Raw genomic sequence first — 55,742 nt, 5'->3', positions numbered from 1 at the left:
AAGGGACGGTAATGCGATGACACCGACGACCAACGCCGCGGTGACCGTGACGGGCTGGCGCAAGAGCAGCCACAGCGGCGACGAGGGCGCCTGCGTCGAGATGGCGGTCGTCCCCGGCACTGTCGCCGTACGCGACTCCAAGGATCCGCACGGCCCGCTGCTGATCTTCCGGCCGTCGGCGTGGACCGCCTTCGCCCAGGCGCCGCCGACCCGCTGAGCCGCGGAGGACCGCACCCCAGAGCCGCTGACCGGGCCGGTAAGGGCACCGCCGGCCCGGTCAGCCCCTCCGTCTAGTCGCCGACCAGCGGTGGCGGCGACGGCAGCGCACGGACCGCCTCCAGCGCCGCCAGCGCCACGCCCCGCGCGCCAGCCATGTCACGGTCCGGCACCAGCGCGAAGGTGGCCAGCGCGGCCTGCTCCGCCCGGAGCAGGGTGTGCTCGCGCACGGCGGCCAGGAACCAGTCGCGGAACGCCGCGTCCGTCTCCACCACCCCACCACCGACGAAGTACGCGTGCGGATCGGTGAAGTTCGACGCGATGGTGAACAGCGCGGCGAGCGCCCTCGCCTGCTGGGCGAAGACTTCCCGGGCCAGTTCGTCGCCCCGCTCGCCGTAGCCGCGTACCAGCTTCGCCGCGCGCTCCGGCGACTCGCCGATCAGCGGATGCCCCGGAAAGCGGGTCAACCAGTACGGCAACAGGTTGTGCTCGATCGCGGTCAACGACACGACGCTCTCGACGTCACCGGCGAAGCCGCAGGCGCAGATCGGCACCGGTTGGCCCGGCGCCAGCACGGTATTCATCGGAATATGCACATGCCCCAACTCGCCGGCCATTCCCGCCGCGCCGGAGATCACCCGGCCGTGCTCGACCAGGCCGCCACCGAGTCCGGTGCCGACGATCGCCGACACCGACGAGCGCCGCATCGCGTCGGCCCCGAAGTGGACGTGATGGGCATAGAGCGCAGCGGCGTTGCCGTCGTTGTGGTAGACCACCGGTAGCCCGAGCCGACGTTCGAGGGCGCCCCGCACGTCATAGCCGCGCCAGGCCGGCTGGGAGAAGTTCGTGGAGCCCTTCGACGAGATGACGCCGCTGGCACTGGCCGGACCGGGCGTGTCCAGACCGACCGCACCGACCTGTTCGCGGGGTACCCCGGTGAGGGCCAGCACGCCGTCGAAGGCGTCCGCCATCGCCGCCACCGCCGCCTCCGGGCCCTCCTGCACCCGGCTCGGCGTCTCCACCAGGCGGTCGACCAGGAATCGTCCGTCGAGCGTGAGCACGGTGGCGTTGTTGGTCGTGCCACCGTTGTCGATCCCGACGACCACCGTTGCGCTGTCCACCCGAGTTCCGCCTCCCGCCGTCACACCTGACGTGAGGCTAGTTCTCGTACCGCCCGCCCGCCACGTCGTCCGGGTATCGACCCAGCATCGCGATGGCGTCGGAGGCTTCGTCGCGTACCACCGACGGTGTCAGTCCGACCTCGGTCAGCACCGCCCGGAACCGGTCGACCTGCCCCTGGCCGACCTCCACCAGCAGGTGCCCGCCGGGCGCGAGCCAGTCCGGCGCGGCAGCAGCCAGCCGGCGCAGCACGGCCAGCCCGTCGGGCCCACCGTCGAGCGCCGCGGCGGATTCGTACCGGCGCGCCTCCGGGGGCAGCAGCGCCATCGCCGCCGTCGGCACGTACGGGGCGTTGGCCACCACCAGGTCGAGGCGACCGCGCCAGGCCACCGGTAATGGATCGAAGAGGTCACCGACGAAGACCGGCGCACCCACGGCGGCCAGGTTCCGCCGCGCGCAGGCCACCGCCGCCGGATCCACGTCGACCGCAGCCAGCAGCCGGGGCGCGGCGAGCCGACGCGCCAGCACCCGGCTGATCGCACCGGAGCCACAACACAGCTCCACCACGCTCGCGGCCGGTCCGGTCACCCGGACCGCCGCCGAGACCAGCAGGGCGGTACGCGCCCGGGGCACGAAGACGCCCGGGTCGACGTCGATCCGCTCACCGCAGAACTCCGCCCAGCCCAACAGGTACTCCAGCGGCTCACCGGCGACCCGCCGGTCGACCAGCCCCGCCAGCCTCTGCGGGCCGCCGCCCGCCGCCATCAGCAGGCGAGCCTCCTCCTCGGCCCACACGCAACCGGCCTGCCGCAACCGGGCGACCAGGGCTTCGTACGCGGCCGGGGAGACCGGTGCGCCCATCAGGCGGCTGCCTCCAGCGCGGCCGTGACATCGGCGACCAGGTCGGCGGTGTCCTCCACCCCGCAGGAGAGCCGGACGAAACCGGGTGCGGTGTCGTCGCCCCACTGCGCCCGCCGGTCCGCCGTGGTGTGCAGACCGCCAAAGGATGTCGCTGCGGCGACCAGCCGGGCCGCGCCGAGGAAGCGGGCGACCCGGTCGGCGCTGCCGAGATCGAAGGAGAGCACGCCCGGCATCCGGCGCAGTTGCCGCGTCGCCACCGGATACGCCGGGTCCTCCGGCAGGCCCGGCCAGCGCAGGCCGGAGACGTCGGTGCGGTCGGCCAGCAGCCGGGCCAGCGCCGCCGCGTTCGCCGTCTGCCGGGCCAGGCGCAGATCGAGGGTGGCCAACGAACGGTGGGCCAGCCAGGCGTCGAACGCGCCGGGCACCGAACCGGTCGCGGTACGCCAGGCGGTGACCGTCGACAGCAGCTCGGACGACCGGGTGGCCACGTAGCCGAGCAACAGATCGGAGTGCCCGGTCAACGCCTTGGTGCCGGAGGCCACGACCACGTCGGCGCCGAGGTCCAGCGGTCGCTGCCCGAGCGGGGTGGCGGTGGTGTTGTCCACGGCCAGCAGGGCACCGGCGGCGTGCGCCCGCTCGGCCAGCGCCGGCAGGTCCACGACGTCGAGCCCCGGGTTGGCCGGCGTCTCCACCAGCACCAGCCGTACCCCGTCGAGGTCCGGGTACGGCCCGACGGTCGGTGCGAACAGCACCCGTACGCTGTTGCCGGCGAGGGTGTCGGTGGCGAAGGCACGCACCGGGAAGTACCCGTCGGCGGGCAGCACCACCGTGTCGCCGGCCCGCAGCACCGCCAGCAGCAGCCCGGTTATCGCCGCCTGCCCGCTGGCGAAGACCCGGCAGTCGCCGCCCTCGAGCTCACCGACCGCGGCCTCCAGCAGCCGCCGGGTCGGATTGTCCGGACGCCCGTACCCGTTCGGCGACGCCGCCGGCCCCTGCCAGGGGTCGAGATGGTACGGCGCGGCGAACACCGGCCCAGGCAGGAACGGCGCGCCGGGGGTGGGCTCGGGCAGGCCGGCGTGCACGCACCGGGTGCCGTCCCCCGTCGGCGGGTGGTCGTGCGACTGCGGGGCGTCACGCTCGCTCATGGTGCTGCTCACTCCGGCTTCGTGGTGCGACTCATCAGGGCCTGGACCGCCAGTCGCGGGTCCACCCCCTCGTGGCAGACCAGCTCGACCTGCTCGGTGATCGGCATCTCCACCCCGTGCGCGCGGGCCAGATCCCGGATCGCCAGCGCGCTCTTGACCCCCTCGGCGGTCTGCCGGGTGGCCACCCGCGCCTCCTCCAGGGACGCGCCCCGACCGAGGTGCTCGCCGAAGGTGCGGTTGCGGGCCGACGGCGACGAGCAGGAGGCCACCAGATCACCCATCCCGGCGAGACCCGCGAAGGTGAGCGGATCCGCGCCGAGGGCCACCCCGAGCCGGGCGGTCTCGGCCAGCCCACGGGTGACGAGCATCGCCCGGGTGTTGTGCCCGAAGCCCATCGCGGTGGCGATGCCGTACGCCAGCGCGATCACGTTCTTGACCGCCCCGCCCAGCTCACAGCCGATCACGTCGTCGTTGGTGTACGGGCGGAAGTAGGGCGTGGTGATCGACCGCTGCACCAGGGTGGCCCGGTCGGAATCGGTGCAGGCGACCACGGTGGCAGCGGGTTGCTCCGCGGCGATCTCCGGTGCCAGGTTGGGGCCGGAGACCACCACCACCCGGTCGGCCGCCACCTCGGCGGTCTCGACGATCACCTCGCTCATCCGCTTGGTGGTGCCGAGTTCGATGCCCTTCATCAGCGACACCAGGGTGGCCTCGGGGTGCAGGTGCTCCACCCACTCGGCGAGGTTGCCGCGCAGGGTCTGCGACGGCACCGCGAGCACCACCATCTCGGCGCCCTTGATCGCCTCGACGGGGTCGCCGGTTCCGGTGACCCGCTCCGGCAGCACCACCCCGGGCAGGTACTCCGGATTACGCCGCTCCGCGCGGATCACGTCGGCGATCGACTGTCGCCGCGCCCAGAGCGTCACCTCCCGGCCGGCGTCGGCGAGGATCTTCGCGAACGCCGTACCCCACGATCCCGCCCCCAGCACCGCCACCTGCCCACTCACGCCGCCGCCTCCCTACGGTCGGCGCCGCCGTGAGGCACCACCACACAGCATCGATGATTCACTCGCTTACGCTCGCTCATGCCGCCGTCTCCGGGCGCTGGCGGTCGGGCTGCGGGCGGGTGGCGCGCTGCCACAGCGGCGGTGGTGTCCCGCCCCGGATGTCGGCGAGCATGTCCCGCAGGCGCAGCATGATCACGTCGGTCATCTCCTCCAGCACCTGGCGGCTCGGGGCGGCGCCGGCCCAGCGGCTCAGGTCGATCGGTGGCCCGGCGACCACGGTCACCGGGATCCGGGGACGCAGGTTGATCCGGGCGCGGCGCGGATCGAAGATCCGTTCCGGCCCCCACATCGCCAGCGGCACCACCGGGGCGCCGGTGGCCAGCGCCAGCCGGGCCGCGCCGGTCTTGCCCTTCATCGGCCACAGGTCCGGCTCCCGGCTGGTGGTGCCCTCCGGGTAGATGATCACGGCTCCGCCCTCGTCGAGCGCCTTGACCAGGGCGTCCAGCGACTTCACCGCGTCGACCGAGCCCCGCTCGACCGGAATCTGCTTACACCGGTGCAGGATCCAGCCGATCACCGGCACCTTGAACACGCTCGCCTTGCCGAGGAACTGCGGCCACCGCCCGGCGTCGTAGACGAAGTGCGCGGAGACCAGCGGATCGGCGTGCGAGATGTGGTTCGGCACGATGATCACGGGACCGTCCTGGTCCAGGTGCTCCATGCCCCGCCAGGTACGCCGGGTCCAGACGGTCATCACCGGCTTCACCAGCACCACGGCGAACCATTGCCAGAATCCCAGCCTCCGCCGACCCACCGTGCCTCCTCGTGCCCGCCCCGACCCGCCCACCGGAGAAGCCCGGTGAGGTCCGCAGCCGAAATCATGCCTGCTCGCCCCGGGTACGGCCAGTGAGGGTACCGCCGCCCGGCTGGCAGGATGGCAGGTGTGACACAGCCCTGGACGGTGGTGGTGCCGGTCAAACGCCTGGCAGCCGCGAAGACCCGGCTGCGTGGCGGGCTGCCGGGCGTACCCCATCAGGATCTGGCCCTGGCGCTGGCCGCCGATACGCTGGCCGCGGTGCGGGCCTGCCCCGGGGTGGCCGAGATCGTGGTGGTCACCGACGACGCCCAGGTCGCCGGCACGGCCCGGTCCAGTGGTGCCCGGGTCTTGCCGGACGTCGCGGACGCCGGGCTCAACGCCGCGTTCCGGCACGGCGTGGCGGAGGTCGCCGGCTGGGTGGCCGGACTCACCGCCGATCTGCCCGCCCTGCGGCCGGCCGAGCTGGCGGCGGCGCTGCACGCAGCGCTGACCGGCCCGCCGGGGACACGTCGGTTCGTGGCCGACACGCCGGGCACCGGCACCGTGCTGCTGGCCGCCCCGCCGGGCGTACCCCTGGATCCGCGCTTCGGAGCCGGCTCGGCCGCCGCGCACGCGGCCAGCGGCGCCCGCCCGCTCACCGGCGACTGGCCGAGTCTGCGGCGCGACGTGGACACCGCCGACGACCTGGCCGCCGCGGCGCGGCTCGGGCTGGGTCCGCGCACCGCGGCGCTGACCGCCGGCTGTTTCACCGAATCCTTCTCGACCTGACGGCGCGGGCGTTCACGCACCGCGCCCCACGGTTCGGTACGGTGCTGGCATGCAGGGCACGGTGGCGACCTTCGACGCGGCGACCCGCAGCGGGCTGCTGCTGCTGGACGACGGCACCGAGCTGCCCTTCCCGGCCCGGGCATTCGACGCCTCCGGGCTGCGCCTGCTCCGCCTCGGCCAGCGGGTCCGCGTGGAGACCGACGCCGCCGGCGACGTCGTACGCGTGACACTGCCGACGATGTCCTGACAACCCGCCGCAAGTTCATTTTGCGTTAACCGAGTTCGGGTGATTATGGGCGGGTGAGCACCCCTCGCGAACGCCACCCCAGCCCCGCCGCCACCGACGACACCACCAGCCGCAACGGAGGTCGCCCCCGGGGGACCGACGGGCGGTTCCGGAGCACCCGCCCGGTCCCCGACGACGCCCCGGCCAACGACCCGGCGGCGGCCTCCGCCGGGCTGGAGGAGGTGCTGGACCCGGTCTCGGAACCGGGCCTGCCGCAGTCCGCCGACGACCCGACGCCGACCCATCCGCTGCCGGAGGACCGGTTCCTCAACCGGGAGCTGTCCTGGCTCGACTTCAACGCCCGGGTGCTCGACCTGGCCGAGGACCAGAACAACCCGCTGCTGGAAAGGGCCAAGTTCCTGGCCATCTTCGCCAGCAACCTCGACGAGTTCTACATGGTGCGGGTGGCCGGGCTGAAACGCCGGCTCTCCGCCGGCCTACCGGTGCGGGGCGGCGACGGGCTGCCCCTGCGTACCCAATTGGCGCTGATCTCCGAGAAGGCCGCCGCGCTGGTGGCCCGGCAGGCCGCCTGTTACGTCGACGACCTGGTGCCCAGGCTCGCCGCCGAGGACATCCGGGTGCTGCGCTGGTCCGACCTCGGCGATGCCGAGCGGGAACGGCTGCGCACCTACTTCCGGGAGAAGATCTTCCCGGTGCTCACGCCGCTGGCGGTCGACCCGGCCCACCCGTTCCCGTACATCTCGGGCCGGTCGCTCAACCTGGCTGTCGCGGTACGCGATCCGGACGGCGGGCCGGAGCTGTTCGCCCGGGTGAAGGTGCCCAACAACGTGCCTCGGTTCGTCCGGGTCGACCGGGACCAGGCCGGGGTCCGCATGCTGCCGGTGGAAGACCTCATCTCGGTGCACCTCGGTCAGCTCTTCTCCGGCATGCAGGTGGTCGAGTGCCACCTGTTCCGGGTCACCCGCAACGCCGAGGTCGAGGTCGACGAGGACCGGGACGAGGACCTGCTCCAGGCGCTGGAGCGGGAACTGGCCCGCCGCCGGTTCGGCCCGCCGGTGCGACTGGAGGTGGCCGCCTCGATCTCCGACCACATGTTGGAACTGCTCGTCCGGGAACTGGACATGGACGCCCAGGACGTGCTGCGGGTCCGGGGCCTGCTGGATCTCTCCGCGCTGTGGCAGCTGTACGGCGAGGCCGACCGGCCCGACCTGAAGGACCCGCCGTTCGTCCCGGCCACTCATCCGCGGCTCGCCGAGGGCGAGGTGCCGCGCAGCGTCTTCGCCACCCTGCGCGACGGCGACGTGCTGGTGCATCATCCGTACCACTCCTTCGCGACAAGCGTGCAACGCTTCATCGAGCAGGCCGCCGCCGACCCGAACGTGCTGGCCATCAAGCAGACGCTCTACCGCACCAGCGGCGACTCACCGATCGTGGACGCGCTTGTCGACGCCGCCGCCGCCGGCAAGCAGGTGGTGGTGCTCGTCGAGTTGAAGGCCCGCTTCGACGAGGTGGCGAACATCGGGTGGGCCCGCACCCTGGAACGGGCCGGCTGCCACGTGGTGTACGGCCTGGTCGGTCTGAAGACCCACTGCAAGACCGCCCTGGTGGTACGCCAGGAGGGCAACCAGATCCGCCGTTACTGCCACATCGGCACCGGCAACTACCACCCGAAGACCGCCCGGCTCTACGAGGACTTCGGCATGCTCACCGCCGACCCGGAGATCGGTGCCGACCTGACCGACCTGTTCAACGTGCTCACCGGGTACAGCCGGCAGACCGCGTACCGGCGGCTGCTGGTGGCACCGCAGGGCATTCGCAGCGGCCTGATCGAGCGGATCGAACGGGAGATCAACCACGTCCGGCTGGGCATGCCGGGGCTCGTCCAGTTCAAGGTCAACTCGCTCGTCGACGAGGAGATCACCGACGCGCTGTACCGGGCCTCCCAGGCCGGCGTGCACGTCGACCTGATCATCCGTGGCATGTGCACGTTGCGACCGGGGGTACCCGGGCTGTCGGAGAACATCCGGGTGCGCTCGATCCTCGGCCGCTTCCTGGAACACTCGCGGGTCTTCCGCTTCGGCAACAACGGCGACGCGGAGTTCTGGATCGGCTCCGCCGATCTGATGCACCGCAACCTGGATCGGCGGGTCGAGGCACTGGTCCAGGTCACCGACCCGGTGGCCCGGGCCGAGCTGGACCATGTGCTCGGTGCCGCGATGAGCCCGGACGTGGACGCGTTCGAGCTGGCCGGCGACGGCACCTGGAGCCGCCGGACGGGCCGGCCGGAGGCGCCCCTGAGCCACCTTCAGCACCTGCTGCTGCGTCGCGTCGGCAGCACGGCCGGCTGACCGGATCGGAATAGGCTGGGCAGATGGTCGAGGAGGAGCGGAAGTTCGCGGTGGAGACCGGGTGGCTGCTGCCCGACCTCTCCCCCGCCGTGCCGGCCTCGGGGAGCGTCCGGGCGCTGGCACCGGCGACTCTCGTCGCCACCTACCACGACACCGTGGATCTCCGGCTGGCCCGGGCGGGCGTCTCGCTGCGGTACCGCGAGGGTGACGAGGTGCCGTGGACGGTGAAGTTGCCCACCGGCAGCCCCGGCCTCCGCCACGAGATCTCCCGCCCGGGCGCCGCCGACGCGATGCCGGCGGAGCTGGTCGAACTGGTCACGGTGTACCACCGGGGCGCCGCGCTGACCCCGGCGGCGGTGGTGCGTACCGTCCGGCACGCTCAGGAGATCGTCGACGAGACGGGCCTGGTGCTGGTCGAGGTCGTCGACGACCAGGTCACCGTGCTGGACGCCGAGGGTGCCACCACAGGTGCCTTCCGCGAGGTGGAGGTCGAGCGCAAGGCCGGTGACACGGCACTGCTCGACCGGCTCAGCGAGCTGCTAAATGCTGCCGGAGCCCAGGGTGGCGACTTCACTCCCAAGCACGTACGCGCGCTCGGCCGGGCGGCCACCGCCGAACCGGACCTGGTGGCTCCGGACGAGCTGCCGGCCGATCCGAGCGCCGCGGCGGTGGTAACCGAGGCGGTACGCCGCGAGGTGGCCCGGCTGTTGGCGCACGACCCGCTGGTCCGGCTGCGTGCACCGGTCGGCGACGACGACACCGCCGTGCATCAGATGCGAGTGGCCTGCCGGCGGTTGCGCAGCGACCTGAAGACCTTCGGGCCGCTGGTCCGCCCCGCGTGGGCCCGGCCGCTGCGTACCGAGTTGAAGTGGCTGGCGGATGCCCTGGGGCCGGCCCGGGACGCGGAGGTGCTGCGGGAGCGGTTGCGTCGCACCGCCGCCGCCGACCCGGTCAGCCCGGTGGATCCGGCGGCGGTCGACCGGCTGGACGCCGTGCTCGCCGGCTGGCAGGAGGAGGCGCTGACCGGGGTCGACGAGGCGCTGCGCTCGCCCCGGTACCTCGCCCTGATCGACGCGCTGGTGCTGGCGGCCCGGTCGCCGCGACTCACACCCCGGTCGGACGCACCGGCCCGGCGGGTGCTGCCTCGAATCGTGGCCCGTCCGTGGCGACGGCTGGCCGGCACGACGAAGAAGCCCGGCGGCGTCGCGATGTTGCATCCGGCCGGGCCCGACGAGCAGTGGCACACCGTACGCAAGCAGGGCAAGCAGGCCCGCTCGGCGGTGACGGCGGTGGCACCGGTGCTCGGCGGGGACGCGGCGAAGCTGGCCCGGGCGTTGACGAAGGTGCAGAACCTGCTCGGTGAGCACCAGGACGCGGCGGTGGCCGCCGAGACCTGGCGGGCGGTGGCCGAGGCTCGGCCCGACGACCATCAGTTGGCGGTGGCCGCGGGCCGGCTGCTGGAACGCGAGCGGGCGGCCGTGCGGCGGGCACGCGCCGACTTCCCGTACGCCTGGCGGCGAGCCAGCCGGCGACGCCGGACCCGGTGGCTGGCGTGACCGCGATCCGGGCGGCCGGCGGCGTGGTGTGGCGACCGGCGGGGGTCGACCGCGTCGAGGTGTGCCTGGTGCACCGGCCCCGGTACGGGGACTGGACGCTACCGAAGGGCAAGCTGGAGCCGGGCGAGCATCCGTTGCTCGCCGCCGCCCGGGAGGTTGCCGAGGAGGCCGACGCGCAGGCCGCGCCGCAGCTACGGCTGCCATCGGTGCGGTACCGCAGCGAAGGCCGACTCAAGGTGGTCGACTACTGGTCGATGCGGGCGGTGGGCACTGGCGGATTCCAGCCGGACACCGAGGTCGACGAGGTCCGTTGGCTGACTGTGGACGACGCGATGACCCTGGTGAGCTATCCGCACGACGTGGAGGTGCTGGCCGCGTTCGCGGCGCTGCCGCCGGTCACCGCGGCCCTGGTGCTGGTGCGGCACGGCCACGCCGGCAAGCGGCTGGCCTGGCCCGGCCCGGACACCGGGCGGCCGCTGGACGCCCGTGGCTGGTCCGAGGCGCAGGCGTTGGCACCGCTGATCGGGCTGGTCCGCCCGGCACGGCTGCTCTCCGCGTCGCCTCGCCGGTGCGTGCAGACTCTCGACCCGGCCGCAGCGTTGCTGGATCTGCCGATCGAGGTCTGCGGCGACCTGGACGAGCCGAGCACCGGCCAGCAGCCCGACGAGTGCGTGCTGGCCGCCGCCGCACGCCTGGCGGCGCTGGCCGCCGCCGGGGAACCGGCGGCGGTGTGCAGTCAGGGCAAGGTGATTCCCGGCGCGCTGGAGCGGTTGGCCGGGCGGTGCGGCGACTGGACCACCGGCAAGGGCGGCGGTTGGCTGCTCGCCTTCACCGGTGACCGTCTCGTCGGCGCCGACCGCCTCTGACCGGCTGCCTCTCTCAGCGGTCGGGCAGGGTGAGGGTGACGGCGACCGGCAGGTGATCGCTGGCGGTGCCCGGCACCGCTGCCGCGTCGGCCGCGGTCAGGTCGGGTGAGACGAAGACGTGGTCGATCTGCTCGTGCGGATCGTCCGCCGGGCTGGTCGGCAGCGGGCGGGCGGCGGCGAGCGCGTCGACCAGGCCGGCGCTGGTGAAGGCGGTGAAAGCCGGATCGCCCGGCTCGGTGTTGAGGTCACCGGCGACCACCAGCGGCGCGCCGTCGGCGTACCCGGTGGCGAAGTCCGCGACGGCACGGGCCTGGACCACCGGGTCCGCACCGGGCGGCGGTTGCAGGTGGGTGCTCACCACGGCCAGGCGTACGCCGGCACTGAGGTCGACGGTGACGCCGAGCGCCTGTGCCCCGGTGGGCGCGCCCACCGCCGGCAGCGGACGGGTACGCGCCCGTTGCACCGGCCAGCGACTGAGCACCGCGTCCCCCCACAGCGGGTCGGCGGCGGGCGCGAAGACGTAGGGCATCCCCAGCCGGGCGGCGAGCAGGCCCAGCGTGTCGTGGCCACCGTTGAGCAGCCAACCCCGGTCGACCTCGCTGAGCACCACCACGTCGGCGCGACCGACCGCCCGGTCCAGGGCGGTGAGGTCGAGGCGGCCGTCGAGGCCGAAGCCCATCCGGATGTTGTACGCCACCAGCCGCACCCGCTCCGGCGGCCCGCCCCGGTTGCTGGCCACCAGCCACGGCCCGTGCAGCCAGGCGGCGGCGAGGGCGACGACGGCGGCCAGCACCGCGAGCCGCCGCTGGGGAAGCCCTGGCGCGGGTTCCCCCGGCGATGGCCGGTGCCCGCCGGACGCGGTCACGCCGCGCATCGCGACCACCCCGGTCAGGGCGGCCACCACGGCCGGCACCCACTCGTTGGGATAGCCGAGGTCGTAGGCGGCGTAGTACACCAGCGCGGCGACGGCGAAGACGAGCATCCCGCCCACCACCGCGTACGCCGGGCCCGTGCCGGTCCGGACGGCCCGCTGCGACGACGGTCCGTCAGCGGCCAGGCCGAGGCAGCCGCCCAGCCCCGCCGCGCTGGCCAGGATGGCGAAGGTGAGCAGCGTCGGCGGGCCGTAGCCGAACAGCAGAGCCCCGGCGAGCAGCAGCACCGGTGGCACCGCCCGCCACCGTGGGCGCACCGGAGTCAGCGCACCGAGCAGGAACAGTGGTGCCGCGACACCCAGCGGCGCCAACGCGAACGGTGGTGGCGCGGCGGTGCCGGCCTCGCCGTACCAGTAGGACATGGCGCTGATCGCGACCGCGGGTGACAGCGCCACCATGCCGCCGAGCAGCAGCGCCGGCCCGACGAGCAGCCAGGCCCGGCGGTTCGGCGGGGCATGGTCGTCGACCGGCGGGCCGGCACCGTCGACCGGCAGCGTGGCGCTGCGGCCGCGGCCGAGCGCCGTCTCGGTGGCCAGCAGCGCGGCCACCACCGCCACGCTGGCCACCCACGCCGGCCATCGCTCCCACCACACCAGGTCGTACGTGCCGAGCAGGGCGTGGCCCAGCGCGCTCGCGGTCAGCCCCAGCACCAGCCCGGGTAGCGGGTGCGCGACCCGGGCGGCGGTGGCGGCCAGCCAGACCAGACCGGCGAACAGACCGGCGCTGGCCAGCCACAGTTGGGCCCGGCCACCCGGCGCGGCGGTGAGGGCGAGCCGGGCGGCACCGAGCACCAGCGCCGCAGTCACACCGACGGTGGCCGGGCCGACCCGCGCGACGAGGGCCGGCGCGGCGAGCGCCAGCACGAACCAGCCGACGGCGAATGCCCCGAGCAGCTCGGCCGGGGTCGAGGCGGCCTGACCGAAGATGGTGATGACCGAGGGCAGGAAGACCCGCAGCACGTCGGTCAGGACGACGATTCCCAGGGCCAGGGCGGCGGTGCCGAGACGACGCTGACTCAACGCGGTTCTCTTTCCGGCGAGGGGTGGTGCGGCGATTCTGCTGGCCGGGTCCCGGGCCGGTCAACGGTTCCCCACCGTGGCGGTGGACCGTCGGGGTGGACATGGCGAGGGCGCCCACCGTGTCGGCGGGCGCCCTCGTCGTACGACCGGCTCAGCGCCGGGTCGCAGCCTTCCTGGCCGGCGCCTTCTTCGCCGGTGCCTTCTTGGCCGCCGCGGTCTTGCGGGCCGCCGTCGCCTTGGTCGCCGCGGCGGTCTTCTTCGCCGGGGCGGCCTTCTTGGTGGCAGCCTTCTTCGCCGGAGCGGCCTTCGCGGTCGTCTTGGTCGCGGTGGTCTTCTTGGCCGCCGCGGTCTTGCTCGCCGTGGTCTTCTTGGCGGCGGTGCTCTTCGCCGCGGTCGTCTTCTTCGCCGCGGTCGCCTTGGCACCGGTGGCCTTGGCGGTGGCTCCGGCGGTCTTCTTCGCCGCAGCCGTGGCCTTCGGCACCTTGCCGCTGGCCACCATCTCCTTGAACCCGGCGCCGGGGCGGAACGTCGGCACCGAGGTCTTCTTGACCTTCACTGCCTCCCCCGTACGCGGGTTGCGGGCTGTTCGCGCGCCCCGTACACGCTTCTCGAACGCTCCGAAACCGGTGATCGCCACCTTCTCGCCCTTGGTGACCGCCGCCTGGACCTCAGCGAGGACCGCGTCGAGCGCGGCCGTCGCCGTTTTCCGGTCCCCCAGGCGAACGGCGAGCGCCTCGATGAGCTCGGCCTTGTTCACGACTTCCTCCTGATTGTGCAACTGACTCGACGCGAGCCATTCTGCGCGCACGGTATGCCCTGTGCTGGCGGGACACAAACATTCGGCGGAAAAAAGCCCTTGTGTCGTAACGGATTCGCCCCCACCGGTGGCACCGGTGGGGGCGAAATCGGCTCCGGATCGGGGCGTTCGGGCTACGCGACCCGGGGCAGGAAGGCCGGTCGGTCGGCCTCGAAGGCGCTGATCCGGTCCTCGTGGCGGAGGGTGAGTCCAATGTCGTCCAAGCCCTCCATAAGCCGCCACCGGCTGAAGTCGTCGAGCGGGAACGACCAGGTTGCGGTGTCGACCCGCACCTCGCGAGCGGTCAGGTCGACGACCACCGGGGTGGTGGGATTCTCCTCGACCAGGCTCCAGATTTCTTCGACGGCTTTCAATTCCAGCTCTACCGGAAGCAGCCCTTCCTTCAGGGCGTTGCCGCGGAAGATGTCACCGAAGCGCGGCGAGATCACCACTCGGAAGCCGTAGTCACGCAACGCCCACACGGCGTGCTCCCGCGATGACCCGGTGCCGAACTCGGGACCGGCCACCAGAATCGACGCTCCCGAATAAGCTTGATCGTTGAGCACGAATGCCGGATCCTCGCGCCACGCGCTGAACAGCCCGTCGGCGAATCCGGTCCGGGTCACCCGCTTGAGGTACACGGCGGGGATGATCTGGTCAGTGTCCACGTCGGACCGCCGCAGCGGCAGGGCGGTACCGGTGTGCACGGTGAACTTGTCCATGTCGCAGCCCTTCTACAGGTCGGCGGGAGCGGCCAGCCGGCCGACGACGGCGGTGGCGGCGGCCACCGGCGGGCTGACCAGGTGGGTACGCCCACCCCGGCCCTGGCGGCCCTCGAAGTTCCGGTTGGAGGTCGAGGCGGCGCGCTGCCCCGGCGAGAGCGTGTCCGGGTTCATGCCCAGACACATGGAGCAGCCGGCGAAGCGCCATTCGGCACCGGCGTCGGTGAAGACCTTGTCCAGCCCCTCCGCCTCGGCGGCCTCCCGCACCGCGGCCGAGCCGGGTACCACGAGCATGCGTACCCCGTCAGCCACCCGGTGGCCGCGCAGCACGTCGGCGGCGGCGCGGAGATCCTCCAGGCGCCCGTTGGTGCACGAACCGACGAAGACCACGTCGACGGGGAGGTCCCGCAGCGCGGTGCCGGGGCGCAGGTCCATGTACGCCAGGGCGCGACGGGCGGCGGCCCGCTCCGGCTCGGTGACGAACTCCTCCGGATCCGGTACGACCGCGCCCAGCGGTGCGCCCTGCCCGGGGTTGGTGCCCCAGGTGACGAACGGCGTGATCTCGGCGGCGTCCAGCGTCACCTCCGAGTCGAAGGTCGCGCCCTCGTCGGTGGGCAGCGTCCGCCAGTACTCCAGCGCCGCGTCCCAGTCGGCGCCGCTGGGTGCGTTGGGGCGCCCCTTCAGGTACGCGAAGGTGGTCTCGTCCGGCGCGATCATGCCGGCCTTGGCGCCCCACTCGATGGACATGTTGGCGATCGTCATCCGTCCCTCCATGGACAGCGCCCGGATCGCCTCACCCCGGTACTCCACGATGTGCCCGCGCCCGCCGCCGGTGCCGACCTTGGCGATCAGGGCGAGCACCAGGTCCTTGGCGGTGACGCCGGGGCCGAGCTGACCGTCGACGGTGACCGCCATCGTCTTCGGTCGGGCCTGCGGCAGCGTCTGGGTGGCCAGCACGTGCTCGACCTCGCTGGTGCCGATGCCGAACGCCAGGGCACCGAACGCGCCGTGCGTGGCAGTGTGCGAGTCGCCGCAGACGATTGTCATGCCGGGCTGGGTGAGGCCGAGCTGCGGACCGATGACGTGCACGATGCCCTGGTTGGCGTCGCCGAGCGGGTGCAGCCGTACGCCGAACTCGGCGCAGTTGCGTCGCAGCGTCTCGATCTGGGTGCGGGAGGTGGGGTCGGCGATGGTGAGCAGGTCGCCACGGCGCTGCTGGAACGAGGGATCGGCGTACCCGGTCGGGGTGTTGTGATCCTCGGTGGCCAGCGTGAGGTCGGTACGCCGCACCCGGCGGCCGGCCATGCGCAGGCCGTCGAACGCCTGCGGACTGGTCACCTCGTGCAGCAGGTGCAGGTCGATGAAGAGCAGATCGGGCTCACCATCGGCGGACCGGACGACGTGTGCGTCCCAGACCTTCTCGGCCAGGGTCCTCGGCTCAGGAGTGACTCCCACCATCTGGACATCCTAAATTCTGGGAGGTAAATTTCGGCTTGTGGGACACAGTATGAGCGGTGTCGGCGTTCTCGACAAGGCGGTGGTCATCCTGGCCGCCTGTGTCGACGGCGCCAGCCTGGCCGAACTCGTTGAACGCACCAAGCTGCCCCGAGCCACCGCACACCGGCTGGCCCAGGCGCTGGAGATCCACCGGATGCTGGTCCGGGACACACAGGGTCGCTGGCGTCCCGGTCCACGCCTGGGTGAGCTGGCCAACGCGGCGCCGGATGTGCTGCTGACCGCGGCCGAGCCGTTGCTGGCCGCGCTGCGGGACGCCACCGGCGAGAGCGCCCAGCTCTACCTGCGCCGGGCGGACGAGCGGATCTGCGTGGCCGCAGCTGAGCGGGCCAGTGGGCTGCGCGACACGGTGCCGGTCGGCTCGGTGCTGCCGATGACCGCCGGATCGGCGGCGCAGATCCTGCTCGCCTGGGAGCCGCCCGAGGCGGTGATGCCGCTGCTGCCCCGGTCGAAGTTCACCGGCCGCACCCTCGCCGAGGTACGCCGCCGAGGCTGGGCGCAGAGCGTCGCCGAACGCGAGGCAGGTGTGGCGAGCGTCTCGGCCCCGATCCGCGACCGCACCGGCCGGGTGATTGCCGCCATCTCCATCTCCGGCCCCATCGAGCGCCTCGGCCGCCGCCCCGGCGAACGCCACGCCATGGCCGTCGTCCGAGCCGGCCAACGCCTCTCCGGCCTCTGACCCCGTCGATCCCGTTGACCCCGTCGATCCCGCCAACCCTGTCGATCCCGTTGATCAAGAAGTTTTGGTCGCCGCCACGCGGAGTCCAGGGCGCAAACTTCTTGGTCAACTCCGCAAGGCGGGTGGGTGGGTGGTGGGTGGGTGTGTGGTAGCCCCGACCGGATTCGAACCGGCGCTACCGCCTTGAGAGGGCGGCGTCCTGGGCCGCTAGACGACGGGGCCAGGGACTTTCCTGATTCACCAGCCCTGGTGGGCGGTGCGGCAGTAGTCTAGCCGCGCCGTCGCAGCCGGCCCGACAGGGGGTGGCGCGTCGGCGGGATCACGCCGATCAGGCTGCCCCACGAAAGCGGAACGGCTTGCAGAAAGCGAAACGGCCCGCTCCGCAGCAGCGGAACGAGCCGTGAACACCTGTAGCCCCGACCGGATTCGAACCGGCGCTACCGCCTTGAGAGGGCGGCGTCCTGGGCCGCTAGACGACGGGGCCAGAACACATCGCGGCACCACCCTTTCGGGCGGTGCCGCCGAACTCTACCAGATCTCGCTACCGGAGCCCCTCGCGGTGCATCGGTGCCGAACTCCACCAGAATCCAGCGGCCTCGATTCGTGACGAATCTCGGCTGCGCTGGGGTACCAGGACTCGAACCTAGACTAACTGAACCAGAATCAGTCGGGCTGCCAATTACCCCATACCCCATTGGCCCCTTGCGGCGCCGGGAACAAACTCTACCCTCCCGGCACCGACAGGCCAAATCGACTTCCCCAAACCGCTCCTGAGCTGCCAAAACGGCGATCAGGCCGTCGACACGACCGGGTTCGTAAGCTCACCGATCCCCTCGATCCGGACGCTCACCGTATCCCCGTCGACGAGCGGGCTAACCCCCGCCGGAGTACCGGTCAACACGACGTCGCCGGGTAGCAGCGTCATCACGTGTGAGACGTACGACACCAGAGCCGGCGCGTCGAAGACCATGTCCCCGGTACGGCCCAGCTGCCGTACCTCCATTTCCTCCGGGTCGCGACCTACCTCGCAGCGGATCTCCAGGTCGGTGACGTCCAGCCCGGTGGTGATCCACGGCCCGATCGGGCAGAACGAGTCGAACCCCTTGGCCCGGGTCCACTGGCTGTCGGAGCGCTGGAGGTCCCGAGCGGTGACGTCGTTGGCGCAGGTGTAGCCGAAGATGGCCCGCTCCGCCGCGGCCCGGTCCGCCCGGCGGGCGCCCGGCGCGCCGATCACCACCGCCAGCTCGGCCTCGTGCTCGACCTGCTTGCTGAACTCCGGTAGCCGGATCGCGTCCCGGGGACCGATGACCGAGGTCGAGGGCTTCAGGAACAACAACGGCTCCTTCGGCACCTCCGCGCCGTGTTCGGCGGCGTGCTCGGCGTAGTTGCGGCCGACACAGACCACCTTGCTGGGCAGGATCGGCGAGAGCAGCCGGACGTCGGACAACGCCCAGCGGACCCCGCTGAACGTGATCTGGCCGAACGGGTGGCCGGAGATCTCGGCGATGGTGAGCCCCTGCGGACCCGCCTCCGGCTCTCCCTCGACGACGCCGAACGACATTCCCTTGGCATGAGCGAAACGAGCGATACGCACCAGGCCAATGTAGTGCGGCCGGCGGACGATCGCCGAAGCTTACCCGCGCCGCCCACCCCCGGGGCCGGATTCGCCGCTTCGTACCCACACGACGCGCGCCCGCACCTAGCGTCGGCTGCGGAGGTTCGTTCGTATGCCTGCATCGACACGACACCACAAGACCCTCGCCGCGATCGTGCACTGCGTCGGTCTGCTGACCGCGCTGCCGGTGCTGCCGACCGCCACCGCTCCGGACACACCGGCGGCCACCGCCCCGCACGCTGCACCGGCCGGGCGGCTCCAGCCCGCAGCGGCTGCACCCGACCCCAGCATGCCGGCCGCACCACCAGCGGTACCGACGCCGACCCGGGTGGTTTCGCCGGCCGCCAGGCCGAAGGTGAGCGTACGGGTCGCACCGGAGCGCAGCGCCGCGCCCGGGTACCGGATCGAGGTCCGTAACGCCGGCAAGACCCCGGTGGAGACGACCGTCCGTCAGGAACTCCCCGAGGGCGTCTCGGCGACGACGGTCAGCGACGGAGGTCGGGTGCTACGCCCCGGCGGGTCGCCGGCCACCGAGGTGACCTGGCGGTTGAAGCTGCCGCCGGACAGCACCACCACGCTGGGCACCACGCTCACCACGACCGGATCCCGACAGCCGGTGACCGCACCGACGTGCGCCTTCGCCAGCGACGGCCGGCAGCCGTACGACTGCGCGAGCGCCACCTGGACGGCGCCGGGGATGGCGGCGTCGCAGTCGCAGGAGGCCACGGGCTGGCGTCGGCAGGCACCCGCGCTACTGGCCGCCGGGGCCGCGCTGCTGGTGCTGGGCATGGTGGCACTGCTCACCTGGCGACACCGCCGACGGCCGGTGGCCGCGGCACTGGCCTCGGACGGGCCGGGCACCATCTATCCGCGCCCGGCCGCTCCCCGACCGCCGGCCCGGCGCCGCAAGCCACCGGTCTGGATCGTGGTGCCGGTGGCCGCGATCGTGCTGGCCGGCACGGTCGGCGCCGCCGCGTGGTCCGCCACCCGCCGGGTCACCGCGATCGACACGGACGGTCAGCCGACCAGCGGCGCCTGGAAGGGCACCGGGGTCGCCGGGAGCCTGGGTATGCCGCTGCGCGAGGACGCGTTCGAGTTCACCGTCTACCGGATGACCTGCGAACCGGGCCGGGGCGCACGGCAGTGTCAGGCGACCGTCGGGGTCCGCAACCTCACCCCGGAGCATCAGAGCTGGCACGGGAAGTTGCAGCGGGCGTACCTGGCGAACGGCAACTGGGTCACCACCGACGAGCCGGCCACCCGCCGCGCGAACCAGGGACGCGACGTGTTCGCCGACCCGGTGGCCGCCGGCAGCCGGGTGGTGCTGCCGCTGGTCTTCACGATCAACGGGCGGGAGGCGCCGCAGCGGCTGGAGCTGCGCAGCGGCGTCTTCTCCGCCGGTGTCCGGGTCGACGTGCCCTGACCCGGACACCGGACGGCGGTCGTACCCTTGGTGCCGTGACCGCCGTGCCCGCCCCCGCCCCGCCCGCCGCCGTCGGCGCGGTCGGCGGGCGGGCCCACGCGCCGGTCGGGCGGCAGGTGACCAGCCTCCCCGCCGCCGTCTGGCGGCCGCTGCTGACCGGTCACGAACGGCGCGCCGACTCGCTGACCGCCGGCCACCGGGCCCGGCGGGCCACCGGACAACGCCACGCCATCGACGATTTTCTGTACGACTACTACGGCACCCGACCGTCGGTGCTCCGCCGTTGGCACCCAGGTGTCGGTGTCCGGCTGGAAGCCGGCCCGGAGGGCCCGGCACCACACCACTCGTGGCGCTGGTACGCGACCGACCCGGACGGCACGGTGCGGCTCGACATCGACGCGTTCCTCGCCGACCGGAGCGACTCGGTGCGGTTCATCCACCGGCTGCTGACCGCGATCGCGTCCCGCCCGGCCTTCACCGGCTGTTTCGGGCTGCACGAGTGGGCGATGGTGTACCGCCAGCGTGAGCACCGCCACCCGCTTCCCCTTCGGCTCGGCCAGCAGGGCACCGACGCGGTGGTCGAGGCGCACCAGATCCGGTGCACACACTTCGACGCGTACCGCTTCTTCACCCCCGACGCGGTCGAGCGCAACCACCTCCGACCGACCCGGGCCGGTCAGGTAGACCTCGACCAGCCGGGCTGTCTGCACGCCTCCATGGACTGCCACAAGTGGGCCACCAAGCTGGGCCCAGCCGTCCCCGGCGAGCTGGCACTCGACTGCTTTGAGCTGGCCGGCGACATTCGGCTGCTCGACATGCAGGCGTCGCCGTACGACTTCTCCTCGTACGGTCAACCGCCGGTGGCCATCGAGACGCCGGAGGGCAAGGCCGAGTACGTGGCGCGGCAACGGGAGTTCGCGCGACGGGCCGGCCAGTTGCGGGCCCGACTGATCGAGGTCTGCTCGACGTTGCTCGACCGCGCTTCGTAGGACTACTCGCCGTCGACCCGCCGGTCGCGCTTGCGTTGTCCGCGACGCTTCTTCTCGGCCAGCCGCCGTTCCTTGGCCGCCCGCGACGGGCGGGTCGGACGGCGTGGTGGCGGTGGTGGGGCCACCGCCTCGCGCAACAACGACACCAGGCGCTCCCGGGCCGCTTCCCGGTTTGCCAGCTGGGCCCGGTGCTCGCTGGCGGCGATCGTCAGCACGCCGTCGACCAGCCGTCCGGCGAGCCGGTCCAGGGCCCGGGTGCGCAGCGAATCGGGAATGCTCGGTGAGCCGGCCAGGTCGAAGCTCAGCTCGACCCGGGAGTCTGCGGTGTTGACGCCCTGCCCGCCCGGCCCGGAGGACCTGGAGAACCGCTCGCGCAGTTCACCGGCGGGAACCACCCAGCGGTCGGTCACCCGCAGTCCGTCGTCCACGCCCTGAGGCTAGCGCGGCGTGCGGGACGCGTTCGCACCAACGCCGCGAGCGCACCGCCAGCCTCAGGGCCCGGGGTCAGCGGGCGGGTCGCTCGTCCGCGCTGCTGCTCGGCGTCGGCACTGGTGCCGGGTCGTCGCTGCCACCGGCGGCGGCGTACGCGACCGCTCCGACCAGAAGCAGGGCGATGACGCCGACCTTCGTGGTGACGACTTTGATCAGCATCCAGGCGGCGCGACGCGCTCCGGGCACGGTCTTCTTCGCCGCCTGGTAGTCGTTCCAGCCACGCCGGGCGCGCGCGTACGACGACCCGACGCCACTTCCGATGATGAGGCCCACCAGCAGGAGGGCCGCGATGAGAGGACGCTCCACCCACGCCAGTATTCATACTGAGCGTAATATTTCCATTCTCCGATCATCGACCGCCGGAATCCGACAGTTGCCCCGATCTCCCCGTAATCGGACAGTGACTATCTGTAGCTATCCCCCCTTTCCGATGATCGTGTCAGCGGTCTGCTGCACCTGCTCGATCGGGATGGCGAACCCGATACCGATGGAACCGTTGCCGTCGATGGTCGCGATCGCGGTGTTCACTCCGACCACCTCACCCCGGGCATTGACAAGTGGTCCGCCCGAGTTGCCGGGGTTGATCGAAGCATCGGTCTGCACCGCCCGGTGCCGGTTGTCGCCGAGACGCACCTGGCGGTCCAACGCGCTGACGATGCCGGCGGTGACCGTGCCGGGCAGCCCCAGTGGCGACCCGACCGCCAACACCGGCTCACCGACCCGGGTCGAACCCGGCTTGGCCAATGGCAGCGACGTGAGGCCGGCCGACGCCGGCACCTTGAGCACCGCGAGATCACTGTCCGGCTCCCGGCCCACCACCTCCGCCGCGAACCGCCGGCCGTCCGGCAGTTCGACGGTCACCGGGCCACCCCGCCCCTTGGCGATGATGTGGTCGTTGGTGATGATGTGCTGCTCGGCGTCGACCGCGAAGCCCGAACCGCTCGCCGAGCCATTCGTGCCGCCGCCCACCAACACCGACACCACGCCGGGCACGGTCTTCTCTGCGGCGGTCACCAACTCCGCCGGGACCGGGGCTGCGGACGCGGCGGCCGGTCCCGTGACACCGTCCCGGCCGGCCACCCAACCACCGGCAAGTGCCCCCGACCCGGCAGAGATCGACACCATCGCCAGCCCGGCCAGCAGTCTGCGGCGCCAGCCGCCGAGCAACCGCTCCCGGTTCTGCGACGCCGCGTCCGACCCGCCCCGCCCGTCCGGGTCGAGATCGGGCGAGACGAACCAGGGCCCACGTGGCTCGCCCAGTCCGGTCTGCACTGCCATACGTACGCTCCTCACGTGTGCGGCCTGCTGTGGCCGCTGTCGCGGATCGGGCGGTCGGATTCAGGGCAGGCGGGAGAACCAGCGCATCGAGCCGACCGCCGCGCCCATCGCGAAGACCAGCCCGAGCCCGATGAACCGGGCCGAGACGTCCTGCCGCACCTTGCGCCAACCCACCGAACTGCCGATGTCGTCGTAGACGGCCCGCAGTTCGGCGCTCGTACCGGCCTCGTGGAAGCCGCCCCCGGTCTGCTCGGCCACGGCCCGCAATGTCTCCCCGTCCACCGGCACCTGGATCGGCCGCCCACCCCGGTCGACGAAGCCGCCCGGGGTACCGAACGAGATGCTGTGCACCGGTACGTCGAGGGCCACCGCCTCGGCGGCGGCCTCCACCGGATCCATGCCCGAGGTGTTCGCCCCGTCGGAGAGCAGGATGATCCGGGCCGGTGGCGGCTCGGTCGCGGCCTTGTCGTCCAGTGCCTTCACGGCGCCCAGCGAGGTGCTGATCGCCTCGCCGATCGCGGTGCCCTGCACACCCGTCGCCCCCTCGGCCAGCCGTTCGATCCCGTCGTGCAGCGCTTCCCGGTCGGTGCCCGGTGGCACCAGCACCGCCGCGCTACCGGCGAACGCGACAAGCCCCACGTTGAACTCCCGGGGCAGGCCGTCGGCGAACCGCCGGGCGGCGCCCTTCGCCGCGCTGAGCCGGTCCGGCTCGACGTCACCGGCGAGCATCGAGGTGGAGACGTCCACCGCCACCATCACGGTGGCGCGTTCCCGGGGCACCCGGACCTCGGCGGTGGGACGGGCGAAGCCGACCACGAGCAGGGCCAGCATGGCCAGGAAGAGGCCGGCCGGCAGGTGCCGACGCCAGGTCGGACGCCGGGGCGCGACCCGGTCGAGCAACCGCAGATTGGTGAAGCGGACCGCGTACCGGCTGCGCCGCCGCTGGGCCACCAGGTACGCCGCCGCCAGTGCGAGAACGCCGAGCAGCAGCCAGAGCCGGACGGGTGACTGCCAGATCACGCCGCACCTCCCCGACGTGCCGGGGCCGCTGCGGACGCCAGCCGGCGCTGCGCGTGCACGTGCCGAACGATGTCGACGGTCCAGTCCCGGTCGGTACGCAGCGCCAGATGGGTCGCACCGGCCCGGCGCAGCGCGTCCCGGACCTGTTCCCGCTGGGCGGCAGCCGCCGCCGCGTAGCGCTCGCGCAGGTGGCGGTCGCCGGTCCACACCTCGCGGTGCTCGCCGGTCTCCGGGTCGACCAGGGTGATCAGACCGACGTCCGGCAGTTCCCACTCGCGGGGGTCGGTGACCTCGACCGCGAGCACCTGGTGACGCACCGTGAGCCGACGTAGCGGACGCTCCCACCGGGCCGGCAGCCGCGCATCGTCGGGCAGGCCGTCGAGGAAGTCGGAGACCACCACCACCAGACCACGCCGGTGGGCGACCCGGCGCACCTCGGCCAGCGCGTCAGCCAGCCCAGCGGCGGGCGCGGGGTCCGGTTGGTCGCCGGCCCGGGGCGCGGCCAGCAACGCGCGCAACAGCCCCAACAGGTGGGTACGCCCGCCGCGGGCCGGCACCCGGTGCAGCCCGTGGGGGGTGAGCACCTGCGCACCGAGCCGGTTGCCCGGTCCGGCGGTGAGGAAGCCGATGGTGGCGACCGCGGCCACCGCCAGTTCGCGCTTGTCCAACTCGGCGGTGCCGTACTCCATGCTGGGGCTGGCGTCGACCAGCAGCCAGGTGGTCAACTCCCGGTCGGCGTCCACTTCCCGCACGTGCGGGACGGCGGTGCGGGCCGTCACCGACCAGTCCATCCGGCGCACCTCGTCCTCACCTGGTCGGTACTCGCGACTGCCCGCCGGTTCGCTGCCCGGGCCGGGCAGCAGACCATGCCGCTCGCCGTGCAGCAGGCCGTCGAGGCGCCGGGTCACAGTGAGTTCCAGCCGCCGCAACCGCTGGCCCGGAGTGAGGTCGGCGAGCATCGGATCCGCCGCGACGGGCGGCGTGGGGTTCCGGCGGCCCATCAGGCGGCTGCCAGGTCAGTCGCGTACTCCGGCCTGGCGGTGGCCACCTGGGGCGGCGGAACCGCCTCGACCAGCCGATGGACGACCCATTCGGCGCTGACCCCGTCGGCGACCGCGTCGAAGGAGAGCACCAGCCGGTGGGCCAGCACGTCCACGGCGAGTTCCCGGACGTCGTCGGGGAGGACGTAGCCCCGCCCCCGGAGCAGGGCCTGGGCGCGGGCGGCCGAGACCAGGCCGAGGGTGGCGCGTGGACTGGCACCGTAGGCGAGCAGCCCGGCCACCTCCGGCAACCCGAACCGGCCCGGATCACGAGTGGCGAGGATGAGCCGGACCACGTACTCGGCGATGGCGTGATGGACGAACACCTGCCTGGCCTGATGCTGGAAATCGCGCAACCGGTCCGGGTCGAGCACCCGGTGCGCCCGGGGACGGTCGGCGCTCATCCGGTAGAGAATCGCCAACTCGTCGGCGATGTCCGGGTAGTCGACGACGATCTTCATGAGGAAGCGGTCCCGCTGCGCTTCCGGCAGTTGGTAGACCCCTTCCGATTCGATGGGGTTCTGGGTGGCCAGCACCAGGAACGGCACCGGTACCGGGTGGCTGCGCCCGCCGATCGACACCTGACGCTCGGCCATCGCCTCCAGCAACGCCGACTGCACCTTCGCCGGCGCTCGGTTGATCTCGTCCGCCAGCACCAGGTTCGCCATCACCGGGCCCAGCTCGACGTCGAAGCTCTCCTTCGAGGCGCGGTAGATCCGGGTGCCGACGATGTCGGAGGGTACGAGGTCAGGGGTGAACTGGATGCGGGAGAAGCTGCCACCGACCACCGTCGCGAGGGTCTGCGCGGCCAGGGTCTTGGCCACCCCCGGTACGCCCTCCAACAGGCAGTGCCCGTCGGCCAGTAGCGCGACCAGAAGGCGTTCGACGAGCCGATCCTGCCCGACGATCACGCGTTTGACCTCGAAGAGCGTCTGGTCCAACTGCGCCGCGGTCGCGTCCGGATCGGCCGGGGTGGGCAGGCTGGCCATGGTGTCCGAGATGTCCGTCACGGTGCTTGCTTCCCGAGCCGACCGGCGGACAAACGTCGGAATTTCCGGCCCTCGACTGCCCAGACCAGGCGATCGGCACCGTTACCGGACAGCACCTCCGGGCGTTCGCTGGAGAGCCACCACACCGCACCTGCCGGGCCCGGCACGACACCGGCCTCCGTCGAGTGACGGAGGCCGGTGACAGTGGACGGTTCAGCGGTGCACGAGGAGGTAGAACGGCAGGTCGGCGGGGACACCCGCGGAGTCGCGGGTCTGGATGAAGACCGCGTTCGGGGTGAGCAGCCGCCGCGCGACCGAGATCTCACCGGCGGGCGGGATGCAGCACGAGTCTGGCCGGCCGATCGTCGCCACGTAGATGCCGTTGGTGACGTTGCTGCCGAACTGCACCTCGTACTCCCCGACGCCGTACTTGATGACGACGCCGGCACCGCGGGCCTTGGTGCCGTTGGCGTTGACCGCCGTGGCGTAGAAGCCGCTGACGGCCTGGGCGCTCATCCCGTCACCCTTGGCGAGGGTGGCCTTCGCGCTGTTGAGCGAGGCCGTGGTGACGGCCGGCTGCTGGGCGGTGCGGGCGGTGGGCTGGGCAGACTCGGCGGTCGGCTTCGCCACCGCGATGCCGCCGCCGGCCAGGGCGAGCGCCAGTGCCGCGATCGCCACCGCAGCCGTCTTACGTCGGAATAATCTGGTCATGACGGGTCTCCCTTTTCCAGGCGTGGAGATACGGCCGACCCGTGGCACACGGGGCGGTTGTTGCCTTTTCGAGTCGGGCGGCAATGAGCGCTCACCGCCTGCACACCCCGTCCGGGAGCGCACCCGCAGACGTATCCCGCTCGCCGACCGTGATGCGCCCTGAGCTGGGGATTCTTGCCAGAACGCGGCCTCCTGAGCAGCTGAAACCTAGCACCGAAAAATGCCGGGGGTCAATAGTGCAAACACTGTCGGCGAGTTGTCGGATCAACGCCAGCAATCGCGAAAAGTGAAGGCGTGAACAATTCGCGAAATCAATTCTGGACGCCGTTGGCGCATACTTTGCGGGGGCGGTCGGACCGGGTACCGCGACGCCGGGCGTCCACATCGGGCGAAGTTCAGTAACCTGCGTCCCGTGGAGATCACTCGCCGGGCCTGGCGGCCGTCGGGTGCCAGCCTGCTCTGCTGGCTGGCCGTCATGCCGGGTGCAGGGTGGGCGCTGGCGCGGTCGATCGGTCTGGACCGGGGACCGCTGGTGCAGGCGTTGGCCTTCACGCCGTACGTGACGCTCGGGAGCCTGGCCCCGCTGGTGCTCACGCTCGCCCTGCGCCGCCGGGCCCCGGCGTTCGTCGCGGCGCTGACCACGCTGATCCTGGTCGCGCTGGTGGCGCCCCGCGCCCTACCCGCTGCGCAGCCGAACGCCGCCGGGCCGACCGTGCGGGTGCTCACCGCCAATCTGCTCGCCGGTGCCGCCGACCCGGCGGCGGTGGTGGAGCTGGTCCGCACCCGGCAGGTCGACCTGCTGCTCGTGCAGGAGTTCACGCCGGCGGCCGAAGCCGAGCTGGACCGGCTCGGCCTCGACGAGTTGCTGGCGCACCGGCAGCTCAACCCGGTCGTCGGCACCCCCGGCTCGGGGCTCTACGCCCGCCACCCGCTCAGCGACGGCGGCATCCGCCAGCTACGCGGCGCCTGGGGCTTCACGCAGGCGTACGCGACCGTCACGGTGCCCGGCGCACCCCCGGTACGCGTCGAGTCGGCGCACCCGGCGGCCCCGTACGCGATCGATCAGGTGGACTCCTGGCGCACCGACCTGGCCGCCCAGCCGGCGGCCACCCCCGACGGACCGTTGAGCATCCTCGCCGGGGACTTCAACGCCACGCTCGACCACGGTCCGCTGCGCGCCCTGCTCGACACCGGCTACGTCGATGCCGCCGCCTCGGCCGGCGCCGGACTCACCGGCACCTGGGGGCCGTACGACGGCGATCCCATCCCGCCCGTGGTGATCGACCACGTGCTGGTGGACCGTCGCATCGCCGTGCGGGATGTGACGGTCCACCCGTTGCCCGGCAGCGACCACCGCATGGTCCTCGCCGAGCTGCGGCTACCCGCCGCCGAGCGCCGATAGGCGCGGCGCAGGCCACGCCGAGCGGGCTACACCCGGGCGCGGTCCAGCCCGTAGGTCAGCGCGTCGACCAGGGCGTGCCAGCTCGCCTCGACCACATTGGGGTGTACGCCGACGGTGGTCCAACCGCCGCCCCGCCCGTCGGCCGTCTCGACCAGTACCCGGGTCACCGCGCCGGTGCCGTGACTGCCCTCCAGGATCCGCACCTTGTAGTCGGCCAACTCGAAGTCCCGCAACTCCGGGTAGTGCCGGCCGAGGCCGACGCGGAGGGCCTCGTCCAACGCGTTCACCGGCCCGTTGCCCTCGGCCGTGGCGATCACCCGTTCCCCGCGTACCCTGATCTTGACGGTCGCCTCGGAGACGACCGCGCCGTCCTCGCGGTGCTCGACCAGCACCCGGTACGACTCCAGCGTGAACGGCCGCACCGGCGCGGCGTCCGGCAGCTCGGAGCGGACCAGCAGCTCGAACGAGGCATCGGCGGCCTCGAACGACCATCCGCCGGCCTCCAGTTCCTTGACCCGGTTGGTGACCCGGGACAGGGTCTCCGGATGGCCGGCCAGATCCAACCCCAGCTCGCGACTCTTCAGCTCGATGCTGGCCCGGCCGGCCATCTCGGTGACCAGGATCCGCATGTCGTTGCCGACCACCTCGGGCTCCACGTGGTTGTAGAGCAGCGGATCCACCTTGATCGCGCTCGCGTGCAGCCCCGCCTTGTGGGCGAAGGCCGCAGCCCCGGCGTACGCCTGATGGGTGTCGGGGGCGATGTTGGCGATCTCGGCGATGGCGTGGGAGACCCGCACCATCTGCTCCAGGCAGCCCTCCGGTAGGACCGGCAGCCCGAGCTTGAGTTGGAGGTTCGCGACGACCGCGAAGATGTCGGCGTTGCCGGGCCGCTCGCCGTACCCGTTTGCGGTGCCCTGCACGTGCCGGACCCCGGTCTCGACGGCGGCGATGGTGTTGGCCACCGCGCAGGCGGTGTCGTTCTGGGCGTGCATGCCGAGCAGCTCCGGCGCGACGCCGATCCGGTCGGTGAGGTCGACGATGGCGGCGGTCACCTGGGACGGCAGCATTCCACCGTTGGTGTCGCAGAGCACGAACCGCTCGGCGCCCGCCGCGAGCGCGGTCTCCACCACCGACGCGGTGTACGCCGGATCGTGGCGGTAGCCGTCGAAGCTGTGCTCGCCGTCGACGAAGACCCGCCGTCCCTCGGCGACCAGGTGGGCCACCGTGTCGTGGATCATCGCCAGGTTCTCCTTGGCGGTGGTGCGCAACGCACGCTCGACGTGCCGCAGGTCGGCCTTGGCGACCAGGGCGATCGCCGGGGTCTGTGCGTCGAGCAGACCTCGCACCTGCGGATCGTCGGCGGCCACCGCGCCGGCCCGCCGGGTGGCGCCGAACGCGACAAGCACCGCGTGCCTGAGGTCGAGTTCGGTGAGCGCCCGACGGAAGAACTCGGTGTCCTTCGGCACCGCGCCCGGCCATCCGCCCTCGATGAACCCGACCCCGAACTCGTCGAGCAGCCGGGCCACCGCGAGCTTGTCGACCACCGAGTAGCTGAGCCCCTCGCGCTGGGCGCCGTCGCGCAGCGTGGTGTCGTAGACCTGAAACGTCATGGTGATCCCTTCGTCAGGCACCGGCCAGCGCAACAAAAAGACCCCCCGCGGCTGCGGGAGGTCTGCGCGCTCGGCGAGGGGAAAGCCGGCGCGCTAGTTGCCAATAATGCGGGCGGTGCTGGTCACGATCGGTACTCTGCCACCTCCGGGTCGCTTTTGGGAGGCACAATCCACATCTCGGGACAGCCCGTGACGCCTGTGCCGGGTGGTTTTCCTGGTGTAGACCGCCCGTCCAGGGGTAGGAGCTTTCGGGACAACGAAACACCTTCCTCCGAGACGGCCCACCACGGCCGGGGCAGGAGACATCCCATGGACAGGCTCAACCCGAACACCACGAACGCCACACCGGACCCGGAGCTGCGCGCCGTCGACCAGAGCGTCGTCGCGGGCGGCACCCCCGCCGGCGCCTTCGACCCCTGGAGCTACCGGGACGAGGCCGGGGTGGCCGGCGCAAACCTGGTCGGCTACAAGGTGGAGGCCAGCGACGGATCGATCGGCAAGATCGACAGTGACAGCACCGAGGTCAACGCCAGCTACCTGGTGGTGGACACCGGGCCGTGGATCTTCGGTAAGAAGGTCATGCTGCCGGCCGGCACGGTGAACCACGTCGATCACGAGGAGCAGAAGGTCTTCGTCGACCGCACCAAGGATCAGATCAAGGCAGCGCCGGAGTACGACGAGACGGCCACCGACCCGGCCTACCGGGACAAGCTCGGCGGTTACTACAACGACACGTACACGGCAATCCCGCCCGGTGGCCCACTGCGGTAAGGCACCCGACAACGTGACGGCCGGTGGGACGCTGTTCCACCGGCCGTTACCGTGTCCGGATGGACGCCACTGAGCAGACTCGCAGAATCCCCTTCACCAGGATGTTCAACTTCCGGGACGTGGGCGGCTACCGGGGCCTGGACGGTCGGGCCGTCCGTACCGGAAGGCTCTACCGCTCCGACTCGCTGCACGGGATGGATGAGGCCGACCGGGAGGCGTTCGCCGCGCTCGGCGTCCGGACCGTGGTCGACCTGCGCCGCCCGCAGGAGGTCGAGCGATACGGCCGGGTTCCCGACTTCGACGGCCTCACCTACCGGCACATCCACCCGGAGCACGCGCACTGGGAGGAGCGGCCGTACCAGCCCGACACCGACCTGGCCCGCTACCTGGCCGACCGGTACGCCGACCTGGCCCGCACCGGCACCGCCGGTCTCGCCGAGGCGATCGGCCTGATCGCCGACAGCGCGAACGCGCCGGTGGTGGTGCACTGCGTCGCCGGCAAGGATCGCACCGGCATCGTCTGCGGCCTGACCCTCGCGGTGCTCGGTGTCGAGGACGCCGAGATCGCGGCGGACTACGCGTTGAGCACCGAGGCGTCCCAGCGCTTCGCCGCCTGGGTGGCCACGGCCCATCCCGAGGTGCCCGAGCTGCCCATGCCGTACCTCTCCTCACCGGCCGAGACGATGCTGCTCTTCCTTGCCGAGATCCGGGAGGGGCACGGCTCGGTCGACGACTACCTGCGGCATGCCGGGGTCACCGACGAACAGCTTGCCGCCCTGCGTGACCACCTGCTGACCTAGTGCTGTGCCGAGACCGTGCCCGCGCGAGCTTCATGGGCACGGTCCGGCAGCGCAGGGGCCCCGCGCCACGCTCGGCGCCGACGGGGCCCGACGGACCACTCAGAACACGCGGTGGACCCAGTCGTGCGGGTCCTCCGCCTTGCCCCGCTGAAGATCCACGAGCTGTTGGCGCAGCGCCATGGTGACGCTCCCCGGCTCCCCGCCGGCCACGGCGAACTCCCCGTCCGGGAAGCGCACCTGCCCGATCGGCGTGATCACCGCCGCCGTACCGCAGGCGAAGACCTCGCGCAGCCGGCCGCTGGCGGCGTCCGCCCGCCATTCGTCGAAGGTCACCGGTCGCTCCTCGACCCGGTGCCCGGCCGCCGCGGCCAGGGTGAGCACCGACTCGCGGGTGATGCCCGGCAGGATCGTGCCGGTCAGCGGCGGGGTGGCGATCGACCCGTCGTCGTAGACGAAGAAGACGTTCATGCCACCCAGCTCGTCGACGAACCGGCGCTCCACGGCGTCGAGGAAGACCACCTGGTCGCAGCCGTGTTCGAGAGCCTCGGCCTGGGCGGCAAGCGAGGCGGCGTAGTTGCCGCCGCACTTGGCCGCGCCGGTGCCGCCGGGCGCAGCCCGGGTGTAGTCGGGCGAGACCCAGACCGTCACCGGCTTGACCCCGCCGGAGAAGTACGCCCCGACGGGTGAGGCGATCACCGAGTAGAGGTACTCGTTGGCCGGGCGGACGCCGAGGAAGACCTCGCTGGCGAACATGAACGGCCGCAGGTAGAGGCTGCCGCCGTCATCGCCGTCGGGAATCCACTCCCGGTCGATCTCGATCAGCCGGTGCAGCGAGTCCACGAAGGTCTGCTCCGGCAGCGCCGGCATGGCCATCCGGGCGGCGGAGGTGTTGAACCGGGCCGCGTTGGCGTACGGGCGGAACATGGTCACTCCGCCGTCGGCCGCCCGGTACGCCTTCATGCCCTCGAAGATTTCCTGCGCGTAGTGCAACACGGCACTGGCGGGATCCATCGGGATCGGCGCGCGCGCCTCGACCCGGGCGTCGTACCAGCCCTTGCCGTCGGCGTAACGGATGGTGACCATGTGGTCGGTGAACACCCGGCCGAACCCGGGGTTTGCCAGCAGCGCAGCCCGGTCGGTGGCGGATACCGGTGCGGGGTTCGGACGGATCTCGAAGTCGATCTTGTCACCACCGCTCATCGCGCTGACCTCCCTGGGGGACGACGGCATGCGCCGACCGCACGCCGGAAACATTGTTTGTGCCAGAAACCTACCCCGAACGGTCGTTCAGCGGATAGGTCCACCGGTGGACAGGTGGCACATCATCGGTGGCGGTCGCCGCTCCCTACCCGGCCGGACCGGCGGAGCGTCGACGGCCAGTGGGCGGCGACCGGTTCAGCCGGCGGCCTGCGCCGCGATCCGGTCGCCCACCTCGGCGGTACGTACCGTTACCTCGGGACTCCGGGCGGCCAACTCCGCGCTGACCGCGGCGGTGATCCGGGCGGCGGCGTCGGCGTGCCCGAGCTGGTCGAGCAGCAGGGCCGCCGAGAGCACAGCGGCGACCGGGTCGGCGACGCCGCGACCGGCGATGTCCGGCGCGGAGCCGTGCACCGGCTCGAACATCGACGGGTACGCCCCGTCGGGGTTGATGGAGCCGCTGGCCGCCAACCCGATGCCGCCGGTGACGGCGGCGGCGATGTCGGTGAGGATGTCGCCGAAGAGGTTGTCGGTGACCACGACGTCGTACCGCTGCGGCTGCGTGACCAGGAACATCGCCGCGGCGTCGACGTGCTGGTACTCGGTGGCGATGTCCGGGTGCTCGGCGGCGACCGCGTCGAAGGTGCGCGACCACAGCGAGCCGGCGTGGGTCAGCACGTTCGTCTTGTGCACCAACGTCACCTTGCGCCGCTCGCGCCGGGCCGCGCGAGCGAAGGCATCCCGGATCACCCGCTCCACACCGTGCCGGGTGTTCAGGCTCTCCTCGGTGGCGATCTCGGCCGGAGTGCCCCGGTGCAGCGAGCCGCCAGCGCCGGCGTACAGGCCCTCGGTGCCCTCCCGGACGACCACCAGGTCGACCTCGCCCGGCTTGACCGCCGCGAGCGGGCTGGTCACGCCCGGCCAGAGCCGCGACGGACGCAGGTTGACGTACTGGTCGAAGGCAAAGCGCAGCTTCAGCAGCAGACCCCGCTCCAGCACGCCGGGCGGCACGGTCGGGTCACCGACCGCACCGAGCAGGATCGCGTCGTGCCCGGCCAGCTCGCTGAGCACCGAGTCGGGCAGGACCTCGCCGGTGCGGTGGTAACGTGCCGCACCGAGGTCGTACTCGGTCACCTCGACACCGGGCAGCACCGCGTCGACGACCTTGCGAGCCTCCGCGACCACCTCGGGGCCGATACCGTCCCCGGCCACCACCGCGATCCGTGCCACGTCCGTCAGCTCCTTCGCTCGAATGGCTCGACGGTACGCCGCCGTCCCGCCCCCCGGTACGAGTGTTCCATCTTTCGGGAATTCGGTGACGCACAGCAGCTTCCCAGGCGGCATTCATGGCTCGGTCATCTCCGCTGCCTAGCGTGAGCGTGACGGGCTGGGGCCCGGGCGAGCGCTGCGACGGGGCGGCACCCGCCGAGGAGGGGACGGACGCGATGTGGACCGATGAACAACCACGAACCCGCTGGGTGGACCCAACGGTCTTTCGCTTCCGCCGGCCCGACCTGCGACTGGGCGCCCGGGAGCAACGGCCGGACCGCGCCGATCTGGTGGCCGGGGATCGGATCGCCGTCCGGCACACCGTCCGCACCTCGACGGCGGCGTACACCCTGCTGCTGAACGCCCCCGAGTGGCTGGGCCGGCGCGGCACCGGCGAGGCGCTGCGCGACGCGGTGGCCGAGTTGCGGGCGATCGACCTGACATACGGCCCGAACCGCCCGGACAGCCTGGTGTCCCGACTGCGCCGGGGAGAGATCAGCCCCGAGTCGTACCCACCCTTGACCGACCTGGTGGACCGCTGCGCCGCGATGCGCGCGGCCACGGACGGCTGGTTCGACGCGTGGGCGGTGCCCGGCGGCTTCGACCCGGGCGGCCTGCTCGGCGGGTGGGCGGTCGAGCGGGCCGCAGCCCGGTTGCGCGAGGCCGGCATCCACGACTACGCCGTGCTCACCGGCGCCGACCTGGTGGTACGCGGCCAGGCCGCGCACGGTGGCCCGTGGCGGGTGGCGGTGCACCACCCCACGGACCGGGGCCGGGCACCGCTGCTGCTGGAGATGACGGCCGGTGCGCTCGGCACCTCCGGGGTGACCGGACGACAGGGCCACGTGGTGGACCCACACACCGGCGAACCGGCCGGGCAGTTGGTCGCGGCCACCGTGATCGGTCCCGACCTCGCGGTCGCCGACGCCTACGCCACCGCCCTCTACGCCGCCGGATCGGCCGGGTTGGCCTGGTTCCGCCCCGAGTCGGACTACCGGGTGCTCTTCGCCGCACCGCGCTGAGCGGCACCATTCTGCGTGGCCGGCGGAGGGTTCGGCGGCGGCCAGTCGGCCACCGGCGGCAGGAACAGCGATCGGCCTCCACGGTCGCGGCAACGACCGTGGAGGCCGGTCGACGACGAGTGCGCGTGGCTCGCGCAATCGAGGGGTGCGGGCCGCTCGGCCGGGCGTCGACCTCGCCACCCGAAGACGGGCCGGCGCCACGTGCTCGGCAGGTGACCGCACCCGTACGTTATCGAATTGACGCGTTTCGCGGCAAGGGTTCCACAGGGGAGTATCTGCGCAAACCTGGTACTCCGGCATTAGCCTGCGGCAGGGCCCTTTCGACAAGGTGAACCGCAGATGGCACGCTGTCCGCCGTGAGTTTCGATCTGAGCGTGTGGGCCCTCGCGGACGGGGCAACGCCCGAGGATGTACGAGCGGCGGTGCAGCAGTGCCGCAGCGGCCGGCACCACGAGCGTCAACCGGACCCACGATGTGTGGCCTTCTACCGGGCGATCACCGCCCGTTACCCCGACCAGCCGGCCGGCCCGAGCACTCCCTGGGCGGTGGCGCCGCTGCACAAGGCGGCCGACCACATCGAGCTGAACCTGGACCCGGCCTGCCCTGACCAGGTGCTGCTCGACATCGAGCGGCTGGCCGGCGAGCATCGGCTGATGCTGTTCGACGCCCAGGACGGCTCGGTGTACCCGCCGCCCGGGGTCCGGCTGCCCGGCTGACCGACCCGCCGTGCCGGACGGCAGACCCACGACGACAACGCGGGTCGCGCGGGCCTTTTCGGTCAGTACGGCAAAGCCGCCGCCACGGCGGATGCGACGACCCGACGCCTTGCCCGGCGGTCGGATGACGAGGGGCCCGGCCGTAGGCCGGGCCCCGTCGTGGCGTGTCTGGAGCGTTCGGGTGGCTACTCGTCGCGCAGGTCGGCAGCGCTGGCCGAGGTGGCGCCGATCGAGTCGGCGGCCGAGGTGAGCAGGTCGGCACCGAGCGCCTGGTCCACGGTTAGGGTCATCAGCGTCTCACCGCCGGCCTCCCGGCGGGCCACCTGCATCGCCGCGATGTTGACGCCGGCCTGGCCGAGCAGGGTGCCGACGGTGCCGACCACGCCCGGGCGGTCGGCGTAGCGGAGGAAGAGCAGGATGCCCTCGGCACCGATCTCCACGTCGAAGCCGTCCACCTCGGTCAGCTTGATGACGTCGCGGGTGCCGGCCTGGGTGACGGTGCCGGAGACACTGACCGTGCGGCCGTCGGGCAGCGCGCCGCGCACGGTGACCAGAACGGGGTGGTCGGCGGTCTCGGTCTGGGTGTCCAGCGACACCTCCACCCCGCGCTGCGCGGCGAGGTGCGGCGCGTTGACGTAGGTCACCTGCTCCTCGACCACCGAGCTGAACAGTCCCTTGGTGGCGGCGAGCTTGAGCACCGACACGTCGTGCTCGACGATCTCGCCACGCACCTCGACGGTGACGCTGGCGGCGACCCCGCCGGCCACCGCGGTGAAGGCGCGGCCGAGCTTCTCGGCCAGCGGCAGCAGCGGCCGGACGTCCTCGGCGACCACGCCGCCGGCCTGCACGTTTACCGCGTCCGGCACGAACTCGCCCTGCAGTGCGAGCTTCACGCTCTTGGCGACCGCCAGGCCGGCCTTGTCCTGCGCCTCGGCGGTGGAGGCACCCAGGTGCGGGGTGGCCACCACGTTGTCGAAGGCGAACAGCGGCGAGGAGGTGCACGGCTCCTTGGCGTAGACGTCCACCCCGGCACCGGCGACCCGGCCCTCGGCGAGCGCGTCGGCGAGGGCCTGCTCGTCGATCAGCCCGCCCCGGGCAGCGTTGACGATCCGTACGCCCGGCTTGACGATGGACAGCTCCTTCTCACCGATCAGGCCCACCGTCTCGGGGGTCTTCGGCAGGTGGATCGAGATGAAGTCGCTCTCCCGCAGCAGCTCCTCCAGACCCACCAGGCGTACGCCGAGCTGCGCGGCCCGGGCCGGCTGGATGTACGGGTCGTACGCGATGAGCCGGGTGCCGAAGGCGGCGATCCGGGATGCGAACAGCACGCCGATGCGGCCGAGACCGACCACGCCGACGGTCTTGCCCTGGAGCTCCACACCCGTGTACTTCGACCGCTTCCACTCCCCCGCCTTGAGCGCTGCGCTGGCGCTGGCGGTGTTGCGGGCGACCGCGAGCAGCAGCGCGACGGCCTGCTCGGCGGCGGAGACGATGTTGGAGGTGGGTGCGTTGACGACCATGACGCCCCGTGCGGTGGCGGCCGGTACCTCGACGTTGTCCAGGCCGACACCGGCCCGGGCGACGACCTTGAGCCGGGGAGCGGCGGCGATCGCCTCGGCGTCGATCTGGGTGGCACTGCGGACGATGACGGCGTCGGCCTCGGAGAGCGCCGAGAGCAGGGCCGGGCGGTCGGTGCCGTCCACGTGCCGGACGTCGAAGTCGTGGGCGAGCACCTCGATGGCGGCGGGGGCGAGTTCTTCGGCGATCAGTACGACAGGAGTCATTGGTCCTCGTAGATGTCGTCAGAGCGGTCGGCCGGGGGCTGGGCGCTGCGCTGCGCCCGGCTCGCTCCGGGCCATGGCCGTCAGGTGCCGCCTGGAGCACCTACCCGCGATCGTAGGGGGCGGGCCGCCCGGCGTGCCCCGGAGCGCGGGGTGAGTGCCCTCACAAACCGGACGTGACGTGCGTGTTAACGATCGTTTACCACGTGGAGACAGCACGGCACCCGGCCCCGGCGTCGGGGAGAACGCCGGGGTCGGGTGCCGTTGGGGAAAGCGCTCAGGCGGTCTCGGTGATCGGCCGGTCCACCCAGCTCATCATGCCGCGCAGCTTCGCGCCGGTCTCCTCGATCGGGTGCGCCGCGCCCTCGCTGCGCCACTTGTTGTAGTTGGGCCGCCCGGCCTCGTCCTCGGCCACCCACTCGCGGGCGAACTCGCCGTTCTGGATCTCACCGAGGATCTTGCGCATCTCCTCCTTGACCCGGCCGTCGATGACCCGCGGCCCACGGGAGAGGTCGCCGTACTCGGCGGTGTCGGAGACGCTGTAACGCATCCGGGCGATACCGCCCTCGTACATCAGGTCCACGATCAGCTTCAGCTCGTGCAGGCACTCGAAGTAGGCCACCTCGGGCGCGTAACCGGCCTCGGTGAGCACCTCGAAACCGGTCTGCACCAGTGCCGCCGCACCGCCGCAGAGCACCGCCTGCTCGCCGAAGAGGTCGGTCTCGGTCTCCTCGGTGAAGGTGGTCTTGATCGCGCCGGCCCGGGTGCCGCCGATGCCCTTCGCGTACGACAGGGCCAGCGCGAACGCGCTGCCGCTGCCGTCCTGCTCGACGGCGACCAGGCAGGGCACGCCCTTGCCGTCGACGTACTGCCGGCGGACCAGGTGACCGGGGCCCTTCGGGGCGACCATCGCCACGTCCACCCCGGCCGGCGGCTTGATCAGCCCGTACCGGATGTTGAACCCGTGGCCGAAGAACAGCGCCTTGCCCGCGCTGAGGTTCGGCGCGATCGACTCGGCGTAGATGTGACGCTGCGCGGTGTCCGGCGCGAGGACCATGATCACGTCGGCCTCGGCCGCCGCCTCGGCCGGGGTGAGCACCCGCAGCCCCTGTTCCTCGGCCTTCGGCCGGCTCTTCGAGCCCGCCGGCAGACCGATCACCACGTCGACACCGGAGTCGCGCAGCGACAACGCGTGGGCGTGGCCCTGGCTGCCGTACCCGATCACGGCGACCTTCTTCGCCTGGATCAGGCCCAGGTCGGCGTCGTCGTCGTAGTACACCTCAACGCTCATGACTTCCCTTTCGTACGGCGGCCGCAGCGGCCCGTCGTGGCTGGTGGCCGGCCCGGTCACGCGGACCCGGGCCGAGGTGGGGTCAGGCGGCCCGCAGGGCCGGGCCGGCGGTGATCGCGCGCGAGCCGCGCCCGATCGCCACCAGGCCCGACTGGACCATCTCCTTGATGCCGAAGGGCTCAAGGTCGCGCAGCAGCGCGTCGAGCTTGTCCGGGGTGCCGGTCGCCTCGACCGTGAGGGTGTCGGCGGCCACGTCGACCACCCGGGCCCGGAACAGGTTTACCGTCTCCAGGACCTGGCCTCGGGCGTTGCGGTCCGCGCGCACCTTCACCAGCAGCAGCTCGCGGGCCACCGAGGTGCCCGGGTCCAGTTCGACGATCTTGAGTACGTTGACCAGCTTGTTGAGCTGCTTGGTGACCTGTTCCAACGGCGAGGACTCCGCGTTGACCACGATGGTGATCCGCGAGACGTCCGGGTTCTCGGTCTCGCCGACCGCGAGACTGTCGATGTTGAACCCGCGCCGGGAGAACAGCCCGGAGACCCGGGCCAGCACGCCTGGCTTGTTCTCCACCAGGACGGAGAGGGTGTGAATGGTCACGGCTGTGCCTTCCTTGTCATGTCCTCATGGCCCTCGCTGCGCTCGGTGCAATCGGCCATGACCTAGATATCGTCCTCGTCGAAGGCCGGGCGGACGCCGCGGGCGAACATGATCTCGTCGTTGCTGGTGCCGGCCGGGACCATGGGCCAGACCATGGCGTCCTTGCCGACCACGAAGTCGATGACCACCGGCGCGTCGTTGATGGACATGGCCATCTCGATGGTCCGGTCCACCTCCTCGGCGGTCTCGCAGCGCAGCCCGACGCAGCCGAGCGCCTCGGCCAGCTTGACGAAGTCCGGAATGCGGTGCTTGTGGGTGCCCAGCTCCGTGTTGGAGTAGCGCTCGTTGTAGAACAGCGTCTGCCACTGCCGGACCATGCCGAGGTTGCCGTTGTTGATGACGGCGATCTTGACCGGGATGCCCTCCAGGGCGCAGGTGGCCAACTCCTGGTTGGTCATCTGGAAACAGCCGTCGCCGTCGATCGCCCAGACCACCGTGTCCGGCCGGCCCACCTTGGCACCCATCGCCGCCGGCACCGCGTAGCCCATGGTGCCGAGGCCGCCGGAGTTGAGCCAGGTCTGCGGCTTCTCGTACGAGATGAACTGGGAGGCCCACATCTGGTGCTGGCCCACACCGGCAACGTAGATCGTGTCCGGACCGGCGATCTCACCCAGTCGCTTGATCACGTACTGCGGGGAGAGGGTGCCGTCCGACGGCTCCTCGTAGCCCAGCGGATAGCGCTCCCGCAGGTCGTCCAACTGCGTCCACCAGTCGGCGATGTCGGTGGTACGCCCCGCCGCGCGTTCGGCGGTGACCGCCGCGACCAGCTCGTCGATGACGTGCCGGGCGTCGCCGACGATCGGCACGTCCGCGTGCCGGTTCTTGCCGATCTCCGCCGGATCGATGTCGGCGTGCACGATCGTGGCGTCCGGCGCGAAGGAGTCCAGCTTTCCGGTGACCCGGTCGTCGAACCGGGCGCCCAGCGCCACGATCAGGTCGGCCTTCTGCAGCCCGTAGACCGCGGCGACGGTGCCGTGCATGCCGGGCATGCCCAGGTGCTGCCGGTGCGAGTCGGGGAACGCGCCGAGCGCCATCAGCGTGGTGATCACCGGGATCCCGGTCAGCTCGGCCAGCCGGCGCAGCCCCTCGGTGGCGCCGGCCTTGAGCACGCCGCCGCCGACGTAGAGCACCGGTCGGCGGGCGGCACCGATCAGCCGTGCCGCCTCGCGGATCTGCTTGCCGTGCGGGTGCAGCGTCGGCCGGTAACCGGGCAGGTCCAGGGTGGGCGGCCAGGCGAAGGTGGTCGGCGCCTGAAGGATGTCCTTGGGGATGTCCACCAGGACCGGCCCGGGACGCCCGGTCGAGGCCAGGTGGAACGCCTCGGCCAGCACCCGGGGAATCTCGCTGGCCTCCTGCACCAGGAAGTTGTGCTTGGTGATCGGCAGCGTGATGCCCTGGATGTCCGCCTCCTGGAAGGCGTCCGTGCCGATCGACGGGCGGGCCACCTGGCCGGTGATCGCCACCAGCGGCACCGAGTCCATGTACGCGTCGGCGATCGGGGTGACCAGGTTCGTCGCGCCCGGACCGGAGGTGGCGATGCACACCCCGACCCGGCCGGTGGCCTGGGCGTACCCGGTGGCGGCGTGGCCGGCGCCCTGCTCGTGCCGGACCAGGATGTGCCGCACGGTCGAGTCGTAGAGCGGGTCGTACGCCGGCAGGATCGCGCCGCCCGGGATACCGAAGACGACGTCTACGCCGAGTGCCTCCAGGGAGCGCACAAGTGAGCCGGCACCGGACACCTGGGCCGGGGCGGGACGCGCCACCGGGACGGCCGGCGAGGCGGCGCGGGTCTGGTCGGCGTCACCCGACGCCTCGGCGGCGGTGCGGGCGCGCCGGGCGGAATGGGCGAGCGTCTCGGGCGTGGGTCTCGTCATGGCGGTTGGCCTTCGGCTGGAGTGGGTGGGGCTGCTCACACTGTGGAACGCGGGCGGGGCCAGCGTTCGATTGGTTCGACGGCAAGAAAAAGGCCCACGTGCCAGATGCACGGGGCCAGCGCACTCTCAGTCAGGGAGAGTGCGCTCAGGTAAGTACTCGCAGCGACCGGTACGACGACATGGGCTCAAGCCTGACGCATCTCACGCGATGAGTCAACTGATCCCACATTTTGGTTCACGGACGTCGGCGCGTCGCCGCCTGGCACGCCGATCGGACCGGGCACGACCTGCCCGGAGACGCTCTCACCCCGCCTCGGCGCGGGCGGCCCGACGGGTCGCGGAAGTGGGGCGCCCGCCGTGGGACGGGCCGGCCGGGCACCGGGCGACGTGGCCGCGTCCAGCATCGCCTCCAGGTGTTCGGCCGGTACGCCCCAGCCGAACAGCGCGCCCTGGCCGAACCGGCAGCCGGCGGCCACCACGGCGGCCATCTCGGTGGGCGTGGTCACCCCCTCGGCGATCACCTCAAGGCCGAACTGGTGACCCAACCGCATCACGATGTCCACCATCGGGGCGAAGGCCGGGCCGTCACGCCCTTCCGGCTGGACGGGCTCATGCTCGGCCACCAGCCCATGATCGATCTTGAGGATGTCGATCGGAAGTCGGCGGAGCTGGTTGAGCGAGGAGTAGCCGGCACCGAAGTCGTCCAGGGCGATCCGCACGCCGGTCAGCCGCAGCGCGGTCAGCCGCCGGATCAGCTCGTCGAGGTCGGTGGCGACCGCGTGCTCGGTGATCTCCAGCACCAGCCGCTGCGGCGGCACGTGATGGGCGCGCAGCGCTTCGGCGACCTGCACCACGTACTCGGGGGCGTGCAGCTCACGCGGGGAGACGTTCACCGACACCCAGACGTCGTGGCCCTCGGCCAGCCAGCGGGACAGCTGATAGCAGGCCTGATGCAGCACCCAGGCGCCCAGCTTGGCGATCATCCCGCTCTCCTCGGCGAGCGGGATGAACTCGTCCGGCCGGACGTTGCCCAGCTCGGGGTGACGCCACCGCAGCAGCGCCTCCGCGCCGACCGGGCGTACCGACGGCAGGGAGGCCACCGGCTGGAACACCAGCCGCAGCTCGTCGCGCTCGATCGCGCCGCGCAGCTCATGCTCCAGCGTCGTGCGCCGGCGCAGCAGCCGGTCGTACGCGCCGTCGTAGCGCTCGATCCGGTTCTTGCCACGTTGCTTGGCGTAGCGCAGCGCCAGATCCGCGTGCCGTAGCAGCAGCTCGACGTCGGGCTCGTCGGCCCAGCCGGCCAGGCCGATGCTGACCGAGAGGAAGACGGGTGCCTCGGGCTGCTCGTAGGCGCCACCGAGGACCCGCAGCAACCGCTCCGCGACCACTCCCGCCCCGGCCGGGCCTCCGCGCATGAGCACCGCGAACTCGTCACCACCGAGCCGGGCCGCGAGATCACCGGGGCGCAGATTGCCGCGCAGCCGCCGGCCCACCTCGGCCAGGACGGCGTCGCCGACGTCGTGGCCCCGCATGTCGTTGACGTTCTTGAAGCCGTCCAGGTCCAGCCCGAGCAGTACGCACGGCACCCGCTCCTCGGCGCACCGGTGCAGGGCCCGCAGCAGGCCGCGACGATTGGCCAGGCCGGTGAGCGCGTCGGTGTGCGCGAGCTGCCGGAAGTGCGCCTCCCGGTCGGCCAGCCGGCGGGCGTAGGCCCGCACGTCGTGCAGGGTGAGGTACTGCCGGGCGACCAGGGCGAAGCCCTCGACGCTGCCGGCCGCGATGGCCAACCCGTCGAACCGGCCGTCCTGCAGGAGGTGGTACATCGCCGAGGCGGCCAGGGCGCCCATCGGCACGAAGGCGTACTCGCCGTCGTGGCGGATCACGTCGATGGCGAGTTGGCCCGGCGGATCGATGCGGTAGGCCGCCACCGCGGCGACCAGCAGCCCCACCGCGAGCACCACCGCACCGGCCAGCGCCAGTGCCGGCCCGGCCTGGCAGAGCCCGGCCGCTACACCCAACCCACCCACCGACGCGGCGGTGATGCCGGTGCCCAGCACAGCCAGGCAGCGTCGGGGCGCGGGCGCCCGAAGCACCATGATCGCGGAGAGGCCGGCGCTCAACGCCGCGCTGACCGAGGCGAGCAGAATCGACGGGCAGGCGGTCGGCGTCGCGTCGCCGAGCAGCCGGGTCGGCTCGGAGAACAGCACCCAGCCGACGAACCACAGCGCGGTGCCCACGATCACGCCGTCCAGCGCGAGCCGGGCCGCCGAGGGCACCGAGCCGGTCACCCCGGGCAGTCGGAGCAGGCCGAAGCAGAACAGCAGGCCGCCGGTGGCCGTGCCGAGCGCCACCAGGGTGGCCCAGGTGGTGCGCTGGTGCTGCTCGTGTGCCCAGTGCCCGCTCATGGTCACCGCGACGGCTGCCCCGACCAGCATGGTCACCACCGCGAACGCGCCACCGACGGCCAGCACCGCGTACGCCGGTCGGTGCGGCGTGGCCCGGCGCCGGACGGCGGCGGCGAGCAGCACGCCGGCCGTCAGGGCGATCAGCGCGCTCAGCACCGCAGCGCCGATCATGGCCGGGGGTGTGTGCACGACCTCAACTCTGCCGGATCGATGCCAGCTGTGGGGATCGGGTGTGCATCTGTTGGGACACGGCGCGACGCCGGTGTCCGGGCCGCGCCGGCGGTGTCAGACTGGTACACATGCCTGAGCTGCGGTCGAAGACCTCCACGCACGGTCGGACGATGGCCGGCGCCCGGGCCCTCTGGCGGGCCACCGGGATGACCGACGACGATTTCGGCAAGCCGATCGTCGCCATCGCGAACAGTTTCACCCAGTTCGTGCCGGGCCACGTACACCTCAAGGACATGGGCGGCCTGGTCGCCGACGCGGTGGCCGAAGCCGGCGGGGTGGGCCGGGAGTTCAACACCATCGCGGTCGACGACGGCATCGCCATGGGCCACGGCGGCATGCTCTACTCCCTGCCCAGCCGGGAGTTGATCGCCGACGCGGTCGAGTACATGGTCAACGCACACTGCGCGGACGCTCTGGTCTGCATCTCCAACTGCGACAAGATCACCCCGGGCATGCTGCTGGCTGCGCTGCGGCTGAACATCCCCACCGTGTTCGTCTCCGGCGGCCCGATGGAGGCCGGCAAGACGGTGGCGATCGAGGGGATCGTGCACAGCAAGATCGACCTGATCGACGCGATGATCGCCTCCTCGAACGAGGCCGTCACCGACGAGCAGCTCGGCGAGATCGAGCGGTCCGCCTGCCCCACCTGCGGCTCCTGCTCCGGCATGTTCACCGCGAACTCGATGAACTGTCTCACCGAGGCGATCGGGCTGGCGCTGCCGGGCAACGGCTCGACGTTGGCCACCCATGCCGCCCGACGGTCGCTCTTCGTCGAGGCCGGCCGCACCGCCGTGGAGATCGCCAAGCGGTGGTACGACGGCGACGACGCCTCGGTGCTGCCCCGCGAGGTCGCCTCCCGGGCCGCGTTCGAGAACGCCGTAGCGCTGGACGTGGCGATGGGTGGGTCGACGAACACGATCCTGCACCTGCTGGCCGCCGCCCGTGAGGCCGAGCTGGACTTCTCCGTGGCGGACATCGACGCCATCTCCCGCCGGGTGCCGTGCCTGGCCAAGGTCGCTCCGAACTCCCCGCAGTACCACATGGAGGACGTGCACCGCGCCGGTGGCATCCCGGCCATCCTCGGCGAACTCGACCGCGCCGGCCTGCTACGCCGGGACGTGCACGCGGTGCACTCCCCCACGCTTGAGGGCTGGCTGGCCGACTGGGACGTGCGCGGCGGCACCGCCAGGCCCGAGGCGATCGAGCTGTTCCACGCCGCACCGGGCGGGGTGCGCACCACCGAGCCGTTCTCCACCACCAACCGCTGGTCGTCGCTGGACACCGACGCGGCCGGCGGCTGCATCCGGGACCGGGAGCACGCGTACACCGCCGACGGCGGGCTGGCCATCCTCTACGGCAACCTCGCGCCGGAGGGCTGTGTGGTGAAGACCGCCGGGGTGCCCGAGGAGTGCCTGACCTTCCGTGGCCCGGCAAAGGTCTACGAGTCGCAGGACGACGCGGTGACCGCCATCCTGGCCAAGGAGATCGTCGCCGGGGACGTGGTGGTGATCCGCTACGAGGGGCCGAAGGGTGGTCCCGGCATGCAGGAGATGCTCTACCCCACCTCGTTCCTCAAGGGACGAGGGCTGGGCCGGGCCTGCGCCCTGCTGACCGACGGCCGGTTCTCCGGCGGCACCTCCGGGCTCTCCATCGGGCACGCCTCCCCCGAGGCCGCCTCCGGCGGGTTGATCGCGCTGGTCGAGCCGGGCGACGAGATCGTCATCGACATCCCGGCCCGCTCGATCGAGCTGAACGTGCCGGCGGACGTGCTGGACGCCCGCCGGGTCGCCCAGGAGAAGCGGGACCGCCCGTACACCCCGGTCGACCGGCAGCGTCCGGTGTCGGCGGCGCTGCGCGCGTACGCCTCGATGGCCACCTCCGCCAGCGACGGCGCCTACCGCCGCGTCCCGGAGTGACCGGCCGGATGGCCCGGCCGCCGGCGCCGGGCCATCCGGGCCCTCGTAACCGCCCCGGCTCGGGTAGCGTGGGGGCAGCGTCGCGTGCCGGTGGCAGGCCGTGTCAGGCATGGAGGCGCCGGATACGAAGGACCACGACGATGACACAGTCGGTGCCTTCGCCCTCCTGTGACTGAGGGCGAGAAGACCAGGCTCGTCGCCTGGAGCCACGAGCTTCGCAGCGTGCACGATCGGCTGCGCGAAGCCCTGCACCTGACCCGCAACGCACTGGCCAGTGGCGAGGCGGCCGGACCAGCCACCCGTGACCTGCTGCTGTTCTGTCACGGCTTCTGTGCCGCCCTGACCGGGCACCACGAGGGCGAGGACCGCGAACTGTTCCCGGCGATCGCCGCCGCCCATCCGGAGCTGCGCGACACCCTGCGGTACCTGAAACAGGACCACTCGATGATCGCGCATCTGCTCGCGGGTCTACAGGCCGCCGTGGACCGGGCCGCCTCCCCGGCCGAACTCGACCGCCACGTCGAGGGCATCGCCGCCATCATGGAAAGCCACTTCCGCTACGAGGAACGCCAGCTACTGACGGTCCTCGACACGCTCGCCCTGGACGCCGACCCGCACGACGTCCTCGGTCCACTGTGAACCGAGGGAGACGGCTCCCGTGGGAGGCGGCGGATCGTCGATCGCGGTTCACCCTGGCGTCATGCCGCTCCCGGTAGCGTGGCGATCGTTGATCGTGGATCGGGAGGGTGTCGATGGGTGCGAAGCGGAAGGTCAGCGCCGCGATCACGGCGGCGCTGCTCGCCACGACGGCGGCGGTCGTGGTGCCGTCGCCGGCCAGTGCGGGTAGGGGGCAACCGGGCACGCTGCGGGTGGCGACCTTCAACGCCTCGCTGAACCGGGGCGCCGCCGGCGGGCTGGTCGCCGACCTGTCCGGGCGGAACGACGCGCAGGCCGGCAACGTCGCCGAGGTGATCCAGCGGGTACGCCCGGACGTGCTGCTGATCAACGAGTTCGACTACGACCCGCAGGGGCGGGCGTTGGCGTTGTTCCAGGACAACTACCTCTCCGTGCCGCGCAACGGCACCCGGGCGATCCGCTACCCGTACCGTTACGCGGCCTCGTCGAACACCGGTGTCCCCTCCGGACACGATCTCAACAACGACGGGACCGTTGGTGGGCCCGACGACGCCTACGGTTTCGGGCTCTTCCCCGGCCAGTACGGCATGGCGGTCTACTCGGCGTACCCGATCGACCTGGCCCGGGTGCGCACCTTCCAGACGTTCCGCTGGCGGGACATGCCCGGCGCGTTGCTGCCCGACGACCTGGCAACCCCCGCGCCCGCAGACTGGTACTCCCCGGCCGAGTTGGCCGACGTGCGGCTGTCCTCCAAGAGCCACTGGGACGTGCCGGTCCGGCTGCCCGGCCGTACCGTGCACCTGCTGGCCAGCCACCCCACGCCGCCGGTCTTCGACGGGCCGGAGGACCGCAACGGCCGCCGCAACCACGACGAGATCCGCTTCTGGGCCGACTACGTCTCGCCGTGGCGGGCCGGCTACATCTACGACGACACCGGGCGACGCGGCGGGTTGCGGCCGGGGGCGGCCTTCGTGATCGCCGGGGACCTCAACTCCGACCCGTACGACGGTGACAGCCTGCCCGGCGCGGCGCAGCAGCTGCTCGACCACCCCCGGATCAACGACCGGGTCGTGCCGGCCAGCGCAGGCGGCACCGCGGCGGCGCGGCGGCAGGGCGGCGCCAACCTCGACCACCGCAGCGACCCGCGTTTCGACACCGCCGACTTCGCCGACACCAGCCCCGGCAACCTGCGGGTCGACTACCTGCTACCGAGCCGGGGCCTGCCGGTCCGCGCCACCGGAATCTTCTGGCCGGTGCCGGGTGACCCGCTGTTCCGGCTGGTCGGCGACTACGACCCGGCCCTGCCGGGCGGCTTCCCCACCTCCGACCACCGGCTGGTCTGGCTCGACGTGCGGCGCTGAGGTATCGCCTGCCCCGGCGTCGGTGACCGGCGCCGGGGCCAGACAAAGCTGCTTCCAGGACTTCAGCAGTGCTCGGCCTTCCGGTCGAACATCTGCCCGATGCGGATCTGGTTGCCGAACGGGTCGCGGATGCCGAAGTCGATGCCGTACGGCCGTTCCATCGGCTCGTCGGTGATGTCGACCCCCTTCGCGACCAACTCCTCGTACGTCTTGTGGGCGTCGTCGGTGGTCATGAAGAGGAAGCCACCCGCGGCGCCCTTGGAGAGCAGCTCGCGGACCTGCTCGGCGGTGGCCGGGTCCAGGTTCGGCGGGCCTGGCTTCTCCAGCAGGATCTCCCGCTGCCGGTCGCCAGGGATGTTGACCGTGAGCCAACGCATGAAGCCGAGATCCTGATCCGTGTTCAACTCAAGGCCGAGCTTGCCGATGTAGAAGTCGAGTGCCTCGTCCTGGTCGAGGACGTAGATCTGGGAGCGGCTGATCGCGTTCATCGTCATGCCCGAAACGCTAGTGCAACGCTCTGACCTGCTGCTTATCCAAAACTGCTCGGTCTGGTCCACGCCTTCGTGAAGCAGCCCGGCACCGGCGCGACGGGCGCCGTCCGCCGCTTTCGGTAGTCGGTGGGCGACTCACCGATGATCTGCCGGAAGGTACGGCTGAACGTGCCGAGACTGCCGAAACCGACAGCCGTGCAGATCTCCGTCACGTCCTGACCGGTGTGCAACAGCAGGTACATGGCCCGCTCCACCCGACGCCGTTGCAGGTAGCGGTGCGGGGTCTCACCGAAGGTGGCCCGGAAGGTGCGGATGAAGTGCGCCTCGGAGACGTGCGCGATCCGCGCCAGGGTGGGGATGTCCAGCGGTTGCGCGTACGCCCGGTCCATCGCGTCCCGGGCGCGCAACATCGCCCGATTCGTCTCCTCGACCGCCCTGCTCACCCGCACCTCCCCGCCCGCCGCGCCCCGGCCGGTCGCTCCCTTTCATCTTCTCACCGCTCACTGATGTCCAGGTCGGGGGCGGTGGCAACCACACGTACACCGTCGTCGTCGTGGAGGTGGACCGCGCAGCCGGCACGGGCGAAGCGGACGGTCAGGGTCTGCCCGGCGTGCCGGGCGGCCAACCGCAGCAGCGCCGGCACCGGGTCGGCGATCAGGTCGTTCGGCGCGGCGGCGGGCGCCTGGATCGGCACCGCCAGGTCGGTCGGCACGGCGTCGGCGACGGCGTCGTGCGTGACCTGCGTACCGAGGCCGAGGTGACCCTCGACGCCGTCACCGAGGCCCTGGAATGCAGCCGGCAGAAGGATCCCCGCCTACAGGACACCGAGATCTTGGAAAGTTCCCGTTCTTCGCGAACGGGAACTTTCCAAGATTGACGGTTGAGAGCCCCTGCTACGTTCCGGCGGTCCTCGATCTGACCCTTGTGTCGGGCTGCGAGTGGAGGTCCGTACCGGATATCGCCGGGGACGTGAAACCGTGAGCGGACGAGCCGAGTTCAGCGACCTGATCCGCGCGATGGCGCGTCGCGGCTGGGGCACGGTAGACCAGATCCTGGACGGTTTGGAGACGACCGGTTGGCGCGGCGACAGCCAGACGATCGTTGCGGCCACCGCTATCGCGGTCAACGAGCCCTTCGCCGCTGGCCACCTTCCCGCCGACAATGCTTCTTCGTCGCCGAGACGCGATCGCAAGGGTTCATTGCCCGACGTGGCATGACCCGCAGCTGACCACCTGTAGTCACCGGGCTGCGAGCTGCATTCATCTCCGATAGTGTCCGTCCGGCCACGTAATGGTGATCCGGGTCCACAATCAGCAGACGGGGGGCGGCATGGCCAGTATCGAAGAGGTCAAGGCGGCACTGATGCAGGCAGCCGAGCAGGGCAACGTGACGATCAACCAGATCCGCGCCGCCGCCGAGAACACCGAGCAGATGCTGGCCCGGCTACGTGCCGTCGCCGCCGGCACCGGCCATCCGGCGATCGCCGAGGCCATTGCCCGCGGTGAGCAGAGCAAGCAGCGCCTGGCCGAGGCTGTGACCCTCGTGCAGGGCAGCTCGGAGGCTGCCCGCCGCTACGTCGGCATCCTCGGCTGATCACCGACCACCACCATGAGTGTCGGCGAGGTCAAGGCGGCCCTGCGCGCCGCCATCGAAGCCGCGCGCCAGGGACGACGGGTGTTCGATAAGGCCGTCTCCGAGGCCGAAGCGGCAACCCGAACGGCGAACGCTGTGCTGAGCGACAGCCAACACCAGCACGTGACCGACACCCATCAGGCACTCGCCGCCGCCAAGGCAGAGGTCGAACCGACTCGCCGCCGCTTCGACCACACCGCCGAACACGCGAGCGACTACCTCACCCGACTCGGATGAGCGGCAGCATCGCCGAGCTGGTCGCGCAGCTTCTCGCCGTACGCGGAAACCTTGATGCCGCAGCGGTCACCGCGCTGCGCGCCCGGACGGACGCCGAGGTGGCTTTGGCGCGGCTGGCCGAGGTTCAGCGGGGAAGCAACGACAAGCGGCTACGCGCCGCCGTCACGGACGCCGAGGTGGCCCGAGACAAAGCCGGCCGGTACGCCCGCCTCTTGGCTGAGGCTGCCCGCCACATCACCGCGTACGTCAACACAATCGCCCCCGGTGCGGTGCCCACCGAACCAGATGATGCGGCTTCGCCCTCCGGGGACCGCCTCGTTGAGGAGGCGGAGGGACGCAGCCGTAAGGGCGAGGCGTTCCTCCGCCGGCACGTCAAGAAAGCGGACGATACCGAAGACACGCTCAAGCAAACCGAACAGGCGATCACCACCGGCTTTCGCGAGCTGCAAAAGGGCTTGAAGGGCTCGGGATCGAGTGGTGGCACCACGACGACGACGGCTGCCGACCCCGGCACGCCGGTGGACCGTCCTCAGTTGGAGCACCCGGTGACGTCGGTCATCATGGCTGCTGGTGCGGTCGTCGTGGGGCTCCGCGGTATCTGGAACATGGCGAAGAAGCACCGCGAGAGGAAGCGATCTGATGAACAGCCCTGAGATGGTCGAGTACATCCGGACGATGATCAGAGGCGATCACGAGGCCAACGACCGAATCGAAGCTCGCCTCGACGAGATCGGCTGGGACGGCTTCCCAGCCCTCCTCGGTGCGGTCTTCTACTTCGCAGTCAACCAGCGCTTCAACGAGCGGACACCCCCGGGCGAGATCATGCGCTTCGTGGCTGACATGCGAGCGGCAGCCCCCGCCGGCACCCCGGAAATCGACGCCAACGCAGCCGAGACGCTGATTCGAGCCGCTGTGGATCCCGATGTCGAGACGGCCATAGACCCCCAGATGGCCGGACGCATCCAGGGACTCGTGATCCTCAATATCTTGGGCAACGGTGCTGTCAATGACGACGAGCTGAACGAACTTCTCACCGATGCAGCAGCGCTGGCCAGCCGGGTGAACTGACGCCAGGAGTTGCCGCGACACAGGCCCGCGCTACCTCGCGGCGATCCATTGTCGCCATCGATCGCCGCTTCGGCGAGTCCGCCAGCGGGACTGTTCAGCCGGGCAGGAGCGAACGGCGGTGCTGGAGGTGTGCCCGCTCGGCGGGGTCGTGGGTGAGGTCGATCGCGCTCGCGTAGGCGGCGACCGCCTCGCCATGGTGGCCGAGCCGTTCGAGCAGGTGAGCGCGGGCAGCCCGGGCCGGCTGGAAGCGTCGGGCCCGGTCGCCCAGCAGCTCGTCGAGCCGGGTCAGCCCGGCCGCCGGGCCCTCGACCTCGGCGGTGGCGACCGCGTAGGCGACCGCGCCGCCGAGCGACGGCGCAACTGTGTGTAACGCGCGGTGCAGGTCCAGCAGCGCCGGCCAGTCGGTGGTGCCGGTCTCCCGCCGGGCGCAGTGCACGGCCTGGACGGCGGCCTCAAGTTGGAAGCGGCCGACCTGCCCGCGCGCGTGCGCGGCGCGTAGGTGCTCGTGTGCCCGGTGGATCAGGTGGTCGTCCCAGCGCGACGGGTCCTGCTCGGCCAGCGGCACGAACCGCCCGTCTGCGTCGAGGCGGGCGGGTAACCGCGCGGACGAGAGCTGGACGAGGGCGGCGAGCCCGTGCGCCTCCGGGTCGTCGGGCACCAGCGTCGTCAGTACCTCGGCCAGGTGCAGGGCCTCGGTGGGGACCTGCCGGGCTTCCGGGCCGGTCGTCGTCCAGTCGATGACGTACGCCCCGTAGACCGCCTCCAGCACCGCCGCCATCCGATCCGGCAGATCGCCGCGGTCGGGGATGCGGAACGGGATCCGGGCGGCCTTGATGCGCCGCTTCGCCCGGACCAGGCGGGTTGCCATCGTCGACGCCGGCACCGAGTAGGCCCGGCCGACCTGGGCGGCCGTGAAACCGAGCACCGTGTTGAGCATGAGCGGGGTGTGCACGGCCCGCTCGATCGCCGGGTGCGCGCACACCAGCATCAGCTCCAGCCGCCGGTCCGGGACGGCGTCGAGGTCGAGGTCATCGAGGTGTACGGGGGCGTCCCGCTCCACGTCGAGCGGGACGGTGCGCTGCCGGTGCGCCGACTTCCACAGGTCCCGCAGCCGGTTACGCGCCACGGTCAGCAGCCACCCGTCGGGACTCTCCGGCACGCCCCGGTCGGGCCAGGTCCGCAGGGCCCGCTCGAAGGCGTCGGCCAGGGCGTCCTCGGCGGCGGCGAGGTCACTTGTCGACGCGGCCAACAGGGCGAGCAGCCGCCCGTAACTGTCGCGGGCCGCGACAGTCGCGGCTGCCCACCCTCCGTCGCCGACGGTCAGCTCGTCCATACCCCGTCGACGATCGCCGTCGCGCTCGGGCGTACCTCCACCACACCCCACTGCGCGGCCGGGCACTTCTCCGCCCAGCCGATCGCGGCGTCGAGGTCCGGTACGTCGAGGAGAAACACCCCGGCCAGCGCCTCCCTGGTCTCCGCGAACGGGCCGTCCTGCACGCGTAGGTCACCGTCCCTACGGGTGACGGTCGTCGTCGCCGCGGTCGGCTGCAACACGTCGGCCGCCAGCAACACCCCGGCCGACACCAGCGCCCGACCGTACGCGTCGAAGGCCGCCCTCGCCTCGGCGACGATCTCGTCGGACAGCTCACCCTCGCCCGGCTCGCGGTAGTGAATCAGCAGCGCATAACGCATGGTCGTCTCCTTCGCTCCCAGTGTGGGCCATAGGGCCCGCACCGAGATGACGAACGACGGCTGCCCGAATCGCCACCGAGGGCAGCCGCGTCGACTTCCGCGCCGGTTCGTGCGCGGCGGGGAGGCTACCCGGCGGGACGGATCCGGAAGGTGGCCGTCGAGGGTCCGGCCCCGGCACCGATCGGGGAGATCCGCATCTGCTGGTGGCGGTCGTGACTCAGGTACCGATCCGGGTAGTTGTGCGACCGCAGTGACGTGTGTCGTCCGCCGATGCCGGTGACCGGGCAGAACGTGGCGTCGGCGCGGAACAGGGCGCTGCCGTCGGCGCGGTGCAGGAACACCCGGAAGTCGGAGTGTCGCAGGTAGTGGCCGGGGAAGTTGACCGACTCGAAGGAGACGCAACTGTCGCTGGCGAGACCGGACCGGACGATGAACGCGGCGTCGGCTCTCGTGCCGGCGCTGCTGGCGGCATTCACCGGATCGACTCGGGCCTGGAAGTTGGCATGCCGTACCCGGTGTCCGGGCGAGCCGGCAGGTTCCAGACCGATCCGGGCACCGGGAACCAGCGCCGGCCCGACCGGTTTGGCAGGTGTTTCGGGGATGCTCGGGGCCCGCGGTGGGTTCTTGGCGGCCGGGCTGGCCGGTGGGCTACCGGGGCCGGTCGAGCCGGCGTCGTCCGCGTCGCTGCCGTCGGTACGCGGGTTGAGGCCGGGCCGGACGACAGGGTCGGTGGTCGGGTTCTGCAAGACGCCACTGTCGCCTCGGGAGCCGGTGCCGTCCGTGTCGGGCAGCGAGTCGACGGCAGGGCCATCCGCGGCACCGTCGGGACGGGGCATCCCGGCGACGAACTCGCTGCGGATCGGCTCCTGGGACGTCCCGTCGCGCAGCGCCATCACCCCGATGACGGCGGTGACGACGACGAGGGCGGCACCGCCCAGCACCTGCGCACGCCGTGGGCCGGCCCTCCCGATGGTCGCGCCCTGGTTGCCCGTGGCGGCGGTTGGCGCTGCGTAACGGGCGTGCTCGGGGACGGGTTCTTCGGCTACCGGGTAGGCGTCGATGGTCCGACCGGCGTACCCGCCCGGAGGCGGGACGGTCGACGGCGCGATGCCGGTCAACGGTGGGGAAGATGTGGTCCGCCGGGGTCTGACCAGCTGATGCTGCGTACCGGAGTCCCAATGATCAGAACCCGAACCGGGTCGGCTCGTCCCGGGAAGCCAGCCACCTATCCGCAGGTGTGACCGAGCGTTGCCGTTCTGGGACATGGTGCTCCCCTGCTTGTTCAGCGCACACGCCTGACCCGGACATGATCAAAGGACCGCAGCGGACACACTCTCACCTTCGCCGGATTGATGCCAGTACCGGTCACCGGCCGGGGCCAACGCGAGGTTCCTGGCGTACGCGATGGCGGCCGGTGTGTCGGAGAAGACCAGTCCGTCGCGGCGCAGCTGGTCGGCCACGCCGAGAGCGTCGAGCACCTGGTCGTGACCGGGCACGATGCCGGAGAGCAGCACGGTGATGCCGCGCCCCTGGAGTCGGCGGATGGCGTCGCCGAGCACGTGGGCGCCGGTGGCGTCGATGGTGGATACCCGGGACATCCGCAGGATGACCACCCGTACGTCCGCGACGTCGGAGAGCCGGAGCAGGAAGGTGTGCGCGGCGGCGAAAAACAGCGGGCCGTCGAGCCGGTAGGCCACGATGTGTTCGGCGAGCAGGGCCCGCTCCTCGGCGGTGTGCTCGCCGGAGTCGAGCGGCACCTGTTCGAGTTTCGCGCTGCGGGCGATGGCGCGCAGTGCCACGACGACCGCGACCCCGACGCCGACGGCCACGGCGGTGACCAGGTCCCAGATCACCGTGACGGCGAATGTCAGCACCAGCACGAGCGCGTCGCCCCGGGTGGATCGGGCCAGTGCCCTTAGCGACGCGGCCTCGACCATCCGTACGGTGGTGGCCAGCAGCACGCCGGCCAGGGCGGCGAGCGGGATGCGGCCCACCAGTGGGGCGGCAGCCAGCACGATCACGGCCAGCGCCACCGCGTGGGTCAGCGCCGCCAGTTTGGAGGCCGCTCCGGCCCGGACGTTGACGGCGGTACGTGCGATGGCCGCGGTGGCCGGGATGCCACCGAACAGCGGAGAGGCCAGGTTGGCCAGGCCCTGACCGAAGAGTTCGCGGTCCGGATCGTGTCGCTGGCCGACGGTCATCCCGTCGGCGACGGTTGCCGAGAGCAGACTTTCCAACGCGGCCAGCGCCGCTACCGCGAGTGCGGCGGGCAGCAGCACACCCACCGCCGAAAGGTCGAGGAAGTCCAGCGACGGAGCGGGCAGCCCCTGCGGCAGCGCGCCGATCCGGACCAGGTCGACCGGCACGAGTTCGGCGAGCAGCGTGGCGGCGGCCACGGCCAGCAGCGAGAAGGGTAGCCCGGGACGCCACCTGGCACCGAGCAGCATCACCGCCGCGACACCGAGGGCCACCGCGACGGCGACCGGCCGGGGGTGTACGACGAACCGGGTGACCGCGTCGGCCGCCACCGCCCACACCTTCTCGCCTTGCGCGTCACTGACGCCGAGCGCGGCTGGCACCTGTTGCAGGGCGATGACCACGGCGATGCCGGCGGTGAAGCCCTCGATCACCGGCACCGGCAGATAGCGGACGTAGCGGCCGAGGCGGGCGAGGGCCAGGGCGATCAGGATCAACCCGGCCAGCGCGCCGACCATCAGCACCCCGGTCGCCCCGAACTGCGCCACGACCGGCACCAGCACCACGGTCATCGCGCCGGTCGGGCCGGACACCTGAAGGTTCGAGCCGCCGAAGACGGCCGCCACCGCACCGGCGACCACGGCGGTGATCAGCCCGGCCTCCGCGCCGAGCCCGGAGGTGACCCCGAAGGCGAGCGCCAACGGCAACGCGACCACGGCGACGGTGAGCCCGGCGACCAGGTCACGGCGGGGTGAGCGGCGTACCGCCTGCCAGTCGGCGCGGCCCGGCAGCAGGTCGCGGACCCGACGCCAGGCGGCGGACAGGGCGGGTCCGGCCGAGCGGGCCGGACCGACGTCGGTGGCCGTCACCGGTCCGGTCCGCCGGCACGCAACTCGTCGAGCAGCCCGTCCCGGTCGGTGAGCACCGCGCCGAGGATCCGCCGCCCGGCGGCCAGCAGGTCGGCCACGTCGGGCGTGCTCAGCGCGTACATCACCAGGGGGCCGTCCCGGTGCGACGTGACCATGCCGGCCCGGCGCAGCACGGCGAGCTGCTGGGAGAGGTTCGACGCCTCGACGTCGATGGCGGCCAGCAGGTCCCGCACCGGCCTGGGGCCGTCCTGGAGCAGTTCCAGCACCCGGATCCGGACAGGGTGCCCGAGGGTGCGGAACAGCTCCGCCTTCGCCTGGTACAGCGGCACCGACACGCCACGCTCCCCCTTCGGGTGCTGCCACCCCGGCAGACACCCTGATGACTTTAGCATTTGCGAAATTCTTCAACTCGACAGGTCGGGAACACCCGGTGCGGCGACCCTGGTC

Annotated in this window: 56 protein-coding genes and 3 tRNA genes (1 of these 59 running past the window's edge); 23 read left to right on the top strand and 36 right to left on the bottom strand. The window is 71.9% G+C overall.

Annotation, left to right across the window (positions count from 1 at the left end):
• Together ACN26Z_RS08485 and ACN26Z_RS08480 are read left to right on the top strand one after the other, a co-directional pair.
• Window positions 1-12, top strand: partial view of a helix-turn-helix domain-containing protein gene (locus ACN26Z_RS08485; RefSeq protein WP_093401728.1) — the 3' end only. 834 nt of this gene lie to the left of the window's left edge; 12 of the gene's 846 nt are visible here — the last part of the coding sequence; its start codon lies off the left edge, out of view; the stop codon is at window positions 10-12.
• 4 nt (window positions 13-16) lie between these two features.
• Window positions 17-217, top strand: a complete 201-nt coding sequence (locus tag ACN26Z_RS08480; RefSeq protein ID WP_282239710.1) for a DUF397 domain-containing protein — start codon at window positions 17-19, stop codon at window positions 215-217.
• 73 nt (window positions 218-290) lie between these two features.
• Here the strand turns inward: ACN26Z_RS08480 and ACN26Z_RS08475 are convergent, their stop codons facing one another.
• The 5 genes from ACN26Z_RS08475 to ACN26Z_RS08455 all read right to left on the bottom strand — a co-directional run bounded on the left by ACN26Z_RS08475 (window position 291) and on the right by ACN26Z_RS08455 (window position 5,162).
• Window positions 291-1,337: an ROK family protein gene (locus ACN26Z_RS08475; protein WP_232511032.1), complete on the bottom strand. Its 1,047-nt coding sequence runs from the start codon at window positions 1,335-1,337 to the stop codon at window positions 291-293.
• Window positions 1,338-1,374: 37 nt separating this feature from the next.
• Window positions 1,375-2,196, bottom strand: coding sequence for a putative protein N(5)-glutamine methyltransferase (locus ACN26Z_RS08470; protein WP_421460579.1), 822 nt, complete (start codon window positions 2,194-2,196; stop codon window positions 1,375-1,377).
• Window positions 2,196-3,341 carry a cystathionine gamma-lyase gene (locus ACN26Z_RS08465; protein ID WP_421460578.1) on the bottom strand — a complete coding sequence of 382 codons (1,146 nt, stop codon included), beginning with the start codon at window positions 3,339-3,341 and terminating at the stop codon, window positions 2,196-2,198. Before ACN26Z_RS08465 ends, ACN26Z_RS08470 begins: the two co-directional genes overlap by 1 nt.
• A gap of 8 nt (window positions 3,342-3,349) precedes the next feature.
• Window positions 3,350-4,348 carry an NAD(P)H-dependent glycerol-3-phosphate dehydrogenase gene (locus ACN26Z_RS08460; RefSeq protein ID WP_093401731.1) on the bottom strand — a complete coding sequence of 333 codons (999 nt, stop codon included), beginning with the start codon at window positions 4,346-4,348 and terminating at the stop codon, window positions 3,350-3,352.
• Between the two features lie 76 nt (window positions 4,349-4,424).
• The gene (locus ACN26Z_RS08455) at window positions 4,425-5,162 is read right to left on the bottom strand and encodes a lysophospholipid acyltransferase family protein (RefSeq protein ID WP_093401732.1); all 738 of its coding nucleotides are present in this window, start codon (window positions 5,160-5,162) and stop codon (window positions 4,425-4,427) included.
• A gap of 129 nt (window positions 5,163-5,291) precedes the next feature.
• Here ACN26Z_RS08455 and cofC point away from each other — a divergent pair, with 129 nt between their 5' ends.
• Genes cofC through ACN26Z_RS08430 form a run of 5 tightly spaced genes read left to right on the top strand, consistent with a single transcriptional unit; the run spans window position 5,292 to window position 10,950 of the window.
• A complete protein-coding gene (cofC, locus tag ACN26Z_RS08450; protein WP_421460576.1) occupies window positions 5,292-5,933 on the top strand; it encodes a 2-phospho-L-lactate guanylyltransferase in 642 nt (213 codons plus the stop codon).
• Window positions 5,934-5,982: 49 nt separating this feature from the next.
• Window positions 5,983-6,180: a cold-shock protein gene (locus ACN26Z_RS08445; RefSeq protein ID WP_093401734.1), complete on the top strand. Its 198-nt coding sequence runs from the start codon at window positions 5,983-5,985 to the stop codon at window positions 6,178-6,180.
• 53 nt (window positions 6,181-6,233) lie between these two features.
• A complete protein-coding gene (locus ACN26Z_RS08440; RefSeq protein ID WP_282239715.1) occupies window positions 6,234-8,528 on the top strand; it encodes an RNA degradosome polyphosphate kinase in 2,295 nt (764 codons plus the stop codon).
• A gap of 23 nt (window positions 8,529-8,551) precedes the next feature.
• Complete coding sequence (locus tag ACN26Z_RS08435; protein WP_421460574.1) at window positions 8,552-10,084, top strand: CHAD domain-containing protein; 1,533 nt, start codon at window positions 8,552-8,554, stop codon at window positions 10,082-10,084.
• A complete protein-coding gene (locus ACN26Z_RS08430) occupies window positions 10,072-10,950 on the top strand; it encodes an NUDIX hydrolase (protein ID WP_421460573.1) in 879 nt (292 codons plus the stop codon). The genes ACN26Z_RS08435 and ACN26Z_RS08430 overlap by 13 nt, the downstream gene beginning before the upstream one ends.
• 13 nt (window positions 10,951-10,963) lie before the next feature.
• On the opposite strand, the gene ACN26Z_RS08425 is transcribed toward ACN26Z_RS08430, so the two are convergent.
• From ACN26Z_RS08425 to leuC, 4 genes are all read right to left on the bottom strand, one after another.
• Window positions 10,964-12,901, bottom strand: coding sequence for an endonuclease/exonuclease/phosphatase family protein (locus ACN26Z_RS08425; protein WP_421460571.1), 1,938 nt, complete (start codon window positions 12,899-12,901; stop codon window positions 10,964-10,966).
• A 151-nt stretch (window positions 12,902-13,052) separates the two neighbouring features.
• Window positions 13,053-13,658 carry an HU family DNA-binding protein gene (locus ACN26Z_RS08420; protein ID WP_093401739.1) on the bottom strand — a complete coding sequence of 202 codons (606 nt, stop codon included), beginning with the start codon at window positions 13,656-13,658 and terminating at the stop codon, window positions 13,053-13,055.
• A gap of 173 nt (window positions 13,659-13,831) precedes the next feature.
• A complete protein-coding gene (gene leuD, locus ACN26Z_RS08415; RefSeq protein ID WP_093401740.1) occupies window positions 13,832-14,419 on the bottom strand; it encodes a 3-isopropylmalate dehydratase small subunit in 588 nt (195 codons plus the stop codon).
• Window positions 14,420-14,431: 12 nt separating this feature from the next.
• Complete coding sequence (gene leuC / locus ACN26Z_RS08410; protein ID WP_093401741.1) at window positions 14,432-15,877, bottom strand: 3-isopropylmalate dehydratase large subunit; 1,446 nt, start codon at window positions 15,875-15,877, stop codon at window positions 14,432-14,434.
• A gap of 49 nt (window positions 15,878-15,926) precedes the next feature.
• Between leuC and ACN26Z_RS08405 the strand changes: the two genes are divergently transcribed.
• Complete coding sequence (locus ACN26Z_RS08405; protein ID WP_013284529.1) at window positions 15,927-16,613, top strand: IclR family transcriptional regulator; 687 nt, start codon at window positions 15,927-15,929, stop codon at window positions 16,611-16,613.
• Window positions 16,614-16,759: 146 nt separating this feature from the next.
• On the opposite strand, the gene ACN26Z_RS08400 is transcribed toward ACN26Z_RS08405, so the two are convergent.
• From ACN26Z_RS08400 to ACN26Z_RS08385, 4 genes are all read right to left on the bottom strand, one after another.
• Window positions 16,760-16,835, bottom strand: a tRNA-Glu gene (locus tag ACN26Z_RS08400).
• A 189-nt stretch (window positions 16,836-17,024) separates the two neighbouring features.
• Window positions 17,025-17,097 (bottom strand) — tRNA-Glu (locus ACN26Z_RS08395).
• Window positions 17,098-17,235: 138 nt separating this feature from the next.
• Window positions 17,236-17,307 (bottom strand) — tRNA-Gln (locus tag ACN26Z_RS08390).
• Between the two features lie 96 nt (window positions 17,308-17,403).
• Window positions 17,404-18,207 (bottom strand): fumarylacetoacetate hydrolase family protein, encoded by an 804-nt coding sequence (locus ACN26Z_RS08385; RefSeq protein ID WP_421460570.1) that lies wholly within the window; start codon window positions 18,205-18,207, stop codon window positions 17,404-17,406.
• A 133-nt stretch (window positions 18,208-18,340) separates the two neighbouring features.
• On the opposite strand from ACN26Z_RS08385, the gene ACN26Z_RS08380 reads away from it, so the two are divergent.
• Complete coding sequence (locus ACN26Z_RS08380) at window positions 18,341-19,651, top strand: hypothetical protein (protein WP_421460569.1); 1,311 nt, start codon at window positions 18,341-18,343, stop codon at window positions 19,649-19,651.
• Between the two features lie 116 nt (window positions 19,652-19,767).
• Complete coding sequence (locus ACN26Z_RS08375; protein WP_421464577.1) at window positions 19,768-20,640, top strand: 3-methyladenine DNA glycosylase; 873 nt, start codon at window positions 19,768-19,770, stop codon at window positions 20,638-20,640.
• 2 nt (window positions 20,641-20,642) lie between these two features.
• Here the strand turns inward: ACN26Z_RS08375 and arfB are convergent, their stop codons facing one another.
• The 7 genes from arfB to ACN26Z_RS08340 all read right to left on the bottom strand — a co-directional run bounded on the left by arfB (window position 20,643) and on the right by ACN26Z_RS08340 (window position 26,170).
• The gene (gene arfB, locus ACN26Z_RS08370) at window positions 20,643-21,068 is read right to left on the bottom strand and encodes an alternative ribosome rescue aminoacyl-tRNA hydrolase ArfB (RefSeq protein ID WP_093401744.1); all 426 of its coding nucleotides are present in this window, start codon (window positions 21,066-21,068) and stop codon (window positions 20,643-20,645) included.
• 76 nt (window positions 21,069-21,144) lie between these two features.
• Window positions 21,145-21,438, bottom strand: a complete 294-nt coding sequence (locus ACN26Z_RS08365) for a hypothetical protein (RefSeq protein WP_093401745.1) — start codon at window positions 21,436-21,438, stop codon at window positions 21,145-21,147.
• A 108-nt stretch (window positions 21,439-21,546) separates the two neighbouring features.
• Window positions 21,547-22,410: a S1C family serine protease gene (locus ACN26Z_RS08360; RefSeq protein ID WP_093401746.1), complete on the bottom strand. Its 864-nt coding sequence runs from the start codon at window positions 22,408-22,410 to the stop codon at window positions 21,547-21,549.
• 60 nt (window positions 22,411-22,470) lie between these two features.
• The gene (locus ACN26Z_RS08355; RefSeq protein WP_093401747.1) at window positions 22,471-23,430 is read right to left on the bottom strand and encodes a VWA domain-containing protein; all 960 of its coding nucleotides are present in this window, start codon (window positions 23,428-23,430) and stop codon (window positions 22,471-22,473) included.
• Window positions 23,427-24,431: a DUF58 domain-containing protein gene (locus ACN26Z_RS08350; RefSeq protein ID WP_421460566.1), complete on the bottom strand. Its 1,005-nt coding sequence runs from the start codon at window positions 24,429-24,431 to the stop codon at window positions 23,427-23,429. Before ACN26Z_RS08350 ends, ACN26Z_RS08355 begins: the two co-directional genes overlap by 4 nt.
• The gene (locus ACN26Z_RS08345; protein ID WP_093401749.1) at window positions 24,431-25,480 is read right to left on the bottom strand and encodes an AAA family ATPase; all 1,050 of its coding nucleotides are present in this window, start codon (window positions 25,478-25,480) and stop codon (window positions 24,431-24,433) included. The genes ACN26Z_RS08350 and ACN26Z_RS08345 overlap by 1 nt, the downstream gene beginning before the upstream one ends.
• Window positions 25,481-25,672: 192 nt before the next feature.
• On the bottom strand, window positions 25,673-26,170 hold the full coding sequence (locus ACN26Z_RS08340) for a hypothetical protein (RefSeq protein ID WP_093401750.1): 498 nt from the start codon (window positions 26,168-26,170) through the stop codon (window positions 25,673-25,675).
• A 475-nt stretch (window positions 26,171-26,645) separates the two neighbouring features.
• Here ACN26Z_RS08340 and ACN26Z_RS08335 point away from each other — a divergent pair, with 475 nt between their 5' ends.
• Window positions 26,646-27,572: an endonuclease/exonuclease/phosphatase family protein gene (locus ACN26Z_RS08335; RefSeq protein WP_421464575.1), complete on the top strand. Its 927-nt coding sequence runs from the start codon at window positions 26,646-26,648 to the stop codon at window positions 27,570-27,572.
• Between the two features lie 26 nt (window positions 27,573-27,598).
• Here ACN26Z_RS08335 and cimA read toward each other — a convergent pair whose 3' ends face one another.
• Window positions 27,599-29,182 carry a citramalate synthase gene (cimA, locus tag ACN26Z_RS08330; protein ID WP_282239726.1) on the bottom strand — a complete coding sequence of 528 codons (1,584 nt, stop codon included), beginning with the start codon at window positions 29,180-29,182 and terminating at the stop codon, window positions 27,599-27,601.
• A gap of 309 nt (window positions 29,183-29,491) precedes the next feature.
• On the opposite strand from cimA, the gene ACN26Z_RS08325 reads away from it, so the two are divergent.
• The gene (locus tag ACN26Z_RS08325) at window positions 29,492-29,953 is read left to right on the top strand and encodes a PRC-barrel domain-containing protein (RefSeq protein ID WP_093401752.1); all 462 of its coding nucleotides are present in this window, start codon (window positions 29,492-29,494) and stop codon (window positions 29,951-29,953) included.
• 59 nt (window positions 29,954-30,012) lie between these two features.
• The gene (locus ACN26Z_RS08320) at window positions 30,013-30,753 is read left to right on the top strand and encodes a tyrosine-protein phosphatase (RefSeq protein WP_210938767.1); all 741 of its coding nucleotides are present in this window, start codon (window positions 30,013-30,015) and stop codon (window positions 30,751-30,753) included.
• Between the two features lie 99 nt (window positions 30,754-30,852).
• Here ACN26Z_RS08320 and ACN26Z_RS08315 read toward each other — a convergent pair whose 3' ends face one another.
• Both ACN26Z_RS08315 and ACN26Z_RS08310 read right to left on the bottom strand, forming a co-directional pair.
• Window positions 30,853-31,953, bottom strand: a complete 1,101-nt coding sequence (locus tag ACN26Z_RS08315) for a branched-chain amino acid aminotransferase (protein ID WP_093401754.1) — start codon at window positions 31,951-31,953, stop codon at window positions 30,853-30,855.
• 195 nt (window positions 31,954-32,148) lie between these two features.
• Window positions 32,149-33,180: a 3-isopropylmalate dehydrogenase gene (locus tag ACN26Z_RS08310; protein WP_421460562.1), complete on the bottom strand. Its 1,032-nt coding sequence runs from the start codon at window positions 33,178-33,180 to the stop codon at window positions 32,149-32,151.
• A gap of 215 nt (window positions 33,181-33,395) precedes the next feature.
• Between ACN26Z_RS08310 and ACN26Z_RS08305 the strand changes: the two genes are divergently transcribed.
• Together ACN26Z_RS08305 and ACN26Z_RS08300 are read left to right on the top strand one after the other, a co-directional pair.
• Window positions 33,396-34,241: an FAD:protein FMN transferase gene (locus tag ACN26Z_RS08305; RefSeq protein WP_421464573.1), complete on the top strand. Its 846-nt coding sequence runs from the start codon at window positions 33,396-33,398 to the stop codon at window positions 34,239-34,241.
• A 356-nt stretch (window positions 34,242-34,597) separates the two neighbouring features.
• Window positions 34,598-34,957 (top strand): hypothetical protein, encoded by a 360-nt coding sequence (locus tag ACN26Z_RS08300; RefSeq protein WP_093401757.1) that lies wholly within the window; start codon window positions 34,598-34,600, stop codon window positions 34,955-34,957.
• A gap of 185 nt (window positions 34,958-35,142) precedes the next feature.
• Here the strand turns inward: ACN26Z_RS08300 and serA are convergent, their stop codons facing one another.
• The 5 genes from serA to ACN26Z_RS08275 form a co-directional block, all read right to left on the bottom strand.
• Entirely contained in the window at window positions 35,143-36,741 is a 1,599-nt protein-coding gene (gene serA / locus ACN26Z_RS08295) for a phosphoglycerate dehydrogenase (RefSeq protein ID WP_093401758.1), read from the bottom strand.
• A gap of 274 nt (window positions 36,742-37,015) precedes the next feature.
• Window positions 37,016-38,029, bottom strand: coding sequence for a ketol-acid reductoisomerase (gene ilvC / locus ACN26Z_RS08290; RefSeq protein WP_093401759.1), 1,014 nt, complete (start codon window positions 38,027-38,029; stop codon window positions 37,016-37,018).
• An 82-nt stretch (window positions 38,030-38,111) separates the two neighbouring features.
• Complete coding sequence (ilvN, locus tag ACN26Z_RS08285) at window positions 38,112-38,627, bottom strand: acetolactate synthase small subunit (protein WP_093401760.1); 516 nt, start codon at window positions 38,625-38,627, stop codon at window positions 38,112-38,114.
• 62 nt (window positions 38,628-38,689) lie between these two features.
• On the bottom strand, window positions 38,690-40,561 hold the full coding sequence (locus tag ACN26Z_RS08280) for an acetolactate synthase large subunit (RefSeq protein WP_093401761.1): 1,872 nt from the start codon (window positions 40,559-40,561) through the stop codon (window positions 38,690-38,692).
• Between the two features lie 185 nt (window positions 40,562-40,746).
• Window positions 40,747-43,155, bottom strand: coding sequence for a putative bifunctional diguanylate cyclase/phosphodiesterase (locus tag ACN26Z_RS08275; protein ID WP_421460561.1), 2,409 nt, complete (start codon window positions 43,153-43,155; stop codon window positions 40,747-40,749).
• Between the two features lie 110 nt (window positions 43,156-43,265).
• Here ACN26Z_RS08275 and ilvD point away from each other — a divergent pair, with 110 nt between their 5' ends.
• The 3 genes from ilvD (at window position 43,266) to ACN26Z_RS08260 (ending at window position 47,110) form a co-directional block, all read left to right on the top strand.
• A complete protein-coding gene (gene ilvD / locus ACN26Z_RS08270; RefSeq protein ID WP_282239730.1) occupies window positions 43,266-45,113 on the top strand; it encodes a dihydroxy-acid dehydratase in 1,848 nt (615 codons plus the stop codon).
• 168 nt (window positions 45,114-45,281) lie between these two features.
• Entirely contained in the window at window positions 45,282-45,752 is a 471-nt protein-coding gene (locus tag ACN26Z_RS08265; RefSeq protein ID WP_282239731.1) for a hemerythrin domain-containing protein, read from the top strand.
• Between the two features lie 113 nt (window positions 45,753-45,865).
• The gene (locus tag ACN26Z_RS08260; RefSeq protein ID WP_421460560.1) at window positions 45,866-47,110 is read left to right on the top strand and encodes an endonuclease/exonuclease/phosphatase family protein; all 1,245 of its coding nucleotides are present in this window, start codon (window positions 45,866-45,868) and stop codon (window positions 47,108-47,110) included.
• Between the two features lie 62 nt (window positions 47,111-47,172).
• Here ACN26Z_RS08260 and ACN26Z_RS08255 read toward each other — a convergent pair whose 3' ends face one another.
• The 3 genes from ACN26Z_RS08255 to ACN26Z_RS08245 are packed head-to-tail and all read right to left on the bottom strand — an operon-like array spanning window position 47,173 to window position 48,313.
• A complete protein-coding gene (locus ACN26Z_RS08255) occupies window positions 47,173-47,604 on the bottom strand; it encodes a VOC family protein (protein WP_093401766.1) in 432 nt (143 codons plus the stop codon).
• A 35-nt stretch (window positions 47,605-47,639) separates the two neighbouring features.
• Window positions 47,640-48,044: a helix-turn-helix domain-containing protein gene (locus ACN26Z_RS08250; protein ID WP_093401767.1), complete on the bottom strand. Its 405-nt coding sequence runs from the start codon at window positions 48,042-48,044 to the stop codon at window positions 47,640-47,642.
• 50 nt (window positions 48,045-48,094) lie between these two features.
• A complete protein-coding gene (locus tag ACN26Z_RS08245) occupies window positions 48,095-48,313 on the bottom strand; it encodes a hypothetical protein (RefSeq protein ID WP_421460559.1) in 219 nt (72 codons plus the stop codon).
• Window positions 48,314-48,578: 265 nt separating this feature from the next.
• On the opposite strand from ACN26Z_RS08245, the gene ACN26Z_RS08240 reads away from it, so the two are divergent.
• From ACN26Z_RS08240 to ACN26Z_RS08220, 5 genes are all read left to right on the top strand, one after another.
• The gene (locus tag ACN26Z_RS08240; RefSeq protein WP_282239734.1) at window positions 48,579-48,818 is read left to right on the top strand and encodes a hypothetical protein; all 240 of its coding nucleotides are present in this window, start codon (window positions 48,579-48,581) and stop codon (window positions 48,816-48,818) included.
• Between the two features lie 112 nt (window positions 48,819-48,930).
• Window positions 48,931-49,194, top strand: coding sequence for a hypothetical protein (locus tag ACN26Z_RS08235; RefSeq protein ID WP_093402034.1), 264 nt, complete (start codon window positions 48,931-48,933; stop codon window positions 49,192-49,194).
• A 15-nt stretch (window positions 49,195-49,209) separates the two neighbouring features.
• Window positions 49,210-49,470 (top strand): hypothetical protein, encoded by a 261-nt coding sequence (locus ACN26Z_RS08230; protein WP_093401769.1) that lies wholly within the window; start codon window positions 49,210-49,212, stop codon window positions 49,468-49,470.
• Window positions 49,467-50,123: a hypothetical protein gene (locus tag ACN26Z_RS08225; RefSeq protein WP_421460558.1), complete on the top strand. Its 657-nt coding sequence runs from the start codon at window positions 49,467-49,469 to the stop codon at window positions 50,121-50,123. Before ACN26Z_RS08230 ends, ACN26Z_RS08225 begins: the two co-directional genes overlap by 4 nt.
• A complete protein-coding gene (locus ACN26Z_RS08220) occupies window positions 50,110-50,538 on the top strand; it encodes a hypothetical protein (protein WP_421460557.1) in 429 nt (142 codons plus the stop codon). Before ACN26Z_RS08225 ends, ACN26Z_RS08220 begins: the two co-directional genes overlap by 14 nt.
• A 94-nt stretch (window positions 50,539-50,632) precedes the next feature.
• Here ACN26Z_RS08220 and ACN26Z_RS08215 read toward each other — a convergent pair whose 3' ends face one another.
• The 5 genes from ACN26Z_RS08215 to ACN26Z_RS08195 form a co-directional block, all read right to left on the bottom strand.
• Window positions 50,633-51,871: an RNA polymerase sigma factor gene (locus ACN26Z_RS08215; RefSeq protein ID WP_421460556.1), complete on the bottom strand. Its 1,239-nt coding sequence runs from the start codon at window positions 51,869-51,871 to the stop codon at window positions 50,633-50,635.
• Window positions 51,859-52,230, bottom strand: coding sequence for a YciI family protein (locus ACN26Z_RS08210; RefSeq protein WP_093401773.1), 372 nt, complete (start codon window positions 52,228-52,230; stop codon window positions 51,859-51,861). Before ACN26Z_RS08210 ends, ACN26Z_RS08215 begins: the two co-directional genes overlap by 13 nt.
• A 125-nt stretch (window positions 52,231-52,355) precedes the next feature.
• Window positions 52,356-53,348, bottom strand: a complete 993-nt coding sequence (locus tag ACN26Z_RS08205) for an AbfB domain-containing protein (protein ID WP_421460555.1) — start codon at window positions 53,346-53,348, stop codon at window positions 52,356-52,358.
• A 192-nt stretch (window positions 53,349-53,540) separates the two neighbouring features.
• The gene (locus ACN26Z_RS08200; protein WP_421460554.1) at window positions 53,541-55,295 is read right to left on the bottom strand and encodes a SulP family inorganic anion transporter; all 1,755 of its coding nucleotides are present in this window, start codon (window positions 55,293-55,295) and stop codon (window positions 53,541-53,543) included.
• Window positions 55,292-55,630, bottom strand: coding sequence for an ArsR/SmtB family transcription factor (locus tag ACN26Z_RS08195; protein ID WP_093401775.1), 339 nt, complete (start codon window positions 55,628-55,630; stop codon window positions 55,292-55,294). The genes ACN26Z_RS08200 and ACN26Z_RS08195 overlap by 4 nt, the downstream gene beginning before the upstream one ends.
• Window positions 55,631-55,742 lie beyond the last annotated feature (112 nt).

This window comes from Verrucosispora sp. WMMD703 (assembly GCF_049178935.1).
In the GTDB taxonomy this organism is placed as follows: domain Bacteria; phylum Actinomycetota; class Actinomycetes; order Mycobacteriales; family Micromonosporaceae; genus Micromonospora; species Micromonospora sediminimaris.
The sequence above is the reverse complement of the archived record's forward strand: the minus strand, read 5'-3'. Positions and strand labels throughout refer to the sequence as shown.

Excerpts from the sequence above, each read along its gene's own strand:
- cimA (WP_282239726.1), bottom strand. The coding sequence starts at position 29,182 with ATGACGTTTCAGGTCTACGACACCACGCTGCGCGACGGCGCCCAGCGC.
- ACN26Z_RS08280 (WP_093401761.1), bottom strand. The coding sequence starts at position 40,561 with ATGACGAGACCCACGCCCGAGACGCTCGCCCATTCCGCCCGGCGCGCC.
- ACN26Z_RS08220 (WP_421460557.1), top strand. The coding sequence starts at position 50,110 with ATGAACAGCCCTGAGATGGTCGAGTACATCCGGACGATGATCAGAGGC.
- ACN26Z_RS08380 (WP_421460569.1), top strand. The coding sequence starts at position 18,341 with ATGCCTGCATCGACACGACACCACAAGACCCTCGCCGCGATCGTGCAC.
- ACN26Z_RS08445 (WP_093401734.1), top strand. The coding sequence starts at position 5,983 with ATGCAGGGCACGGTGGCGACCTTCGACGCGGCGACCCGCAGCGGGCTG.
- ACN26Z_RS08260 (WP_421460560.1), top strand. The coding sequence starts at position 45,866 with ATGGGTGCGAAGCGGAAGGTCAGCGCCGCGATCACGGCGGCGCTGCTC.
- ACN26Z_RS08470 (WP_421460579.1), bottom strand. The coding sequence starts at position 2,196 with ATGGGCGCACCGGTCTCCCCGGCCGCGTACGAAGCCCTGGTCGCCCGG.
- ACN26Z_RS08315 (WP_093401754.1), bottom strand. The coding sequence starts at position 31,953 with ATGAGCGGTGGTGACAAGATCGACTTCGAGATCCGTCCGAACCCCGCA.
- ACN26Z_RS08320 (WP_210938767.1), top strand. The coding sequence starts at position 30,013 with ATGGACGCCACTGAGCAGACTCGCAGAATCCCCTTCACCAGGATGTTC.
- ACN26Z_RS08305 (WP_421464573.1), top strand. The coding sequence starts at position 33,396 with ATGTGGACCGATGAACAACCACGAACCCGCTGGGTGGACCCAACGGTC.
- serA (WP_093401758.1), bottom strand. The coding sequence starts at position 36,741 with ATGACTCCTGTCGTACTGATCGCCGAAGAACTCGCCCCCGCCGCCATC.
- ACN26Z_RS08215 (WP_421460556.1), bottom strand. The coding sequence starts at position 51,871 with ATGGACGAGCTGACCGTCGGCGACGGAGGGTGGGCAGCCGCGACTGTC.
- ACN26Z_RS08225 (WP_421460558.1), top strand. The coding sequence starts at position 49,467 with ATGAGCGGCAGCATCGCCGAGCTGGTCGCGCAGCTTCTCGCCGTACGC.
- ACN26Z_RS08325 (WP_093401752.1), top strand. The coding sequence starts at position 29,492 with ATGGACAGGCTCAACCCGAACACCACGAACGCCACACCGGACCCGGAG.
- ACN26Z_RS08255 (WP_093401766.1), bottom strand. The coding sequence starts at position 47,604 with ATGACGATGAACGCGATCAGCCGCTCCCAGATCTACGTCCTCGACCAG.
- ilvD (WP_282239730.1), top strand. The coding sequence starts at position 43,266 with ATGCCTGAGCTGCGGTCGAAGACCTCCACGCACGGTCGGACGATGGCC.
- leuD (WP_093401740.1), bottom strand. The coding sequence starts at position 14,419 with ATGGACAAGTTCACCGTGCACACCGGTACCGCCCTGCCGCTGCGGCGG.
- ACN26Z_RS08230 (WP_093401769.1), top strand. The coding sequence starts at position 49,210 with ATGAGTGTCGGCGAGGTCAAGGCGGCCCTGCGCGCCGCCATCGAAGCC.
- leuC (WP_093401741.1), bottom strand. The coding sequence starts at position 15,877 with ATGGTGGGAGTCACTCCTGAGCCGAGGACCCTGGCCGAGAAGGTCTGG.
- ACN26Z_RS08360 (WP_093401746.1), bottom strand. The coding sequence starts at position 22,410 with ATGGCAGTGCAGACCGGACTGGGCGAGCCACGTGGGCCCTGGTTCGTC.
- ACN26Z_RS08350 (WP_421460566.1), bottom strand. The coding sequence starts at position 24,431 with ATGGGCCGCCGGAACCCCACGCCGCCCGTCGCGGCGGATCCGATGCTC.
- ACN26Z_RS08340 (WP_093401750.1), bottom strand. The coding sequence starts at position 26,170 with ATGACCAGATTATTCCGACGTAAGACGGCTGCGGTGGCGATCGCGGCA.
- ACN26Z_RS08235 (WP_093402034.1), top strand. The coding sequence starts at position 48,931 with ATGGCCAGTATCGAAGAGGTCAAGGCGGCACTGATGCAGGCAGCCGAG.
- ACN26Z_RS08335 (WP_421464575.1), top strand. The coding sequence starts at position 26,646 with ATGCCGGGTGCAGGGTGGGCGCTGGCGCGGTCGATCGGTCTGGACCGG.
- ACN26Z_RS08210 (WP_093401773.1), bottom strand. The coding sequence starts at position 52,230 with ATGCGTTATGCGCTGCTGATTCACTACCGCGAGCCGGGCGAGGGTGAG.
- ACN26Z_RS08435 (WP_421460574.1), top strand. The coding sequence starts at position 8,552 with ATGGTCGAGGAGGAGCGGAAGTTCGCGGTGGAGACCGGGTGGCTGCTG.
- ACN26Z_RS08465 (WP_421460578.1), bottom strand. The coding sequence starts at position 3,341 with ATGAGCGAGCGTGACGCCCCGCAGTCGCACGACCACCCGCCGACGGGG.
- ACN26Z_RS08480 (WP_282239710.1), top strand. The coding sequence starts at position 17 with ATGACACCGACGACCAACGCCGCGGTGACCGTGACGGGCTGGCGCAAG.
- ACN26Z_RS08405 (WP_013284529.1), top strand. The coding sequence starts at position 15,927 with ATGAGCGGTGTCGGCGTTCTCGACAAGGCGGTGGTCATCCTGGCCGCC.
- ilvC (WP_093401759.1), bottom strand. The coding sequence starts at position 38,029 with ATGAGCGTTGAGGTGTACTACGACGACGACGCCGACCTGGGCCTGATC.